This is a genomic window from Sphingomonas sp. 2378, from assembly GCF_038084995.1.
Lineage (GTDB): Bacteria > Pseudomonadota > Alphaproteobacteria > Sphingomonadales > Sphingomonadaceae > Sphingomonas.
In genome coordinates this window covers 1-50,038 of the sequence record NZ_JAXCMJ010000027.1, presented here as the reverse complement: position 1 = coordinate 50,038, position 50,038 = coordinate 1, and the positions used below count along the sequence as shown (strand labels likewise).

At 66.8% G+C, this 50,038-nt stretch carries 47 protein-coding genes and 1 tRNA gene; 23 read left to right on the top strand and 25 right to left on the bottom strand.

All coding sequences use genetic code 11. The annotated features are described in order from the left end of the window. The first annotated feature begins 394 nt into the window (after nt 1-394). A complete protein-coding gene (gene rho / locus SM191_RS13375) occupies nt 395-1,651 on the top strand; it encodes a transcription termination factor Rho (protein ID WP_007405231.1) in 1,257 nt (418 codons plus the stop codon). Between the two features lie 338 nt (nt 1,652-1,989). Here the strand turns inward: rho and SM191_RS13370 are convergent, their stop codons facing one another. Beyond that, a complete protein-coding gene (locus SM191_RS13370) occupies nt 1,990-2,487 on the bottom strand; it encodes an outer membrane protein assembly factor BamE (protein WP_307003032.1) in 498 nt (165 codons plus the stop codon). 142 nt (nt 2,488-2,629) lie between these two features. Here SM191_RS13370 and SM191_RS13365 point away from each other — a divergent pair, with 142 nt between their 5' ends. Next, nucleotides 2,630-3,163 carry a ubiquinol-cytochrome C chaperone family protein gene (locus SM191_RS13365; protein WP_341506625.1) on the top strand — a complete coding sequence of 178 codons (534 nt, stop codon included), beginning with the start codon at nt 2,630-2,632 and terminating at the stop codon, nt 3,161-3,163. Next, on the top strand, nt 3,160-3,687 hold the full coding sequence (locus tag SM191_RS13360; protein WP_306997196.1) for a YceD family protein: 528 nt from the start codon (nt 3,160-3,162) through the stop codon (nt 3,685-3,687). The genes SM191_RS13365 and SM191_RS13360 overlap by 4 nt, the downstream gene beginning before the upstream one ends. Nucleotides 3,688-3,787: 100 nt before the next feature. Here the strand turns inward: SM191_RS13360 and SM191_RS13355 are convergent, their stop codons facing one another. Both SM191_RS13355 and SM191_RS13350 read right to left on the bottom strand, forming a co-directional pair. Then, a complete protein-coding gene (locus SM191_RS13355; protein ID WP_341506624.1) occupies nt 3,788-4,321 on the bottom strand; it encodes a SixA phosphatase family protein in 534 nt (177 codons plus the stop codon). Further along, nucleotides 4,318-7,104, bottom strand: a complete 2,787-nt coding sequence (locus SM191_RS13350) for an ATP-dependent DNA helicase (protein ID WP_341506623.1) — start codon at nt 7,102-7,104, stop codon at nt 4,318-4,320. The genes SM191_RS13355 and SM191_RS13350 overlap by 4 nt, the downstream gene beginning before the upstream one ends. 193 nt (nt 7,105-7,297) lie before the next feature. Between SM191_RS13350 and SM191_RS13345 the strand changes: the two genes are divergently transcribed. After that, nucleotides 7,298-8,872, top strand: a complete 1,575-nt coding sequence (locus SM191_RS13345; protein WP_341506622.1) for a lysine--tRNA ligase — start codon at nt 7,298-7,300, stop codon at nt 8,870-8,872. Between the two features lie 38 nt (nt 8,873-8,910). On the opposite strand, the gene SM191_RS13340 is transcribed toward SM191_RS13345, so the two are convergent. Next, a complete protein-coding gene (locus SM191_RS13340; protein ID WP_341506621.1) occupies nt 8,911-9,612 on the bottom strand; it encodes a dienelactone hydrolase family protein in 702 nt (233 codons plus the stop codon). Between the two features lie 69 nt (nt 9,613-9,681). Between SM191_RS13340 and SM191_RS13335 the strand changes: the two genes are divergently transcribed. The 6 genes from SM191_RS13335 (at nt 9,682) to SM191_RS13310 (ending at nt 15,422) form a co-directional block, all read left to right on the top strand. Continuing rightward, nucleotides 9,682-9,906 carry a DUF6489 family protein gene (locus SM191_RS13335; protein ID WP_261268435.1) on the top strand — a complete coding sequence of 75 codons (225 nt, stop codon included), beginning with the start codon at nt 9,682-9,684 and terminating at the stop codon, nt 9,904-9,906. Nucleotides 9,907-9,914: 8 nt separating this feature from the next. After that, on the top strand, nt 9,915-11,201 hold the full coding sequence (gene mnmE / locus SM191_RS13330) for a tRNA uridine-5-carboxymethylaminomethyl(34) synthesis GTPase MnmE (RefSeq protein WP_341506620.1): 1,287 nt from the start codon (nt 9,915-9,917) through the stop codon (nt 11,199-11,201). A gap of 69 nt (nt 11,202-11,270) precedes the next feature. Beyond that, complete coding sequence (gene mnmG / locus SM191_RS13325; protein ID WP_341506619.1) at nt 11,271-13,106, top strand: tRNA uridine-5-carboxymethylaminomethyl(34) synthesis enzyme MnmG; 1,836 nt, start codon at nt 11,271-11,273, stop codon at nt 13,104-13,106. Continuing rightward, a complete protein-coding gene (gene rsmG, locus SM191_RS13320) occupies nt 13,103-13,717 on the top strand; it encodes a 16S rRNA (guanine(527)-N(7))-methyltransferase RsmG (protein ID WP_341506618.1) in 615 nt (204 codons plus the stop codon). Before mnmG ends, rsmG begins: the two co-directional genes overlap by 4 nt. Then, nucleotides 13,714-14,505: a ParA family protein gene (locus SM191_RS13315; protein WP_306997216.1), complete on the top strand. Its 792-nt coding sequence runs from the start codon at nt 13,714-13,716 to the stop codon at nt 14,503-14,505. The genes rsmG and SM191_RS13315 overlap by 4 nt, the downstream gene beginning before the upstream one ends. Continuing rightward, the gene (locus SM191_RS13310; protein WP_341506617.1) at nt 14,502-15,422 is read left to right on the top strand and encodes a ParB/RepB/Spo0J family partition protein; all 921 of its coding nucleotides are present in this window, start codon (nt 14,502-14,504) and stop codon (nt 15,420-15,422) included. The genes SM191_RS13315 and SM191_RS13310 overlap by 4 nt, the downstream gene beginning before the upstream one ends. A 161-nt stretch (nt 15,423-15,583) precedes the next feature. Here SM191_RS13310 and holA read toward each other — a convergent pair whose 3' ends face one another. From holA to SM191_RS13290, 4 genes are read right to left on the bottom strand one after another with little or no spacing between them, the layout of a single operon-like run. After that, nucleotides 15,584-16,603, bottom strand: coding sequence for a DNA polymerase III subunit delta (holA, locus tag SM191_RS13305; RefSeq protein ID WP_306997222.1), 1,020 nt, complete (start codon nt 16,601-16,603; stop codon nt 15,584-15,586). Beyond that, nucleotides 16,600-17,130, bottom strand: a complete 531-nt coding sequence (gene lptE, locus SM191_RS13300) for an LPS assembly lipoprotein LptE (protein WP_306997224.1) — start codon at nt 17,128-17,130, stop codon at nt 16,600-16,602. The genes holA and lptE overlap by 4 nt, the downstream gene beginning before the upstream one ends. Continuing rightward, on the bottom strand, nt 17,127-19,628 hold the full coding sequence (leuS, locus tag SM191_RS13295; RefSeq protein WP_341506616.1) for a leucine--tRNA ligase: 2,502 nt from the start codon (nt 19,626-19,628) through the stop codon (nt 17,127-17,129). Before leuS ends, lptE begins: the two co-directional genes overlap by 4 nt. Nucleotides 19,629-19,639: 11 nt before the next feature. Continuing rightward, entirely contained in the window at nt 19,640-20,077 is a 438-nt protein-coding gene (locus SM191_RS13290) for a DUF3576 domain-containing protein (RefSeq protein ID WP_306997228.1), read from the bottom strand. Nucleotides 20,078-20,308: 231 nt separating this feature from the next. Here SM191_RS13290 and SM191_RS13285 point away from each other — a divergent pair, with 231 nt between their 5' ends. Continuing rightward, entirely contained in the window at nt 20,309-21,016 is a 708-nt protein-coding gene (locus SM191_RS13285; RefSeq protein WP_341506615.1) for a hypothetical protein, read from the top strand. 109 nt (nt 21,017-21,125) lie between these two features. Here the strand turns inward: SM191_RS13285 and SM191_RS13280 are convergent, their stop codons facing one another. Next, nucleotides 21,126-21,701, bottom strand: a complete 576-nt coding sequence (locus SM191_RS13280) for a thiamine phosphate synthase (RefSeq protein ID WP_341506614.1) — start codon at nt 21,699-21,701, stop codon at nt 21,126-21,128. 22 nt (nt 21,702-21,723) lie between these two features. On the opposite strand from SM191_RS13280, the gene SM191_RS13275 reads away from it, so the two are divergent. Together SM191_RS13275 and SM191_RS13270 are read left to right on the top strand one after the other, a co-directional pair. Beyond that, nucleotides 21,724-22,383 carry a YggS family pyridoxal phosphate-dependent enzyme gene (locus tag SM191_RS13275; protein ID WP_341506613.1) on the top strand — a complete coding sequence of 220 codons (660 nt, stop codon included), beginning with the start codon at nt 21,724-21,726 and terminating at the stop codon, nt 22,381-22,383. After that, the gene (locus SM191_RS13270; protein ID WP_341506612.1) at nt 22,380-23,048 is read left to right on the top strand and encodes an HAD family hydrolase; all 669 of its coding nucleotides are present in this window, start codon (nt 22,380-22,382) and stop codon (nt 23,046-23,048) included. The genes SM191_RS13275 and SM191_RS13270 overlap by 4 nt, the downstream gene beginning before the upstream one ends. 109 nt (nt 23,049-23,157) lie before the next feature. Here the strand turns inward: SM191_RS13270 and ribA are convergent, their stop codons facing one another. The 6 genes from ribA to SM191_RS13240 all read right to left on the bottom strand — a co-directional run bounded on the left by ribA (nt 23,158) and on the right by SM191_RS13240 (nt 28,800). After that, a complete protein-coding gene (ribA, locus tag SM191_RS13265; RefSeq protein WP_341506611.1) occupies nt 23,158-24,207 on the bottom strand; it encodes a GTP cyclohydrolase II in 1,050 nt (349 codons plus the stop codon). Beyond that, the gene (locus tag SM191_RS13260) at nt 24,204-24,986 is read right to left on the bottom strand and encodes an exodeoxyribonuclease III (RefSeq protein WP_341506610.1); all 783 of its coding nucleotides are present in this window, start codon (nt 24,984-24,986) and stop codon (nt 24,204-24,206) included. The genes ribA and SM191_RS13260 overlap by 4 nt, the downstream gene beginning before the upstream one ends. 381 nt (nt 24,987-25,367) lie before the next feature. Beyond that, on the bottom strand, nt 25,368-26,000 hold the full coding sequence (locus SM191_RS13255) for a LolA family protein (RefSeq protein WP_267435628.1): 633 nt from the start codon (nt 25,998-26,000) through the stop codon (nt 25,368-25,370). A gap of 64 nt (nt 26,001-26,064) precedes the next feature. After that, nucleotides 26,065-27,465 (bottom strand): carbohydrate porin, encoded by a 1,401-nt coding sequence (locus tag SM191_RS13250; protein WP_341506609.1) that lies wholly within the window; start codon nt 27,463-27,465, stop codon nt 26,065-26,067. 208 nt (nt 27,466-27,673) lie between these two features. After that, nucleotides 27,674-28,135 (bottom strand): peptide-methionine (R)-S-oxide reductase MsrB, encoded by a 462-nt coding sequence (gene msrB / locus SM191_RS13245; protein ID WP_341506608.1) that lies wholly within the window; start codon nt 28,133-28,135, stop codon nt 27,674-27,676. 17 nt (nt 28,136-28,152) lie between these two features. Beyond that, nucleotides 28,153-28,800 (bottom strand): DsbA family oxidoreductase, encoded by a 648-nt coding sequence (locus SM191_RS13240; RefSeq protein WP_341506607.1) that lies wholly within the window; start codon nt 28,798-28,800, stop codon nt 28,153-28,155. Between the two features lie 176 nt (nt 28,801-28,976). Here SM191_RS13240 and SM191_RS13235 point away from each other — a divergent pair, with 176 nt between their 5' ends. Continuing rightward, nucleotides 28,977-29,726: an SDR family NAD(P)-dependent oxidoreductase gene (locus SM191_RS13235; protein WP_341506606.1), complete on the top strand. Its 750-nt coding sequence runs from the start codon at nt 28,977-28,979 to the stop codon at nt 29,724-29,726. Nucleotides 29,727-29,730: 4 nt separating this feature from the next. Here SM191_RS13235 and SM191_RS13230 read toward each other — a convergent pair whose 3' ends face one another. Further along, complete coding sequence (locus tag SM191_RS13230) at nt 29,731-30,213, bottom strand: GNAT family N-acetyltransferase (protein WP_341506605.1); 483 nt, start codon at nt 30,211-30,213, stop codon at nt 29,731-29,733. A gap of 104 nt (nt 30,214-30,317) precedes the next feature. On the opposite strand from SM191_RS13230, the gene SM191_RS13225 reads away from it, so the two are divergent. After that, nucleotides 30,318-30,764, top strand: a complete 447-nt coding sequence (locus SM191_RS13225; RefSeq protein ID WP_341506604.1) for a VOC family protein — start codon at nt 30,318-30,320, stop codon at nt 30,762-30,764. Between the two features lie 48 nt (nt 30,765-30,812). Here SM191_RS13225 and SM191_RS13220 read toward each other — a convergent pair. Beyond that, nucleotides 30,813-30,887 (bottom strand) — tRNA-Gly (locus SM191_RS13220). 131 nt (nt 30,888-31,018) lie between these two features. Here SM191_RS13220 and SM191_RS13215 point away from each other — a divergent pair. The 4 genes from SM191_RS13215 to clpS all read left to right on the top strand — a co-directional run bounded on the left by SM191_RS13215 (nt 31,019) and on the right by clpS (nt 37,505). Beyond that, nucleotides 31,019-31,780, top strand: coding sequence for a hypothetical protein (locus tag SM191_RS13215; protein ID WP_341506603.1), 762 nt, complete (start codon nt 31,019-31,021; stop codon nt 31,778-31,780). Then, the gene (locus tag SM191_RS13210) at nt 31,671-33,224 is read left to right on the top strand and encodes a Y-family DNA polymerase (RefSeq protein ID WP_341506602.1); all 1,554 of its coding nucleotides are present in this window, start codon (nt 31,671-31,673) and stop codon (nt 33,222-33,224) included. Before SM191_RS13215 ends, SM191_RS13210 begins: the two co-directional genes overlap by 110 nt. 494 nt (nt 33,225-33,718) lie before the next feature. Beyond that, nucleotides 33,719-37,015 (top strand): error-prone DNA polymerase, encoded by a 3,297-nt coding sequence (locus tag SM191_RS13205; protein WP_341506601.1) that lies wholly within the window; start codon nt 33,719-33,721, stop codon nt 37,013-37,015. A gap of 133 nt (nt 37,016-37,148) precedes the next feature. Further along, nucleotides 37,149-37,505, top strand: coding sequence for an ATP-dependent Clp protease adapter ClpS (gene clpS, locus SM191_RS13200; RefSeq protein WP_261268654.1), 357 nt, complete (start codon nt 37,149-37,151; stop codon nt 37,503-37,505). Nucleotides 37,506-37,536: 31 nt separating this feature from the next. Here clpS and SM191_RS13195 read toward each other — a convergent pair whose 3' ends face one another. After that, complete coding sequence (locus SM191_RS13195) at nt 37,537-38,271, bottom strand: Crp/Fnr family transcriptional regulator (protein ID WP_341506600.1); 735 nt, start codon at nt 38,269-38,271, stop codon at nt 37,537-37,539. 191 nt (nt 38,272-38,462) lie between these two features. Here SM191_RS13195 and murA point away from each other — a divergent pair, with 191 nt between their 5' ends. Continuing rightward, complete coding sequence (gene murA / locus SM191_RS13190) at nt 38,463-39,743, top strand: UDP-N-acetylglucosamine 1-carboxyvinyltransferase (RefSeq protein ID WP_341506599.1); 1,281 nt, start codon at nt 38,463-38,465, stop codon at nt 39,741-39,743. A gap of 135 nt (nt 39,744-39,878) precedes the next feature. Here murA and SM191_RS13185 read toward each other — a convergent pair whose 3' ends face one another. Together SM191_RS13185 and SM191_RS13180 are read right to left on the bottom strand one after the other, a co-directional pair. After that, entirely contained in the window at nt 39,879-41,471 is a 1,593-nt protein-coding gene (locus SM191_RS13185) for a cisplatin damage response ATP-dependent DNA ligase (protein WP_341506598.1), read from the bottom strand. 7 nt (nt 41,472-41,478) lie between these two features. Beyond that, nucleotides 41,479-41,664, bottom strand: a complete 186-nt coding sequence (locus SM191_RS13180; protein ID WP_341506597.1) for a DUF1328 domain-containing protein — start codon at nt 41,662-41,664, stop codon at nt 41,479-41,481. Nucleotides 41,665-41,917: 253 nt separating this feature from the next. Between SM191_RS13180 and SM191_RS13175 the strand changes: the two genes are divergently transcribed. Further along, nucleotides 41,918-43,714 carry a hypothetical protein gene (locus tag SM191_RS13175; protein ID WP_341506596.1) on the top strand — a complete coding sequence of 599 codons (1,797 nt, stop codon included), beginning with the start codon at nt 41,918-41,920 and terminating at the stop codon, nt 43,712-43,714. Nucleotides 43,715-43,777: 63 nt separating this feature from the next. On the opposite strand, the gene SM191_RS13170 is transcribed toward SM191_RS13175, so the two are convergent. The 3 genes from SM191_RS13170 to SM191_RS13160 all read right to left on the bottom strand — a co-directional run bounded on the left by SM191_RS13170 (nt 43,778) and on the right by SM191_RS13160 (nt 45,279). Further along, on the bottom strand, nt 43,778-44,275 hold the full coding sequence (locus SM191_RS13170; RefSeq protein WP_373461705.1) for a Dps family protein: 498 nt from the start codon (nt 44,273-44,275) through the stop codon (nt 43,778-43,780). A 99-nt stretch (nt 44,276-44,374) separates the two neighbouring features. Then, on the bottom strand, nt 44,375-44,944 hold the full coding sequence (locus tag SM191_RS13165) for a hypothetical protein (protein WP_341506595.1): 570 nt from the start codon (nt 44,942-44,944) through the stop codon (nt 44,375-44,377). Continuing rightward, a complete protein-coding gene (locus tag SM191_RS13160) occupies nt 44,944-45,279 on the bottom strand; it encodes a hypothetical protein (RefSeq protein WP_267435729.1) in 336 nt (111 codons plus the stop codon). Before SM191_RS13160 ends, SM191_RS13165 begins: the two co-directional genes overlap by 1 nt. A gap of 197 nt (nt 45,280-45,476) precedes the next feature. Here SM191_RS13160 and rpmG point away from each other — a divergent pair, with 197 nt between their 5' ends. Next, complete coding sequence (gene rpmG / locus SM191_RS13155) at nt 45,477-45,644, top strand: 50S ribosomal protein L33 (protein WP_007407030.1); 168 nt, start codon at nt 45,477-45,479, stop codon at nt 45,642-45,644. Between the two features lie 253 nt (nt 45,645-45,897). Here the strand turns inward: rpmG and SM191_RS13150 are convergent, their stop codons facing one another. Then, complete coding sequence (locus tag SM191_RS13150; RefSeq protein WP_267435728.1) at nt 45,898-46,788, bottom strand: LysR substrate-binding domain-containing protein; 891 nt, start codon at nt 46,786-46,788, stop codon at nt 45,898-45,900. A gap of 260 nt (nt 46,789-47,048) precedes the next feature. Between SM191_RS13150 and SM191_RS13145 the strand changes: the two genes are divergently transcribed. After that, nucleotides 47,049-49,340: a CDC48 family AAA ATPase gene (locus SM191_RS13145; RefSeq protein ID WP_341506594.1), complete on the top strand. Its 2,292-nt coding sequence runs from the start codon at nt 47,049-47,051 to the stop codon at nt 49,338-49,340. Between the two features lie 214 nt (nt 49,341-49,554). Here the strand turns inward: SM191_RS13145 and SM191_RS13140 are convergent, their stop codons facing one another. Next, nucleotides 49,555-49,881, bottom strand: coding sequence for an antibiotic biosynthesis monooxygenase family protein (locus SM191_RS13140; RefSeq protein WP_341506593.1), 327 nt, complete (start codon nt 49,879-49,881; stop codon nt 49,555-49,557). Between the last annotated feature and the right edge of the window lie 157 nt (nt 49,882-50,038).

The following is a 50,038-nucleotide window of genomic DNA, read 5'->3' as shown; positions in this document are numbered from 1 at the left end:
CTTCCACCAGCAATCGCTGCTCGACCATCACCATGCCCTCCTGCCCGCACAGTGAATCACTCAACCATCCTCATTGCCAGACGTTTCGCAGAGGAATCCGTTTACGGGAGGGGCATCCCTTCTTCCTCCCCTCCCGTAAACGGGAGGGGCCGGGGGAGGGCAGGGAGTCTCACCGAGACCAGCGCTCGCGGCTTTCCCTCCCCCATCCCCTCCCGCCTGCGGGAGGGGCGTGAGTCTCACGTAGCAATGGGTATTCCCCATTGACTTGGGGCCGCCCGAATCCTAACTCGGGCCTTGTACGGCGCGGTCCTCGCGTCGGGTACGCTTCCTTATCGACAGCCTCGTTTCGCCGCGATCATCGCCGACCGACGCCCTCCGACCATCCGGACCGATCATGCATCTGAAAGACCTCAAGAAGAAAACTCCCGCCGACCTCGTGCAACTGGCCGAGGAATTGGGGGTCGAGAGCGCGTCGACGCTGCGCAAGCAGGACCTGCTGTTCGCCATCCTCAAGGAACAGGCGGAGCAGGGCGACCAGATCATGGGTCTGGGCACGATCGAGGTGCTGCCCGATGGTTTCGGCTTCCTGCGCTCGCCCGAAGCCAATTACCTGGCCGGGCCGGACGATATCTATGTCTCTCCCAACCAGGTCCGCAAGCATGGCCTGCGTACCGGCGACACGGTCGAAGGCGAAATCCGCGCGCCCAAGGACGGCGAGCGTTATTTCGCGCTGACCAAGCTGACCTCGGTCAATTTCGATGACCCTGAGGCCGTCCGCCACCGCGTCAATTTCGACAACCTCACCCCGCTCTATCCCGAGCAGAAGCTGATCCTCGACCCCGCCGACCCGACCCAGAAGGACAAGTCGGCGCGTGTGATCGACATCGTCTCGCCGCAGGGCAAGGGCCAGCGCACGCTGATCGTCGCGCCCCCGCGCGTGGGTAAGACGGTGATGTTGCAGAACATCGCCAAGGCGATCACCGACAACCACCCCGAAGTCTTCCTGATCGTCCTCCTCATCGACGAGCGTCCGGAAGAAGTCACCGACATGCAGCGTTCGGTGCGTGGCGAGGTCGTTTCCTCGACCTTCGACGAACCGGCACAGCGCCACGTCCAGGTCGCCGAGATGGTGATCGAAAAGGCCAAGCGCCTGGTCGAGCACAAGAAGGATGTGGTCATCCTGCTCGACTCGATCACCCGTCTGGGCCGCGCCTACAACACGGTCGTCCCGTCCTCGGGCAAGGTGCTGACCGGCGGTGTCGATGCGAACGCGCTCCAGCGGCCCAAGCGCTTCTTCGGCGCGGCGCGCAATATCGAGGAGGGCGGCTCGCTCTCGATCATCGCCACCGCGCTGATCGACACGGGCAGCCGCATGGACGAAGTGATCTTCGAAGAGTTCAAGGGCACCGGCAACTCGGAAATCGTGCTCGACCGCAAGGTGGCGGACAAGCGCATCTTCCCGGCGATGGATGTCGGCAAGTCGGGCACCCGCAAGGAAGAGCTGCTGGTCGAAAAGGACAAGCTGTCCAAGATGTGGGTGCTGCGCCGCATCCTCATGCAGATGGGCACGATCGACTCGATGGAATTCCTGCTCGACAAGATGAAGAATTCCAAGACCAACGAGGACTTCTTCGACTCGATGAACCAGTAAGGGCAGGGGGCTTGGTCCCCCCCCGACGCTATGGATCGATGGGTTCGCCGACGGGAAATAGGCCCGTTTGCGAACCCATTTCGCATTTGGGGCGTTAGCAGGCCCGATCCCATCCCCTTTCGGGATCGTGCCGACCCAAGCACGGCACGGCCGCGTCGTTGCTTATCACGCGACGCGGCCAAACGGGGGTGGCGATGTCGCGAGAGCCCGCCAAACCACCCACCGTGCGTTCAGCCTGAGCGAAGTCGAAGGCCAAGGGAATTCGTTGCCGAAACGCGGGACGTGCACTTCGACTTCGCTCAGTGCGAACGGAGGTTGGTATGCCTAGGGTTCAGCCCTTACGGACGCGTACGTCCGCCGCCACCGGTACCCGGCGCACCGGCACCCGCACCGGGGGCGCCGACCGCGCCGATATTGCCGAACAGATCCTGGAAGAAGCCGCGCGAACGGCCCAGGGTCGGCGTCGTCTTGCCATAGGGCGAGATGTCCGCGACCTGGTCCAGCCCCGCGCGGCGGATCGTGGTGACGTTGCCCGCCTGGTCGAAGCTGATCTGCAAGGTGATCTGCGATGACGGATTGGGCAGGTTATAGCCCAGATTGCGGCTGTCGCGCGCGACATAATACCAGTCGGTTCCGCCGAACTGGCTGCTGATCGTCGGCGTGCCCAGCGTCTGGAGCACCGACTGGCGGTTATCAACACCCGGCTGGATCGCGTTGACGAGATCGACATCGACCACATAACCCTGATGCGACCGCAGGGGCGTACAGGCGGACGCGGCCAGGGCCATCGCCAGGCCGAGCCCGAGGGCACGGGTGGAAGAAACGCTCATCATCATCTCCGGGCCGGGATATCGGCCGCACAGGCGGGTATACAGGCGGTCGATCCGCTCGACCGTCACCCCCTCGATATGCCAAGGGAAAGGCGCATACAAGCAATTCGCGCGGGCGTTGGTCGCGCGACCAGAGAGGGAGGGGCGCATGGCCTGGGGCTGGCTGAAGCAGGGGATCGCGCGCTATTTCGGCCGCGACGGGGACGCGGCGCTGCCGCTCTATAATGCGGTGGTACTGCGCGCGCGCGAACCGCATTGGTATCTGGACGGCGCGGTGCCCGATACGGTCGATGGCCGGTTCGATATGATCGCGGCGGTGCTGTCGCTGGTCCTGATCCGGCTGGAAGCCAGTCCGGAGGGCGCGGGCCCGGCGGCGCGGATCACGGAGCGCTTCGTCACGGACATGGACGGGCAGTTGCGCGAACTGGGCATCGGCGACATCGTGGTCGGCAAGCATATCGGCCGGATGATGGCGATGCTGGGGGGGCGCCTGACCGCCTATCGCGACGGGCTGGCCGGCGGGGCGGAGGCGATGGACGCCGCGCTGGTCCGCAACCTGTATCGCGGCGAGGCTCCGACCGACCGACAAGCGGTTCCCCATGTTCGCGAGGCGCTTCGTACCCTACATGGACGGCTGGCGGACGTGCCGCTTGCCCGCCTGACCCTTGGAGAATTGCCGTGACCCCCGAATGGAGCCGCCCCGAAAAGATCGATACGATCGGCGAGCGAGAGAAAGCCGTAGCGATCGAGACCACCCGCGACGAACGCCGCGCGCTGGCCGGACGGTTCGGGTTGCTCTCGGTGGATGCGCTGACGGCGGAACTGGTCGTCCGGCGCGACGCGGCGGGCATAATGGTGACCGGCAAGGTGCGCGGTGCGGTGGTGCAGCCCTGTTCGGTGACCGGCGACCCGGTGCCTGCCAAGGTGGACGAGCCGGTTGCCTTGCGCTTCGTCGAGCCTTCCAGGCAGGGCGGAGACGAGGAGATCGAACTGTCCGAGGACTCGCTCGACACGATCGAGATCGAAGGCGGCACGATCGACCTGGGCGAAGCGGCGGCGGAGACCATGGCGCTGTCGCTCGATCCCTTTCCCCGCAGCCCCAACGCCGCCGCCGTGTTGAAGGAAGCGGGGGTTATCAGCGAGGACGAAGCCGGGCCCTTCGGTGCGCTGGCGGGCCTGAAGGCCAAGCTGGAAGGCAAGGGCTGACCCGTTCCTCCTCAGGCTTTGCTTGGGGAGGGGGACCGTCGCGGAACGGCGGTGTAGGGGCAAAACCGCGAATGCTCCGCGCATCACCGATCAAGAAAAATTACGGCGTATCCGGCCCCAGCGTCGGGTCCAGATCGCGCGGCCGGATGAACGCCACCAGCGTTGCGCTATGCGGCTGCGCCTCGTTCCACCGGTCGATGGGCAGCGTCATCTGCGCCACCGTCGCGGTAGGGTATTTATCCTCCACCCGCTCGCGCAATTCGCTGGCCAGCGTCAGGTCGAGGACCAGATCCTCCAGACCTGGGTTATGCCCGACCATCAGGACATGCTCCGCCGCATCGGGCAGCGCCTGGACCCGATCGAGCAGGCTGGCGGCCGAGGCGAGGTAGAGCGTCTTGTCCCACATCGGCTCCAACCGACGACCATAGCCGCCCCAGACCTCGTCCAGCGTCTCCATCACGCGGATAGCGGGGGAGGCGAGGATATGGTCGAACGTGATGTCCAACGACTTCAGATGCCGCCCGATCATCGCGGCGGCGCGGCGGCCCTTGGCGTTGAGAGGCCGATCGAAATCGCGCGAGACCGGATCGTCCCAGCTCGACTTGGCGTGGCGAAGCAACGTCAGCGTCTTCATCGGACCGGAAACTCCGTGGCGGCGGCTGGCAGGATGTTGCTTCCCCCATGCCCTATCGGCGCGTCGGTGGAAAGCCGCGCCGCTACGCGCGCGACCGCTTCGTCCAGCGTGACGCGGGCGATCGCCACCCCCGGCGGAAAGGCATCGCGCAACCGCGATGGCATGGCGGCGGACAGCAGCACGAAGGCGCCGCGATCGTCGGCGCGCCGGATCAGCCGCCCGAAGGCCTGCGCCATCCGCGCCCGCACGATCCGGTCGTCATAGGCGCTGCCGCCGCCCGCCAGCTTGCGCGCGGCGTGAAGGACGGTGGGCTTGGGCCAGGGTACGCCCTCCATCACCACCAGCCGCAGCGACGAGCCGGGCACGTCCACCCCGTCGCGCAAGGCATCGGTGCCGAGCAGCGAAGCCGACGGATCTTCGCGGAAGATATCCACCAGCGTGCCGGTGTCGATCGGATCGACATGCTGGGCGTGCAGCGCCAGCCCTTCGCGCGCCAATCGGTCGGCGATCCGGCCATGCACCCCGCGCAAGCGCCGGATCGCGGTGAACAAACCCAGCGTCCCGCCCTTCGCCGCGTCGATCAGCCGCGCATAGGCATTGGCAAGCTGGGGAATGTCGCCGCGCTTCACATCGGTGACGATCAGCACCTCGGCGCGGCCCGGATAGTCGAACGGGCTTTCCGCGACGAAATGGGAGGGCCCGCGCGCCAGATGCGGCGCGCCCGTCCGCGCCTCCGCCACGTCCCAGTCGCCCCCCGCGCGCAACGTCGCCGAGGTGACGAGCGCCCCATGCGCGGGCTTCAGCACGATTTCGGCAAAGGGGCGTGTAGGGTCCAGCCAGTGGCGATGGAGCCCGACATCATATTCGCGCCCCTCCACCCGGTCGACCGCCAGCCAGTCGACGAAATCGGGATCGACCGGCCCGCCGATCCGCGCGAGCAGCGACAGCCAGGCGGCGACCGTCTCCGCCCGCCAGGCGATGGAGGCGATCGCGCCCTCCACCCGGGCACGGGCTTGTCCGTCCAGCCAGTCGGGTGCTTCGTGCAGCACCGCCTCCAGCCGCTGGCCGAGTGTCACCAGCGGTCGCAGCAATGCGTCGAGTGCGTGTGCGGCGGGACCGGCGGCATCGATCAGTTCGGGCGAGGGATCGGCCAGTTCGGTTTCCAGACCATAGCCGGCATCACCCGGCTGTTCCGCACGCGCAAAGGCGAGGCCACGCACCGCCGCCAGCAAGGTTTCGATCGGTCCGAAAGGCTGCCCCTCGGCCAACCGCCCCAGCCAGCCTTCGCTCGCCAGCGCATGGGCCGCCTGTACCGCATCGCCGATCGCGCGGTTGCCACCCTCGTCATAGCTGGCGACATCGGACAGCCGCGCGGCAAGGCCCCGGCGTCGCCCGCGGGATCCGGCTTCAGGGCCCAATATCCAGCGGCGCAGTTCGATCGTCTCGGCACCGGTCAGCGCGGTCGCGAACATCGAGTCCGCCGCGTCGAACAGATGATGGCCCTCATCGAACACATAGCGGGTCGGTCGCGTCTGGGTCTCGCGCCCGCGCGCGGCGTTGACCATGACCAGCGCGTGATTGGCGATGACGATATCCGCCTGCACCGAGGCGCGCGCCGCCCGTTCGATGAAGCATTTCCGATAATGCGGGCACCCGGCATAGACGCACTCGCCGCGCCGGTCGGTCAGCGCCGCCGAACCGTTGCGCCGGAACAGGGTGGTCAGCCAGCCAGGCAGGTCGCCGCCAACCATATCACCGTCGCTGCTATAGGCGGCCCAACGCGCGACCAGTTGCGCCAGAACCGCCGCCCGGCCTGCGAACCCGCCTTGCAGCGCGTCCTCCAGGTTGAGCAGGCAGAGATAATTTTCTCGCCCCTTGCGCGTGACCACCCGTTCCTTGCGCAGCACGGGATCGGGGTAGAGGCGCGTGGTTTCGGCGCTCAACTGGCGTTGCAGCGCCTTGGTATAGGTCGAAATCCACACCGCGCCGCCCGCCCGCTCGGCCCAGAGGCTGGCAGGGGCGAGATAGCCCAGGGTCTTGCCGATCCCCGTTCCCGCTTCGGCCAGCACCAAATTCGGTGTGTCGCGCACGGCGCGTGGGGCGAAGGCGGCGGTCGCGGCGGCGGCATAGGCGCGCTGGCCGGGGCGCTCCTCCGCGCCTTCGCCGGTCAAATGGCGGAGTCGATCCTCGGCATCCTGTGGCGGCAGGTCGATAGTGCGCGGGGCGGGGCGGGGGGCGTCCTCCTCCCATTCGGGTAGCGCGCTGAACAGCCAGCGCTCGTTACGCTCGGGTCGGGCGAGGCGCGGACCGATCAGCGGAGCCCAAGGCCAGCGGAGCCGCGCAAGGCTCTGTGCGGCGGTCCAGGCGCCTTCACGTTCGGGCCAGGCGCCGTCCGGCAAGGCGAGCAGGGTCTGGGTAGCGCGGATCAGAAAGGCCGCGACGTCCGCATCGTTCTCCGGCGGCTCCAATCCGCAGGCACGGGCCAGACCATTCGGTGTCGGCACGGCGAACTGCGCGGGTCGCAGAAAGGCGAACAGCTCCAGCAGGTCGAGGCCGGACAATTCGGCATAGCCCAGTCGCTGTCCGATCAGCGGCGCATTGAGCAGGATGACCGGCGTTTCGGATGCCAGCCCGATTGCCTCGCCGCGCGATACCGCACGGGTTTGCTCCCCGCTCGAAATCCATACGCCGCTATGGCTGGCATGCAGGGCGGGGTGGGGGAGCGCGGTCACTTTCGGGATATCGGCCTGTTGGAACAGGATGGCAACGGGGTCCGGTCTCATTTGCTTCGCGGATTGGGGTCTTTCCCCCCATCCCCTCCCGCCTGCGGGAGGGGATGGGGGAGGGCAATCGCCAAGTCACCACCAAGCCGCTGTTCCACGTGGAACACCTACCCCTGTGGATAACCCCGTGCACAAACCGTGCATAACGCAAAACCCATTGTGCATCCCCGTCCGTGTTGCCAGAGGCAAAAGCATGACAGACGAACTTCGCTCCACCGCTCTCGACTCCAAGGCCTGGCCCTATGAGGAGGCTCGCAAGCTCCTCAAACGCTATCCCGACGGCAAGCCGGGTGGTGAGCCGATCCTGTTCGAAACCGGCTATGGTCCCTCCGGCCTGCCGCATATCGGCACGTTCAACGAAGTGCTGCGCACCACGATGGTCCGCAACGCCTTTCATGCGCTGTCGGACCAGAAGACGCGGCTGATCGCCTTTTCGGATGATATGGACGGGCTGCGCAAGGTGCCCGACAATGTGCCCAACCAGGCCATGCTGCGCGAGCATCTCGGCAAGCCGCTGACCCAGGTGCCCGATCCGTTCGAGAAGTTCGACAGCTTCGCCGCGCACAACAACGCGCTGCTGCGCCAGTTTCTCGACCGCTTCGGCTTCGAGTATGAATTCGCCTCCTCGACCGAATATTATAGCTCGGGACGGTTCGATGATGCGCTCCGGTTGGTACTGAAGCACTATCAGGGCATTCAGGACGTGATGCTGCCCACGCTACGGGCCGAGCGTCGCGCGACCTATTCCCCCGTCCTGCCGATCAGCCCCAGATCGGGCATCGTGCTTCAGGTGCCGGTCGAGGTGATCGACGCCGAAGCCGGACTGATCGCATTCGAGGACGAGGGCGAGCGGATCGTCCAGTCGGCGCTGGGTGGGCTGTCCAAACTGCAATGGAAGGTCGACTGGGCGATGCGCTGGGTCGCGCTGGGCGTGGATTACGAGATGGCGGGCAAGGATCTGATCGACTCGGTAACCCAGTCGTCCAAGATCGCCCGCGTGCTCGGCGGCCGTCCGCCCGAGGGCTTCAACTATGAAATGTTCCTTGACGAGCATGGCGAGAAGATTTCGAAGTCCAAGGGCAACGGCCTCAGCCTCGACCAGTGGCTGACCTATGGGCCGGAGGAGAGCCTGGCCTTCTTCGCCTATCGCGAGCCGAAGAAAGCCAAGCAACTCCACATGGGCGTCATCCCGCGCGCGGTGGACGAATATTGGCAGTTCCGCACCAACTACCCCAACCAGTCGCTCAAAGAGCAACTGGGCAACCCGGTGCACCATATCCATGATGGCAAGCTGCCCGATGGGGAATTGCCGGTGACGTTCGGCCTGCTGCTCAACCTGGTCGGTGTGATGGGCGAGGCGACCAAGGCGCAGGTCTGGGGCTATCTCGCCAATTATGTGCCGGAAGCATCGGCGGAGAAATATCCCGAACTCGACCGGCTGATCGACCATGCGCTGGCCTATGCCCGCGATTTCGTCGCGCCGACGCTCCACCGCCGCGCGCCGGAGCCGCATGAGGCAGATGCGTTGCGTCAGTTGGATACGCATCTGGCCGCGCTACCGGCGGGGGCGAGCGCGGAGGATATCCAGAACATCGTCTATGAAATCGGCAAGACCGACGCCTTCGCGTCGCTGCGTGACTGGTTCAAGGCGCTGTACGAGACGCTGCTAGGCTCGGCGCAGGGGCCCCGGATGGGCAGCTTCATCGCGCTCTATGGTGTGGATAACAGTCGCAAGCTAATCGCCGAGGCGCTGGCCAAGGCGGCGTAAAAGGGAAGGGGGGAGCGGTGGCTCCCCCCTTTTTCATATCAGCGGAGATGCTCCGCGAAGAACGCCATGGTGCGTTCGTCCGCCAGCCTGGCGGACTCGTCCGACCGACGCTGACCGAATTCGGTCGCGAAACCGTGATCCTCACCGGCATAATCATACAGCGTGACCTTGGGGTGATCGTCCAGCCCCTCGTGCATCCGCTTCTGCGCATCCTTGTCGACGAAGTGATCCTCCTCCGGAATGTGGAGCAGGACCGGCTTGGCGATCGCGTTCTTCTCGCCCAGCAAGCCGTCGATACCGACACCATAATAGCCGACGCTCGCATCCACATCGGTCCGCGCTGCGGTCATGAAGGCGAGCCGCCCGCCCAGGCAATAGCCGACGACGCCGACCTTGAAGTCCGCGCCATGCTCGTCACGGATCGCCTTGATCGTCGCCTCGATGTCACGAATACCGCCATCCTGATCGAACTGGCCCATCAGGTTGAGTGCCTGTTGCATCTCGTTGGGAATGTCCGGGTCCAGCTCGATGCCCGGGGCGATCTTGTGGAAAAGATCGGGGGCGATGGCCAGATAGCCCGCCTCGGCCAGCGTGTCGCATTTGCGGCGGATACCCGCATTCACGCCGAAGATTTCCTGGATGACGATGATGGCGGCAGTCGGCTGGCCCTCCGGCTCGGCATAATAGGCGTTGAACGAGGCCCCGCCGTCCGTGGCGGCGATGGTCTTGGTTCCGGTCATGCTGGTCTCCTGTGGTCGTCGCGACGATAACGTCTTATGCCTCGGTTGGTCGCGTGAGGAGAATGGCCAATGAAAGTGAATGTGGAAATCGACTGCACGCCCGAAGAGGCGCGTCGCGCCATGGGCCTGCCCGACCTGACACCGATCCATGAACGCTATGTCCAGATGATGCTCGACACGATGCAGTCGGGGGTGAAGCCCGAAATGGTCGAGGCGATGATGCGGAGTTGGGCACCGATGGGCGAGGCCAGCATGGCGATGTGGCGCCGGATGTTCGAGGGGCAGAAGGGCTGATCCTTCCCATGACCGACACGATCTTCGCCGTCTCCAGCGGACAGCCGCCCGCCGCCATCGCGGTGATCCGGGTGAGCGGCCCGACGGCCTTCGCGGCGGGCGAGCGGCTCGGGGGGCGCTTGCCCGAGCCGCGTATGGCGCGCCTGCGATCGTTGCGCGACGGTCAGGGGGCGGTGCTGGATTCGGCGCTGGTCCTGTGTTTCCCGGGACCGGCGACCGCGACCGGCGAGGATCTGGTCGAGCTGCATTGCCATGGCGGCCGCGCGGTGGTGGCGGCGGTGGAGCGGGCGCTGGCCGTACTCCCCGGTGTTCGCCGCGCCGAGCCGGGGGAGTTCACGCGTCGCGCGTTGCTCAACGGCCGTATCGATCTGGCCGAGGCGGAGGGGCTGGCCGATCTGCTCGAAGCGCAGACCGAGCGGCAACGGCGCGCGGCGATTGTGGCGGTCGAGGGGCGGGTCAGCCAGGAAGTACGCGGCTGGATGGATCGGCTGGCCGGTCTGTCCGCGATGATCGAGGCGATGCTCGATTTCGCCGAAGAGGATGATGTGCCGCTCGACGCGGCGGCGGTCGCGCGGATCAAGGATGCCATGCACACGCTCGCCATCGCTATGCTGGAGGTGGTGGAGCGGCCCCCGGTCGATCGGCTGCACGACGGCATAAGGGTGGTGCTCGCCGGGCCGCCGAATAGCGGCAAGTCGACCCTGCTCAACCTGCTGGTCGAACGCGAGGCGGCGATCGTCTCGCCGATTGCGGGCACGACGCGCGACCGGATCGAAGCCAGCGTGTTGCGCGGCGGGGTGGCCTATGTGCTGACCGACACTGCCGGGCTGGCCGAGGATACCGACGATGTGATCGAGGCCATCGGCGTCACCCGTGCGCAGGAGGCGATCCTTCAGGCCGATATCCTGTTGTGGATGGCAGATACTCCTTCGCCGCGCGCCGATGCGATCTGGCTCCATGCCCGGGCCGATCTGCCAGGGCGCGGGGCTTTGCCCGAGGGGCGGCGACTGGCGGTTCGCCGGGACGACCCTGCGGGTGTGGCAGCGGTGTGGGATGCGATTGCGGATGCCGCAAGCGGACTTCTGCCTCGCGAGGATGCCATCGGTTTCAAGCGGCACCAGCAGGACCAATGCCGACGCGCGGCCAATGCGCTGATCGGAGCGCCGACAGATGACGTGCTGTTGATGGCCGAAGAGTTGCGCATAGCCCGTCAGGCGCTGGCCGAAGTGCTGGGCATCAGTGCGACCGAGACGATGCTAGATGCTCTGTTCGGACGCTTCTGCCTCGGCAAGTGAGTGTTCCACGTGGAACGTCGCTCCACGGATCGCTTTGACGCTGACCCACGCTTCCGGTAGGGCAGGGGCATGTTTGATGTCGTAGTGATCGGTGGCGGTCACGCGGGAACCGAGGCCGCTGCGGCGGCTGCGCGCCGGGGAGCGCGGACGGCCCTTTTGTCCTTTGACCGTCATGGCGTGGGTGCCATGTCCTGCAATCCGGCGATCGGCGGGTTGGGGAAGGGCCATATCGTGCGTGAGGTCGACGCCTTTGATGGGCTGATCGGACGAGCGGCGGACCAGGGCGCGATCCATTACCGGATGCTCAATCGGAGCAAAGGAACAGCGGTCCAGGGTCCTCGCGTCCAGGCCGACCGGCGGCGCTATGCCGGGGCGATCCAGGCGATGCTGGCGGCCCAACCGAACCTCACCATCGTGGAGGGGGAAGCCGAGGCGCTGATCTTCGACGGCGACCGGGTTGCCGGTGTGCAACTGGGGGGCGGCACCATATTGTCGGCCCGCGCGGTGGTGCTGGCGACTGGGACTTTCCTTGGCGGGAGACTGTTCCGGGGGGACGAGCGGCATCTGGGCGGCCGGATCGGCGAACGCGCGGCGACGCGCATGGCCAAGCAGTTGCGCACGCTGGGCCTGCCCATGGCGCGGATGAAGACCGGCACCCCGCCGCGTCTCGATGGCCGTACGATCGACTGGGCCAAGCTGGACGAGCAGCCGAGCGACCTCGATCCGTGGACGATGTCGCCGATGACGGGCGTTCGCCCGTTGCCGCAGATCGCCTGTGCGATCACCCGGACGACCGAGCAGACCCATGCGATCATCGCGGCGGCCTTCCATCGTTCGCCGCTGTTCACCGGCGCGATCGAGGCAAATGGTCCGCGCTATTGCCCGTCGATCGAAGACAAGATCAAGCGCTTCGCCGACCGCGACAGCCATCAGATCTTCCTGGAACCGGAGGGGTTGGACGATCCCTTGGTCTATCCCAACGGCCTGTCGACCTCGCTGCCGACCGATGTGCAGGAAGCGATGATCGCTTCCATGCCCGGGCTGGAGCGGGCGGTCATCACGCTGCCCGGCTATGCGGTGGAATATGACCATATCGACCCGCGTGCGCTCGATGCCCGGCTGGCGCTGGGCGCGATCGAGGGCGTGTTCTGTGCCGGGCAGATCAACGGTACGACGGGCTATGAGGAAGCGGCGGGGCAGGGGCTGATCGCCGGGCTCAACGCGGCGGCCCATGCCTGTGACCTTGATCCGGTGATCCTCGACCGCGCATCCAGCTATCTGGGCGTGATGATCGACGATCTAGTGTTGCAGGGCGTGACCGAGCCCTATCGGATGCTGACCGCGCGTGCCGAATATCGGCTTTCACTACGCGCCGACAATGCCGAAACGCGGCTGGGGGATATCGCCGAGGCGATGGGCTGTCTGTCGCCCGAACGGCTGGCGCATCGGCGGCGGCGGCAGGAGCAGCAGACGATGCTACGCGAACGGCTGGCGGTGGTCCGTACCGCCTCCGATCTGGCGCGGAGCGGGGCGATGATCGCACAGGATGGCGCGCGCCGGACTGCTTATGAATGGCTGCGCTTCGATGGCGTCACGCTGGCGCATGTCGCGCCCGAGGCGGCGGAGGGATGCGATGCCGCCGTGATCGCCGAGATGCTGGAGGATGCGCGCTACGCCCCCTATGTTGAGCGACAGGCGGAGGAGGTCGCGCGGCTTCGCGCCGATGAGCGAATCCTGCTCCCTGCCACGTTAGACTATGCCGCGATCCCCGGTCTGTCGCAGGAGATGATCGACCGGTTGAGCCTGGCGCGTCCGGCGACCCTGGCGGCCGCATCGCGCATACGCGGCATCACCCCCGCCGCATTGTCGGCGGTGCTTCTCCACGCACGAAAGATGGCGGCATGACCGAAGACCAGGCCCGCGACTGGGTCGCCCAGCGTTTCGGGGAAGAAGCAGCCGAGCGGATCGATCATTTCCTCAGCCTGGTGATCGTCGAGAACGACCAGCAGAATCTTATCGCACCATCGACCATCCCGACCATCTGGGCGCGACATGCGCTGGACTCGGTGCAGTTGATCCCGCTCGCCGATCGCGCGGATGGGCAGTGGGTGGATATCGGGACCGGGGGAGGCTTTCCCGGCATGGTCGTGGCGCTCGCCTGGCCCGGCCGAATGGCGCTGGTCGAACCGCGCAAGCGGCGGGCGGACTTCCTTCGGGACTGCGCCGACAAGCTGGGGATCGCCGACCGGGTGTCTGTCCACGCCTCCAAGATCGAAGCCGTCGATGTGAAGGCGGATATTATTTCCGCTCGTGCCGTGGCGACAGTCGAAAATCTTTTGCGCGCGGCGGCACACTGCGGCAAACAGGAAACGCGGTGGCTGCTCCCGCGCGGCCGCCTGGACGAGCGCGAGATCAAGACCCTCAAGCGGCAATGGCGCTTCGTGTTTCACGTGGAACATAGCATCACCTCGGCGGACTCGTCGATCGTGATCCTCGACCGAGTAGGGGCCCGATGATCTGCGTTGCCATCGCGAACCAGAAGGGTGGGGTGGGCAAGACCACCAGCGCCATCAACCTCGCCACTGCCTTGGCGGCGACGGGGCTGCACGTCCTGCTGATCGATCTCGATCCACAGGGCAATGCCTCGACGGGTCTGGGAATTCCCAACAGCCAGCGGCTCTTCTCCAGCTACCACGTCCTGCTGGGCGAGGCGCGGATCGACGATGCGGTGGTCCATACGCAGGTGCCCCGGCTGGACATCGTACCCGCTACGGTGGACCTGTCGGGGGCGGAGCTGGAGCTGGTCGATTTCGAGAATCGGACGCACCGGTTGGATCAGGCGATGCGGCGGACGCAGGGCAATTGGGACATCGTCCTGATCGATTGCCCGCCCTCGTTGGGCCTGTTGACGATCAATGCGATGGTGGCGTCCGATTCGCTGTTCGTGCCGCTGCAATGCGAATTCTTCGCGCTGGAGGGGCTTTCGCAGCTTCTGACCACGGTCGAGCGGATTCGCGCACGGTTCAATCCGGGCCTCGCGATCCTGGGCGTGGCGCTGACGATGTATGACCGGCGCAACCGGCTGACCGACCAGGTGTCGGCGGACGTGCGCGCCGTTTTGGGAGGGGTCGTGTTCGATACGGTGATACCGCGCAATGTCCGGCTGTCGGAGGCGCCCAGCCATGGGCTGCCGGCGCTGATCTATGACCATCGCTGCGTCGGCAGTCTGGCCTATATCGCGCTGGCGCGGGAATTGATCGCCCGCCTGCCGCTCGGCACCCAGCCGGGAGCGGCGGCGGCATGAGCGGGGAGACGACCGCCAAGCGCCCACGTCCCGGTCTCGGGCGCGGTCTGGGCGCGCTGCTGGGCGATATCGCGCGGGAGGCGCCGATCCGGCCCGGTGACCAGCCGACGCCGGGCGGCGTGCGGATGTTGCCGGTCGGATCGCTGCAACCGCATCCCGACCAGCCGCGCCGTCATTTCGAGGAAGCGGCGCTCGACGAACTCGCCGCCTCGATCGCGGCGCGCGGACTGATCCAGCCGATCGTCGTGCGCCCACACGGCAAGGATTATCAGATCGTCGCGGGCGAGCGTCGCTGGCGCGCGGCGCAGCGCGCGCGGCTGCACGAGGTGCCGGTCGTCGTCCGTGATTTCGACGACGCCCAGACGCTCGAAGTCGCGCTGATCGAGAATATCCAGCGCCAGGATTTGAACGCCATCGAAGAGGCGCAGGCCTATCAGCGGCTGGCGGGCGAGTTCGGCCATACCCAGGAGGCGCTGGCCAAGATCGTCCACAAGTCGCGCAGCCATGTCGCCAATCTGCTCCGCCTGCTCGAATTGCCCGACACGGTGCAGAGCCAGGTCGTCAGCGGCGCACTGTCGATGGGGCATGCCCGCGCGCTGCTGGGCGCGGACGAGGTCGAATCGTTGGCCGATCAGGTGATCGCGCGGGGCCTCAGCGTCCGAGAGACCGAAAAGCTGACCCGTGAGGCCAAGGGCGGCGGTCGAAAGGGTACAACGGGCGAGCGGGGGGCGAGCAAGCCTTCGGGCCAGGATGCCGCCGATGCCGATATCGCGGCGCTGGAGGGGCAATTGGCCGATCTGCTCGGTCTGTCGGTGCGGATCGCGCATGGCGAGAAAGGGGGGACGATCACCCTCAGCTACTCGACGCTCGATCAGCTTGACATGGTGTGCCAACGGCTGACCGGTGAGGGGATTTGAAAGCGGGACGCCGGTCTGTTTCGCAGGCAGGCGCAGCTCGCTTTTGATTTCTGAGGGGAGGGGCGTGGGCTTCGACTTCGCTCAGCCTGCACGGGGTTTGGGGACAGGGGGCTTAAATCCCAAACCCCGTTCAGGCTGAGCGAAGTCGAAGCCCAAGGGAATCACCCCCGCCGCGCAATCCCCTGCGCGATGATCGTCGCCTCGGACTCCGCCAGCACCGCCCCGGCATTGCCCGGTGCCATCACCGCGCGCTCCGCCGCCCGGATCCGCGTCAGCGCCCGCGCCAGCATCGCCGGGGTCCAGCGCCGCAGCGCCCGTGCCGTGCGAGCTTCGTCGCGGAAGAAGACTCGGTGACGCTTCATCACCGCCTCGACCGGCTCGCCCGCATCGAGATCGGCGCGCATCTCGGCCAGCGCCACCAGCCGCCGGGCGAGCGCCCGCAGCCAGGGGATGGGCGAGGCGCCCCCTTCGTCCAGCAGCGCCAATTCACCGCCCAGATCGCCGACACGGCCCTCCACCACGGCCTCGACCGCGTCACTCATCTCCACCTCCCCCAGATCGGCGCCGATGGCATCCAGGGCGGCATGATCGACCTCGCGCGGGCGGTCAGGGGCCGAATCGAGATAAAGGGACAGCTTCTCCAACTCGCGGGTCAGGACCGAACGATCGGCGGCGGCGGCCTCGACCAGTCGCGTCGGGATACCCGCGGCCAGGCGCAGGCCCAATTCCCCGGCGATGGCGGTCGCCAGCCGCTCGGCATCGGCAGCAGTGGGGGCGTAGCAGCCGAACGCCATGGCACGCGGCGAATCGAGCGCCAGCTTGACGATCTTGGCGGTCGTCTTGACCGATGGCGCGATGGCGACGACCGGATTGCCCGCCGACTCGGCCTCCAACAGCGCGGTGAAGGCGGCCAGTCCTTCCTCGCCGACGCTGGCGATGCGGATATGGCGGGGGCCGCCGAACAGCGACATGGAGGCCGCTTCGTCGGTCAGGCGGGCGGGGTCGCTTTTCAGCGTCGCCGAATCCAGGTCGATCCGCTCGGCCTCCTGCCCCATCGCATTCGCCAGCAATCGCGCCAATTCGCTCGCCCCCGCCTCGTCGGGGCCATGGAGCAGATAGAGGCGGATATCGGCGGAGGGACGGCTCAGCGCCTGGCGAATCTGATTGGCGTTCGCCTTCACGGCCGCGCGGGGGCCATCGCCTCGCCCGGCCGTGACCGGGCATAGGTGGCGAGCCGGGCGACGATCTCGTCCGCGACGATCACCGACAACCGTTCCAGCGCGGTGTTCTCCGCCGCGATGGTGGCGTATTCGGAGCGGACCACATCGATCCCGGCATCCGATCCGGCGGTGGCGTCGACCAGTACCGCGTTGCTCGTCTGGTCGACCAGTTGGTAGCGCGCCCGCAGGATACGCCGTTCGCGGACCACCGAATCGTCCCGCCGCACGCCGAGTCCGCGAATCTCGTCATCCAGCCGCACATCCAGCCGATAGCGCGCGCCGCCCGACTGGCCGCCACCCAGACGATCCTTCAGCGCATTGGCCATCAGCCAGCCCGCTTTCCCCTCGATCGGGGCGATCTCGATCCCCGACAATGCGGTGGCCACCGATCCCGAGCCGCCTCCCGCATAGAGCGGATGCAGCCCGCAACCCGACAGGCCGAATGTCAGGGCCAGCCCGGCGACGATCAGGGGGAGGGGACGCATCATGCGACGATGTTCACCAGACGGTCGGGCACCACGATCACCTTCTTCGGGGTCGCACCGTCCAGCGCACGGACGATCTTGTCCGACGCCAGCGCGGTCGCCTCCAGCGCGTCCTTGGGAAGCCCCTTGGCGACGGTCAGCGTATCGCGCAGCTTGCCGTTGACCTGCACCGCGACGGTGACTTCGTCCTCGACCAGCAGGCTTTCGTCCACGACCGGCCAGGCGGCGTCGGCGATCAGGCCCTCTTGCCCCATGCCCGCCCAGGCTTCCTCGGCCAGATGCGGGACCATCGGTGCGACCAGCAGCATGGTGGTGCGGATGGCTTCGTTGCGGGCGGCGGACGGCTTGGCCTTTTCAATGGCGTTGACCAGTTCGTACAGCTTGGCCACCGCCTTGTTGAAAGCCAGCGCCTCGATATCCGCCGCGACGCCCGCGATGGTCTGGTGCAGCTTGCGCGAGAGCGGCTTGTCCTCGCCCTCGGCGGCTTCCGAACCGTCGAACAGGCGCCACAAGCGCTGGACGAAGCGCCACGAACCCTCGATACCCGCTTCAGACCAGGGCAGGTCGCGTTCGGGCGGGCTGTCGGACAGCATGAACCAGCGCACCGCGTCCGCGCCGTACTGATCCACGATGGGTTCGGGATCGACGGTGTTCTTCTTGGACTTGGACATCTTCTCGACGCGGCCGACCGTGATCGGCTGGCCGGTCGCGATCTCGATGCCGTCGCGGATTTCGCCCGGCGCCAGCCAGCGGCCGTCCGACGACTTGTAGCTTTCGTGCGTGACCATGCCTTGCGTGAACAGGCCCGCAAAGGGCTCCGCCACGTCGATCAGGCCGATATGCTTCAAGGCGCGGGTCCAGAAGCGCGCATAGAGCAGGTGCAAAATCGCATGCTCGACGCCGCCGATATACTGGCCGACGGGCAGCCATGTCTTCACCACCTCGGGATCGAAGGGGCGATCCTTGGGCTGGCTGGCGAAGCGGATGAAATACCAGGACGAATCGACGAAGGTGTCGAGCGTGTCGGTTTCGCGCCGGGCGGGCTTGCCGCAATTGGGGCAAGCGACATGCTTCCACGTCGCATGGCGATCGAGCGGGTTGCCGGGGACGTCGAAGGTCACGTCCTCGGGCAGCGTGACCGGCAGTTGCGCCTTGGGCACCGGCACCGCGCCGCAGTCGTCGCAATGGATGATCGGGATGGGCGTGCCCCAGTAACGCTGGCGACTGACGCCCCAGTCGCGCAGGCGATACACGGTCTGCCCCTGGCCCCAGCCTTCACCCTCGGCCGCTGCGATGACGGCGGCCTTGGCGGCCTCCACCTCCATGCCGTCGAGCGGGCCGGAGTTCACCAGACGACCCGCGCCGGTATAGGCGGTGTCGCCCTCGAACACCGGCGCGGTCGTGTCGCCATCGGCGACGACGCGCGTGACGCTCAGGCCGTATTTCCGCGCAAAGTCCAGGTCGCGCTGGTCATGCGCCGGCACGCCCATCACCGCGCCGGTGCCGTAGTCCATCAGCACGAAGTTCGCGATATAGACGGGCAGGGTGATGCTCTCGTCCATCGGATGCTGCATCCGATAGCCGGTGTCGAAGCCCAGCTTTTCCTGGGTTTCCAGCTCGGCAGCGGTGGTGCCGCCCGCCTTGCAACGTTCGATGAAGGCGGCGGCATCCGCATTCGACTCGGCCAGTTCGCGGGCGATCGGGTGATCCGCCGCGATCGCGACGAAGCTCGCGCCGAAGATCGTGTCCGGACGGGTCGAATAGACCTCGATCGGCGTGGCGAAGGGGGCGACCGGCGCAAAACGGAATTGCAGGCCCTTGCTGCGACCGATCCAGTTCTCCTGCATCAGCTTCACCTTGTCGGGCCAATGCTCGAGCGTCGTCAGACCCTCCAGCAGCTCGTCGGCAAAGTCGGTGATCTTCAGGAACCACTGGTTCAGCTTGCGCTTCTCGACCAGCGCGCCCGAGCGCCAGCCGCGCCCGTCGATCACCTGCTCGTTGGCGAGCACGGTCATGTCGACCGGGTCCCAGTTGACCGCCGATTCCTTGCGATAGACCAAGCCGCTCGCATAGAGATCGAGGAACAGCGCCTGTTCATGCCCGTAATAATCGGGCTCGCAGGTCGCGATCTCGCGCGTCCAATCGAGCGCGAAGCCCAGCCGCTTCAACTGCGCCTTCATCGTCGCGATATTGTCGCGGGTCCAGCCGCCCGGATGGACGCCCTTTTCCATCGCGGCATTCTCGGCGGGCATGCCGAACGCGTCCCAGCCCATCGGGTGGAGCACCTCATGCCCGATCATCCGGCGATAGCGGGCCAGAACGTCGCCCATCGTATAGTTGCGGACATGCCCCATATGGATGCGCCCTGAAGGATAGGGAAACATCTCAAGGACATAGCTGCGGGGCTTGGGGCTTTGGTCGTCGGCGGCGAAGGTGCGCCGCTCTTCCCAAATCCGCTGCCAGGTCGAATCCGATTTCAGGGCATTGAAACGCGAGGCCATGTGTCTCGTCTTTATCCGTTCGTGATCGAGGCGCGGCGCAGGTCGCGCGCCTTGGTGAGGATGATGTCTTCCAGCTTCTGGATCGTCGCGGCCTGAACCGGTGCTTCCACCCACTGGCCGCCGCGATTGATCTCGCGAAGGGCGGTCACGCGCAGCGCGTCGGCGCGCAGATCCTGGTCGAGGATGGTGACGGTCACCTTCATCCGCTCGGTCGGCGTCTGCGGATTGACGTACCAGTCGGTGACGATCACGCCGCCGTTGGAATCCGTCTCGGCCAGCGGCATGAAGCTGAGCGTGTCGAGGCTGGCGCGCCACAGATAGGAATTCACGCCGATCGTCGTCACCTTCGACGCGGCCAGGTCACCCTGTGGGCGGGCCTTCTTGCCGGCACAGGCGCCGAGCGACAGGGCGGCGATAACCGCGAACGCGGTGGCGGAACGGCGAAGCATCGGCATTATCCTGACTGCGATGAAGAATGAGGAATATGGGTTGCCTATCGCCTCTACAGGGGCCCCGCCACCCCGGCAAGCATTCCGGCGAATCGCGGAGCAGTCCGAATCTGTGGAGGATGCGCAACAGTCGGACAAGATTCGCCTATGGCGGCGTAACAATGGGATCGCTCACGACGGATTCCATGTTAGAGGCCATGTATCAAAGAGGTCATATAAAAGGGGTGGACCGTGTCGTTCGGGCGTGTGGTGATCGGAATCGCAATCGGGGCGCTCGCCGCCACGACTGCGCTGGTCGCGCCCGCCATCGGTGCGGTGGACCAGAATGGCCGGGCCCCCAAGCGCAGCCTCAGCCTGATGGGGCGCGGCGGCTTTACCCCGGCGGCGGCGGACCCCCGGCTGGCGGCGATATTCGCGCGTAGCGGGCTGGACGCGGGCGATCTGCGCTTCACCCCGGCGGAAAGCCAGCGCGGGGCCAACCGCCCGGTCACCGTGGCGGTGCGCGCGCGGACCAGCCGGACCAGCGACGACCGGATTGCCGCCAACATCGCGCCGACCGTGGGTCTGGCGCCGATCTCCTATAATCTGGGTGTCTCGGTCGGCTGGAAGCGGCTGGCGGTGTCCGGCGACATGGCGCGCGTCGATCTGGCGGGCCTGCCGGGCAGCCGCGAAACCGCTGATGTGGCGGTCAGCTATACCGCGAATCGCTTCACCGGTCGGGTGAAGGCCTCGGCGGATCGCCCGATCGAGGGTGTGAACAAGCTGGTCGACATGCCGTCCAGCTATTCGCTTGATATGAGCAGCTCCTATTCGCTGACCCGCAACCTCGATGTGACGGCGGGCGTCCGCTATCGCTCGGACCGCGAGCGTCTGGCGCGGCTGGACGACGATCGCCGGAACAGCCAGGCGGTCTATCTGGGTACGGCCTTCCGCTTCTGATAACCGTGTGATGCGGTTTGGGTTAGACCGACTGTCGACGTTCCGACGTTATCCCAGCAAAGGCTGGGGTCTTTCGCCGTGATCCCCGGCGCGATGGGAAGCGGCCGCGCTACCAAGCTGCGCTTCTTTGGCCAATCGAACCCCGTTCGCGATCATCGACCGCTGGGATGATGGGGGCGGGCTCCACCCAAGCATCGATCGCGGCCCAGCCATCGAATCGCCCCCGCAATCGACGAAAGCGCTCCGCCGTCATTCCGCCCAGCGCGATTCGCGGCAGGCCCAGGCCACGGCCGATCCTTGCCGCGCGGGCAACCCCCAGGCTGGGCGCACCGGGATGCGAGCGGGTGGGGAAGAGCGGTGAGACGAACAACAGATCGGCCCCGGCCCGCCGCCCCGCCATCGCCTCAGCCTGGCTGTGCGCGGGCCAGCTTCGCAGACCCGATCCCCGACCCCATTTATGCACGCCGTCGCCGGGCAGCCCACCACCCACGACCAGCAGGATCAGCCGCCGTGCGCGTGCGATCCGCCAGACCCGGCGATGGATCGCGCGGCGCTCGGCCGGCGGCGTGGCGTGGTGGCGAAACACGACTCCCGATCCCGGCGGCAGGCGTCGCAAGGCCCGCCACAGCCCATCGCCCAGCCGCTCGTCGGTCATCAGCCATGTCACGGGGTATCGGTCGGCCATCCGGGGCACTATAGCGCGGGCCATGACCGACGACAGCGTTTCCCGCCTTTCCACCGTCTCCGATCAGCTCGCCCGCGCCGCCGGGCTGGGGGATCATGCCGCCCCGACCCTGATCGCGGTGTCCAAGACCCATGACGCCGACACGATCCGCCCGCTGCTCGACGCCGGACACCGGGTGTTCGGCGAGAATCGGGTGCAGGAAGCGGCGGCCAAATGGCCCGCTCTCCAAGAGGCGTATGCGGGCGTCGAACTGCATCTGATCGGCCAGTTGCAGTCGAACAAGGCGGCGGACGCGGTCGCGCTGTTCGATGTGATCCATACCGTCGATCGCCCCTCGCTGATCGCCGCGCTGGCCGAAGCGATGGCGAAGAGCGGTCGGCGTCCCGATTGCTTCTTGCAGGTCAATATCGGCGAGGAGGAGCAGAAGGGCGGCTGCACCATCGCCGAGGCACCGGCGATGCTGGAGCAGGCGCGGGCGGCGGGCCTGCCGATCATCGGCCTGATGGCGATTCCCCCGCAACGGGTGGACGCCGCCCCCTATTTCGCGCTGCTCGCCAAGATGGCGCGCGACCTGGGGCCGGCCAAGCTGAGCATGGGCATGTCGGACGATTATGAGGTCGCCGCGATGCTGGGGGCCAGTCACGTCCGGGTCGGCAGCGCGCTGTTCGGAGCCCGCGCATGAGCCGCTTCGCAGCCCTATTGTTCGATTTCGACGGCGTCCTGATCGACAGCGAATATGAGGGCAATCGGCACCTCGCCGAATGGCTGACCGCCAACGGCCATCCGCATAGCCCCGAAGAGGCGATGCACCATTATATGGGGCTGGCGGGCAAGGACTTCGTCGCTGCGATCGAGGGGCGGATCGGCTATGTCCTGCCGGACTCCTTTTACGAGGCCCGGGCGGCCGAAGATCTCCGCGCGATGGAGGAAGGCGTCGCGGCGATCGCGGGGGCGGTCGATTTCGTTCTTTCGCTGCCCGGTGATTTCCCCAAGGCGGTGGTGTCGTCCAGCCCGACCGTCTGGTTAGACCGGCATCTGCGCCATCTGGGTCTGCGCGAGGTGTTCGGCGAGCATGTCTATAGCGGGCGTGAGCATGTGACGAAGGGCAAGCCCGCGCCGGACCTGTATCTTTATGCCGCGGACCGGCTGGCCGTGCGGATCGAGGATTGCGCGATCCTGGAGGACTCCCCGGTTGGCGCGACCGGCGCGGTGGCGAGTGGGGGCTATGTCATCGGCATGTGCATGGGGACGCATTGCGCGGTCGGGCATGACCAGCGGTTGAGGGAGATCGGCGTGGCCGCGATCGCGCAGGACTATGCCGATGTGCGGCGGGAATTGGGGTTCTGATTCCACCCTCCGTTCAGCCTGAGCGAAGTCGAAGGCCACGGGATTCCCGGCGGAGCGCGGGACGTGCACTTCGACTTCGCTCAGTGCGAACGGGGTGCGGGGTATCGCGTCAGAGCTGGTGCCCGGTCCGATCCCGCTTGGTCGCCAGATAGCGTTCGTTGTGCGGATTGGGCGGCAGGCTGTGCGCCACCCGCTCGATCACCCGCACCCCCGCCGCGTTCAGCCCCGCGACCTTGGCTGGATTGTTGGTCAGCAACCGCACCTTGTCCTGCCCCAGCAACCGCAGCATCCGCGCCGCCACGCCGAAATCGCGCGCATCGATCGCGAAGCCCAACCGGGTATTGGCGTCGACCGTATCGAAGCCCTGATCCTGAAGCTGGTACGCGCGCAGCTTGTTGACCAGCCCGATTCCGCGCCCTTCCTGCCGCAGATAGAGCAATATGCCCCAGCCCGACTCCGCGATGGCGTGGATCGCGGCATGAAGCTGAGGCCCGCAATCGCATTTCAGGCTGCCCAGCACATCGCCGGTCAGGCACTCACTGTGCAGGCGCACCAGCGGCGGCGCACCGTTGGGCTGGCCGATGAGCAGCGCGACATGCTCGCCCGCCGCATGGGGGGAGCGGAAGGCGACGATCTCCGCATCCTCGGCCCCCTCGACCGGCAGGCGGGCCCGGGTGGCGATGGCGAGTGTCTCGGCATTCTCATGCGCGGCGATGTCGGCCAGCGAAATCTCCGCCTCGACGCCCTCACCCCCGACGAAGAAGGCGGGCAGCATCCCGGCGATCCGCGCGAACCGGATCGCGGCCGCCGCGACCGCCGGGTCGGGCAGGGGCAGGGCGCGGAACGGGCCTTTCAGCGGGGTGGCGAGGTCGAATTGCGGATCGGCCAGCGCCGTCGCCGCGGCGAAGTCGATCCAGGGCGCGCGCTCGACCAGCACGGCGGCCTCCGGGTCGGCGGCCTCCAACTGGTTGGTCAGCTTCAGCGTCGCGGCGCGCCCCGCCGAGATGAGGACGGGCGCGCGGCCCTTCGGATCGAAGGCCGCCAGGCGTAGCGGGTCCGCCGTCTCGACCGCGAGCAGCGCCTGGCCCTGAATCGCGATCGGCCAGCCCCGGCGCAGCGCATCGATCGCGCGCGCGGCGGCCTTGGCATCGGTGCTCAAAAATCGAATTCCGTCATGATCGGGATATGGTCGGAGGGCTTGAGCCAACTCCGGCAACCCTCGAACACCCGATGCGACACGGCCTTTTCGGCCAAGTCCCGCGTCGCCCACATATGGTCCAGCCGCCGCCCGCGATCCGACGCCGCCCAGTCCTTCGCGCGGTAGCTCCACCAGGTATAAAGCCGCTCGGGCGCGGGGATGAAGTGGCGGCCCAGATCGACCCAGTCGTTCGATGCCTGAAGCTTCGCCAGTGTTTCCACCTCGATGGGCGTATGGCTGACCACGTCGAGCAGTTGCTTGTGGCTCCACACGTCCGATTCGAGCGGCGCGATGTTGAAGTCGCCGGTCAGGATCGTCGGGCAGTCGAGCTTGCCCGACCAGTCGATCATCCGGCCGAGGAAATCCAGCTTCTGGCCGAACTTCGGATTCACCGCGCGATCGGGCACGTCGCCGCCCGCCGGAATATAGACATTCTCCAGCCGCACGCCGTTCGGCAGGCGGATGCCGACATGCCGCGCCTCGGCATTGGCCTGCCAGTCCAGACGGTCGTCTTCGGTGATGGGGACACGGGATGCGATGGCGACGCCGTGATGCATCCGCTGGCCATGGATGATGATGTGGTCGTAACCCAGCGACCGGAACAGATCGAAGGGGAAGTCGTCATCGACGACCTTCGTCTCCTGAAGGCACAATATGTCGGGCGCGGCTTCCGTCAGGAATTGCTCGACGATGGCGGCGCGGAAACGCACCGAGTTGATGTTCCAGGAGGCGATTTTCACGGCTGCCGATGTAGCGGTGGGCCGGGGGCGAGACAAGATTGGGCGGTCACCATCCTATTCCGCCCCTGGAAGGGGAGGGGGACCATGCGCAGCATGGTGGAGGGGTGTCCCCGGTTGCGAGTGAGGGTCGCCTGACCGGCGGCGATACCCCTCCGTCAGCGCTACGCGCTGCCACCTCCCCTTGCAGGGGAGGAATGAGGGGAAAACGGAAAGGCCCCCGCTCCGGGGGCATGGAGCGAGGGCCGACCTAGCGTTCGTCACGCAGGCGGGATGAGGGTGCTCGTCCGAGCAACAGGGGGGAATCTCGAAGGCCCCTCAACCGCAACCCCCTGATAGGGCAGCGAACCTGTCGCTCGGATGAATGAAATGGCCCGCCGGCGTTCAGTTTCGCGTCGGCCCCCTCCGTGGATCGTTGAATCGGAACGCTTTGTCGTCCACCGGCACCCCGAATCGCTGATTGGACAGGCGAATGGTGGTCCGGTTGTTCTGGCTGTCCAGCGCGACCCAGCCCTGCATCATCAGCCCGCCCGGCGCGGCGGGATCGCGGGCGAAGACCAGGGTGATCTTGCCATATTCGGGATGCTTGGGATCGTTCGCCTCGACCGAGACCAGCCGTGAATCGGCGCTGGGCACCACCTTGGCATAGCGGCCGATATCGCGGCTGGGATCGAGCAGCACGCCCAGCGGCGAGTTCTTGATCGGCCAGCGCTGCTTCTGTCCGACCGAATAATCGAGGAACCACAGGCTGCCGCCATCCGCGACGATCAGCAGGGGCACGCCCTTTTCATATTGGAAGCGGATCTTGCCCGGCTTCTTCATGGTCAGCGTGCCGGTCAGCACCTTGCCCGCCCGGTCGGTCTGGGTGAAATCGGCGGTCATCGTCTGCACCGATTGCAGGTGACGCTGCACCGCCGCGAGGTCGCCACCGGCCTGGGCCAGCGCGGGGAGGGGGGCGGCGACCATCGCCATGGCGGTCGGCGCCAACAGGGCGGACGCCACAATCGAACGGATCATATCAAACTCCTTTGGCCCGTCCGTCATGCGTCGGGTCTATTGAACGGGTCGTGAATCGCGGGCGCTACAGGGTGAAGGCGGCCTTCATCCCCAATATGGTGGCGTCGTCGGCTTGCGAATAGCCGCCGGGGTGATGGACGAACTGGAGGTTGGGGCGCATCTCCAGCCATTGGGCGGGGTGGATACTGTAATAGACCTCCGCCGCATATTCCGACCCCTGCACCGCCGGGCGGGTGGGATCGAGCCTCTGACCATCCGCCACGCGACCATTCACATGGGTCCGCGCCACGCCGATGCCCAGCACGTCGCCCGGCACGGCGGGCACCAGCCCCTTGTAGAATAGTCCGGCGGCGATCTGGTTATCGGTGACGCTGGTCGCGCGATCGGCCTGGGTCGCGTTGAGGAAGACGCTCAGCCCGTTCTCCGCCTTGCCGTCCTTGGTTTCGCCGGTCAGCTGCTGCTGGATATTGACGTACACGCCATAGCGGCTGGTCCGCTCCAGCGGCGCCAGGCCGGTGATCGCGATGGGGCGGCGGTTGATGTCGAGGAAGACGTCCGCCGCATCCGCCGTCGCGACCCAGCCGCCCAGCTTGTACGACCCGATCTTGCCGGCACTGGCATTGCGGATCCAGCCGATCTCGGCGGGGATCAGCACGCCGGTCGCACCCTTGAAGTGGCCGATGAAGAAGTCGGTATCCAGATTGCGCGGATTGATCTCATAGACCGCGCCCTGGACATACAGGTCGTCGCGCGGTTCGTAGCGCAGCCGCGCACCCCATTGGCTGGCCGGCCAGTTTTGCCAATAGTCGCCGACCAGATTGCCCGGCTGTGCCCCGCAGAAGCTCAAGTTCATGAAGTGGCAGGAGAAGATGGCGAAATCCTCGCCCGGATTGGTGCGGCCCAGCTTCAGCTCGAACCGCTCACCCAGTCGCTGTTCGTACCAGAATTGGGTCAGGCGCAGCGTCTGGCCGCGACCATAGACCTCCTGCACCTGTTGCAGCGTGCCGAGCGCGGCGTCGTCGCTGAGGTTGCGGCCCCGGCGATAGGTGAGGGTGGCCTGGAACGCGCCGCCCTTCAGCCCGAAGACCTTCTCCAGATCGAACAGCGCGCCCGCGTCGAACTGCCCCGTCTCGCGCAACAACGTCTTGCGCCCGCCGGTGAGGTTGGCGGCACTTTCCGAGGCATAGCGGGCGGTGACGGTGATCCCGCGCTCGTTCAGCCGGGTGCGGATCTTGTGCCAGTCGCCGATGATCCCGGGCGGCGGCGTCCGCCGGGTGTCGGCGGTGATCGCCGAGGGGGCGCTGTCCGAGGGGCGGACGGCGCGGCGGCGGGTGGGGGTGCGCTGCGTATCGCCGGCGGCGGCATCGGGCGTGACGCGTGCGGCGGTGGGGACGGGATCGGTGGTCTGCTGCGGCGACAGGGGTGCGGCGAGCAGCAATGGTGCCCAGCCCCAGATCGTCGCCATCGCCTTAACCCCCTTTTACCCGTCGCTTATCGTTGCGGATGGCAAACGATCGGACAGGCAAAAGGTGCCGTAAACGTCAATCCTCCCCGGCATGGGGAGGGGGACCAGCGAAGCTGGTGGAGGGGGATCGCCACACAGACCGTCCTATGGGGAAGCCCCCTCCGTCAGGCCTGCGGCCTGCCACCTCCCCGTACCGGGGAGGAATAGGTCATCCCTGCTCCGCCGCGCGGACCTGGTCGATATAATCGCCATATCCCTCCGCCTCCATCTCCTCCAGCGGCACGAAGCGCAGCGAGGCGGAGTTGATGCAGTAGCGCAGGCCGCCGCGATCGCGCGGGCCGTCGGGGAAGACATGGCCGAGATGGCTGTCGCCATGCGCCGAGCGGACCTCGGTGCGGACCATGCCGTGGGTGGTGTCGCGCAACTCGTTGACATGCGCGGGCTCGATCGGCCGCGTGAAGCTGGGCCAGCCGCAATGCGAATCGAACTTGTCGGCGGAGGCGAAGAGCGGCTCGCCCGAGACGATGTCGACATACAGGCCCGGCTCGCGCGTGTGGAGATATTCGCCGGTGCCGGGGCGCTCGGTGCCGCTCTGCTGGGTCACATAATATTGTTCGGGCGTCAGCTTCGCGAGGGCTTCCTCGGTCTTGGCATAGCGGGTGTCGGCCATGGGACTTCCTTTCCGGCTCAGGCTTGGGCGGCGATCTGGCGCAGCGCCTGTTCGAACGCTTCGGGCGGTTGCTCACCCGAGATCAGGTAACGATTGTCGATAACGATGGCGGGCACCGATTGGATGCCGCGCCCCTGCCACAGCCGCTCGGCCTCGCGGACCTCGGCGGCATAGCGGTCGGAGGACAGGATCGCGCGGGCCTCGCCCTCGTCCAGCCCGGCGCGGGTCGCGGCGGCGACCAGCACGTCGTGATCCGCGATATTCTCGCCGCGCGTGAAATAGCTGTCGAACAGCGCATGCTTCATTTCCGCCTGTCGCCCCTCGATCCCGGCCCAGTGGAGCAGCCGATGCGCGTCGAAACTGTTGTAGATGCGCGACGTGTCGCCCATCGCCATGGTGAAGCCGACCGAGGCCGCCCGCTCGCGGATCGTCGCGCGGGTGGCGGCGGACTGTTCGGGCGTGGCGCCATATTTGCGGCCGATATGCTCGACGATATTCTCGCCCTCCGGGACCATCGCCGGGTTCAGTTCGAAGGGCTGGAAATGGATGTCCGCCTCCACCGCATCGCCCATCCGGTCGAGCGCGGTTTCCAGCCCGCGCAGGCCGATGATGCACCAGGGGCAGGAGACGTCGGAGACGAAGTCGATACGGATCGGACGGGACATGCAGGGTCCTGGATGATGCGGCCGGGCTGCGAACGCCTCGCTTATGTGGGAGGGGCTCTGCCGCCCTGCAACCGGCGGAACATCGCGCCATGGCGGCGGCTTTTGCATCGGAGCACTTTGCACGAAGGACGGTGCCGGATAGCAGCATCGGGCCAGTTCAAGAGGGATATGCCAGAATGACCAGAACAGTCCTCGTCACCGGTGCGACCGCCGGAATCGGTGCGGCGACGGCGCGCGCCTTCGTCGCCAGCGGATGGCGGGTGATCGGGACGGGGCGACGCGCCGGCCGGCTGGCGGCGCTGGCGGGCGAGTTGGGCGGGGCGTTTCATCCGCTCGCCTTCGACATCACCGACGAGGATGCGCTGGACGCGGCGCTGGCGGGATTGCCGCCCGAATTCGCCGGGATCGACCTGCTGATCAACAATGCCGGGCTCGCGCTTGGCACCAAGCCCGCCCAGGACAGCGATCTGGCCCAGTGGCGGACGATGATCGCGACCAATATCGATGGCCTCATCACCATTACCCACCGCTTGCTGCCCCGCCTGATCGAGCGGCGCGGGGGGATCATCAACCTGTCCTCGGTGGCGGCGAACTACCCCTATACCGGCGGCAACGTCTATGGCGGGACCAAGGCGTTCGTGAAGCAATTCTCGCTCAACCTGCGCGCCGACCTGCATGGCAAGGGGGTGCGCGTCACCTCGATCGAGCCGGGCATGGTCGAAACCGAATTCACCACCATCCGCACCGGCGGCGATCAGGCGGCGTCGGACGCGCTCTATGCGGGATCGGACCCGATGACCGGCGAGGATATCGCCGCGACGCTGCTCTGGGTGGCGGAACTGCCGCCGCATCTCAACATCAACCGGCTGGAGTTGATGCCGGTCAGCCAGTCCTTCGCGGGTTTCCAGGTCACGCGAGAAGGGTAAGCCGTCAGAGCGGTCGGTGCATCACCAGCGCATCGACCGGCCCCAGCGCCGGGTGTCGGAACGCCCCCGGCACCCGCCCGACCGTTGTGAAGCCCAGCGCCGTCCACAGATGCACGGCGGCGGCGTTGCTGCTCACCACGAAATTGAACTGCATCGCGGAGAACCCCCGCGCGCGGGCTTCGTCGAAGGAATGCAGCGCCATCGCCCGTGCGACGCCTTTCCCCCGTGCGACGGCGGCGGTCATATATCCCGCATTGGCGACATGATCCCCGCCGCCCGCCTGATTGGCGCGGATATAATAGGTGCCGAGGATCGCGCCGTCCTCCTCCGCCACGAACACTGTCTTGTCCGCATCGAACCAGTAGGCGAGCGCGGCCTCCCCGGTCATGTCGCGGTCGAGCGCATAGGTCTCGCCCGCACGGATCACGGGCAGGATGATCGCGGTGATGGCGGAGGCGTCGGCGGGGAGGGCGGGGCGGATATTCATGAGGGCAGGATAAAGCCGGACAGATGGATTTGCGACCATCGACAGTTCGGAACGAGGCTTCGCACTGGTAGCATGGTCGTCGGATAGCGGTCGGGAGAGGGCGGATGACGACAGGTATCACCGGGTTGAACCACATCACGCTTGCCGTTTCCGATCTGGACCGGGCAGTGACCTTTTACCGCGACGTTCTGGGATGTGACCTGCGCGCGCGGTGGAGGGATGGGGCCTATCTGGAGGCCGGTTCGCTCTGGCTTTGCCTGTCCCATGACGTACAGGCGCACCCGTCACCGCGGCCTGACTACACCCATGTCGCTTTTGCGGTTCCAGCGGAGAATTATGCCGCGCTGAGGACCCGCCTGTTGGCGACATGCCCGATCTGGAAGGACAATGCGAGCGAGGGGGCTTCGACCTATTTCCTCGATCCTGACGGACATCAGCTCGAAATTCACGTCGGGACGCTCGAATCGCGATTGCGCTACTATCGCGATCATCCCGAAAAAGGCGTCGAACTTTTTGATGACAGATCGCGCGAACAAGATCGCTTCATCTGATTTTAGGAAGCGTCGCTTTGCGACGAAAGCGGTTCCTGTAAGAACCGCTGGAGCGGGCGAAGGGATTCGAACCCTCGACCCCAACCTTGGCAAGGTTGTGCTCTACCCCTGAGCTACGCCCGCTCTGGCGTTCCGAACCGGCGAACCGGCTGGGGTGAGGCGCGCTAATAGATGTGGGTTTTCGAACCGGCAAGCCCTTTTTTTAGAATTTTTCCGACTGGCGGCTTCTTGTTGAGAACATTACAAGAACAAATATGGAGGAGCCCTTCGCCCTGATCGACCGACTGCGCCGCGCCGCCGCTTTGGCGAGCGAGGCGGCGCGCGGGGCGGAGGGGATGGCGGAGGATGGTCTGCCCCGGCTGGCACGGGCGCAACTTCATGAGATTCATGCTCTTTCCCAAGAGGAGGCGGCCAGCGGCGCGGGCTTTGCCATGGGATGCGTGCTGGCGGCGGCGGCGCGACCGTTGCTGTGGCTGCGCACCGAATCCGCCGAGAGGGAAGGCGGGCGACTCCATGGGCCGGGGCTGGTCGCGATGGGGCTGGACCCCGCCGATCTGGTCGTGGTGGTGGTCGCCGACGATGCCGCATTGCTGCGCGCGGCGGCGGATGGCGCGCGCTGTCCTGGGCTGGGCACGGTGATCGCGGAGGGCTGGGGGGCGATGCGGGGCTATGACCTGACCGCCTCGCGCCGGTTGATGCTGTCCGCCGAAGCCTCGGGCGTGCTGATGATCCTGCTGCGTGTCGGCGGTCAGGCGGTGCCGAGTGCCGCCGCGACCCGCTGGTCGGTCGCGCCCGCCCCGTCGCGCGCGCTGGCCGCCGATGCGCCGGGCGCCCCCGCCTATGACCTGGAATTGCTGCGCCGACGGGGAGGGCCCGCCGGTGCCCGTTGGCGCGTGGAGTGGAACCGTGACACGCAAAGCTTCGATCCCGCGCCGCTATCTGGCGCTCGTCTTCCCCTGGTTGCCGATCGAGCGGCTGCGGGCCCGCCGCCCGCATCTGTTCGTCGCGCGCGATGACGCGCCGATCGCCTTTGCCGAATCGGTCGGCGGCGCGATTCGGATCGCCGCGCTGGATAAGGAGGCGGTGGCGGCGGGGCTGTCGGTCGGGCTGACGCTCGCCGATGCGCGGGCGCGGGTGCCGGAGATCGAGGTGTTCCCGCACGATCCCGCCGCCGATGCCGACTGGCTGGAGCGGCTGGCGGAGGGGGCACGGCGTTACAGCCCGGCCGTGGCGCTCGACCCGCCACAGGGACTGGTGCTGGACAGCGCGGGGGCGGATCACCTGTTCGGCGGCGAGCGCGGGCTGGCCGAGGATATCGAGACGCGGATGGCCAGGCGCGGGATCACCGTGCGGCTGGCTTATGGCGACACCCCCGAGGCGGCGCGGGCGCTGGCGCGTCATGCGGGTGCCCCGGCTCCGGACGAGATGGGGGCGATCCGCCGCTTGTCCGTGGCCGCGCTGGAACTGGACGCGGATGCGACGGCGGCGCTGGTCGCGGCGGGGTTGAAGTCGGTCGGCGACGTGCTGGCGCGACCGATGGCGGCGATCGCGGCGCGTTTCGGGCGCGAGGCGGCAACGGCGCTGCGGCGGCTGACCGGCGAGGAGGAGAGCCCGCTGACCCCGCGCGTGGTGGCCGCCCCGATCGCGGTGGAGCGCCGCTTTGCCGAGCCGGTGGCCAGGACCGAGCATATGCTGGCGGTGCTGGAGGACCTGGCGGGGGAGGCGGCACGCGCGCTGGAGGAGCGGCATGAGGGCGGCCGGCGCTGGGACGCGCGGCTGTTCCGTGCGGATGGCGAGGTGCAGGGCCTGCGCGTCGAGACGGGGCAGCCGACCCGCGATCCGACGGTGCTGCTGCGGCTGTTCCGCGAGCGGATCGAGGCGCTGGCCGATCCGCTCGACCCCGGTTTCGGGTACGACCTGATCCGATTGGACGTGGGGTTGGCGGAGAAGCTGGACGCGGTCCAGTTGCGGCTGGAGGGGGGAGAGGCCAAGTCGGAGGCGGTGGCGGCGCTGATCGACCGGTTGGGCACGCGACTGGGGCGCGAGAGGGTGCGGCGAATCCATCCGCGCGACAGCCATATTCCCGAACAAGCCGAGTTGCTGCTGCCCGCGACGCAGGATGCGCCCTGCGCCGAATGGTCCCGACCCGAACCGGGCGAGCCGCCGCTGCGGCCCATCCACCTGTTCGACCCGCCCCAGCCGATCGAGTCGCTGGCCGCCGAGACGCCGGATGGACCGCCTGCGCGCTTTCGCTGGCGGCGGAAACTGCATGACGTGGCGCGCGCCGAAGGGCCCGAGCGGATCACGGGCGAATGGTGGCGGCGGGCGGACATGACGCCGCCCACGCGCGACTATTACCGGGTCGAGGATGTGCGCGGGCGGCGCTTCTGGATCTTCCGTCACGGCCTCTACAGCGAGACCGAGCGGCCCCGCTGGTATGTGCACGGCCTGTTCGCGTGACGGTGCAGCGTTCCCCTATTCCTCCCCTGCAAGGATTCCTCTGCAAAACTCCCGCCAGCACCATCCCGGCGAAGGCCAGGATCCAGTTGCGGGACGCTTGTAAATGCCTCTCATCGCTTCCCAACTGGACCCCGGCCTCCGCCGGGGTGGTCGATGTCCATGGGCGGCGTCCCGACTTTCGCAGAGGAATCCTGCAAGGGGAGGTGGCAGGGCGAAGCCCTGACGGAGGGGTGTCCCCGGTCGCGGGGTTCCCGATCCTCGCTGGCGAGGACACGCCTCCACCATGCTGCGCATGGTCCCCCTCCCCTTACAGGATTCCTCAGCAAAACTCTCGCCAGCACCATCCCGGCGAAGGCCGGGATCCAGTTGCGGGACGATTATAAATGCCTCTCATCGCTTCCCAACTGGACCCCGGCCTCCGCCGGGGTGGTCGATGTTCATGGGCGGCGTCCCGACTTTCGCAGAGGAATCCTCACAGGGGAGGAAGGGGTTAAGTGTCTGCCCAGCCCCGCTTCGCCGAGCTGGTCGCGGCGACACATTACTCCTTCCTGGACGGTGCGAGCCCGGCGGAGGACATGGTCAAGCGGGCCATTGTCCTGGGGCTGGACGGCTTGGGCATCGCCGACCGCAACACCGTGGCGGGGGTGGTCCGTGCGCATCGGGCCTTGCGGGAAATCCGCGAGGAACTGGGCGAGCGAATGCCGTCCTTCGAACTCGTCGTCGGCGCACGGCTGGTCTTTGCCGACGGCACGCCGGACATCGTCGCCTATCCGATCGATCGTCGCGGGTGGGGGCGGCTGACCCGGTTGCTCACACTGGGCAACAAGCGGGCGAAAAAGGGCGGCTGCATCCTGGGGCTGGGCGACCTGATCCGCCATGCCGATGATCTGCTGCTGATCGCGCTACCCCAATCCTCCGCTCGCCCCTGCGAGCCGATGCCGGAGGCGATGCTGCCCCCGCACCGTGCCGATCCGGGGCTGGCGGCGACGCTCGATCGGTTGGTGGCGGTCGCGCCGGGGCGGGTCTGGCTGGGCGTCACCATGCCGCGATCGGGCGCGGACCGGCGGCGGCTGGCGGCCTGGGCGGCGCTGGCGGAGGGGCGGGGTGTGCCGCTGCTGGCGGCCACCGACGCGCTGTTCGCCACGCCCGCCGACCGACCGGTACAGGATATACTGACCTGTATCCGCGAAGGACTGACCATCCGCAGTGCCGGACGGCGGCTGGCGGCGAATGCGGAGCGGCATCTGAAGCCCGCCGCCGAGATGGTGCGGCTGTTCGCCGATCGACCGGAGGCGGTGGCGCAGAGCATCGCGATCCTCGACCGGATCGCATTTCGTCTGGAGCATCTGTCCTACGAATATCCCCATGAGCCGGTGGCCGAGGGTTGGGAGGCGCAGGACTGGCTGGAGGAACTGGTCCGGCGGGAAGCGGCGGTGCGCTATCCGGATGGCGTTCCGGCCCAATTACGCACCCTGCTGGACAAGGAACTCGCGCTGATCCGCCAATGCGGATACGCCCATTATTTCCTGACCGTGCACGACGTGGTGCGATACGCACGCAGCCTGGATCCGCCCATTCTCTGCCAGGGGCGGGGGTCGGCGGCCAATTCGGCGGTATGCTGGATATTGCACGTCACCTCGGTCGATCCGACCCGTTACGACCTGCTCTTCTCCCGCTTCGTCTCGGCGGAACGGGGAGAGCCGCCCGATATCGACATCGATTTCGAGCATGAGCGGCGCGAGGAGGTGATCCAGTATATCTACAACCGCTATGGCCGCCACCGCGCCGCCATCGCCGCGACCGTCATCCATTACCGCCCGCGCAGCACGGTGCGCGAGGTCGGGCGCGCGCTGGGGCTGAGCGAGGATGTGACGCAAAGGCTGACCAGCACCGTCTGGGGCAGCTTTTCCAAGCAGTTCGAGGAGAAGCGTTTCCACGAAACCGGCTTTTCCCCCGATAACCCGGAGATCGCCCGGCTCCGCACCCTGGTCGACCGGCTGCTGGGCGCGCCGCGCCATCTGTCGCAGCATGTCGGCGGCTTCGTGCTGACTCAGGGGCGCCTCGACGAGACGGTGCCGATCCATAACGGCGCGATGGAGGGGCGGACCTTCATCGAATGGGATAAGGACGATATCGACGAACTGAAGATCATGAAGGTCGATATCCTTGCGCTGGGCATGCTGACCTGCATCCGCAAGGCGTTCGACCTGATGGACGCGAACGGCTTCGCGCGCCCGACCCTCGACGATCTGGCGCAGGACGAGGACGACCGCGTTTACCGGATGCTGCAAAAGGGCGACAGCATCGGCGTGTTCCAGGTGGAAAGCCGCGCACAGATCAACATGCTGCCCCGGCTGAAGCCGCGCGAATTCTACGATCTGGTCGTGCAGGTGGCGATCGTCCGGCCGGGGCCGATCGAGGGCGACATGGTCCACCCCTATCTCCGCCGCCGGGCGAAGAAGGAGGCGGTCAGCTTTCCGTCTCCCAAACATGGCCCGGCGGACGAGTTGTACCAGTTGCTCCACAAGACCTATGGCGTGCCCTTGTTCCAGGAACAGGCGATGAAGCTGGCCATCACGGCGGCCGGATTCACGCCCGACGAAGCCAACCAGCTCCGCCGTGCCATGGCGACGTTCCGCAATGTCGGCACCATCCAGAATCTGCGCGAGAAGATGGTCGGCGGCATGGTCCGGCGGGGCTATGAACCCGACTTCGCCGAACGCTGTTTCAAGCAGATCGAGGGTTTCGGCTCCTATGGCTTTCCCGAAAGCCACGCGCTGTCCTTCGCGCGGCTGGTCTATGTCTCGGCCTGGTTGAAATGCCACCAGCCCGCGATCTTCACCTGCGCGCTGCTCAATGCCCAGCCGATGGGATTCTACGCCCCCGCGCAACTGGTTCGCGACGCGCGTGAGAATGGCCGGGTCGAGGTGCGGCCGGTCGATGTGAATTTCAGCGGCTGGGACAATCGGCTGGAGCGGCGGGAGGACGGCGCGCTCGCGCTACGGCTGGGTTTTCGGCAGGTCGACGGGTTTCGGGAAGGCTGGGGCGAGGCGATCGCCACCCACGCGCCCTATGAGACGATCGAGTCGGTCGCGATCCGGGGGCACCTCCCCCGCCGCGCGCTCGATCTGCTGGCACAGGCGGATGCCTATCGCTCGCTGGGGCGCGGGCGGCGCGAGGGGCAGTGGGAGGCGCGGCGGATGAAGTCGGCGCAACTGCCTTTGTTCGCCGCGATGGAGGCCCCCGAAATGGCCGCCGAGCCGCCCGTGACCCTGCCGCCCATGTCACCATCGGAGCAGGTGACGGCGGATTACCGTGTCACCCGCCTGTCGCTGAAGGGCCATCCCATGGCCTTCCTGCGTAGCGAACTGGCGGCGGAGGGGGTGCTGTCCGCCGCCGATATCGGGAATTTGCGCGACGGGCGGCGGGTGAAGGTGGCGGGGGTGGTGCTGGTCCGCCAGCGGCCCGGCAAGGGCAATGCGATCTTCGTCACGATCGAGGACGAGACGGGGATCGTCAACGCGCTGCTCTGGGCCCGCGATTTCGAGGCGAACCGGCGGGCGGTGATGGCGTCGCGGCTGATGCTGATCCACGGCGTCGTCCAGCGCAGCGAAGAGGGGGTGGTGCATGTGATAACCGCCGGGGTCGAGGATCGCAGCGCGATGCTGGCCCGGCTGGAGGATGTTCCCGCCGCGCCGACCCGCTCGCACGATCCGCGCGGAGCCCCCGCCCAGCGCGGGGTGCATCCGCGCGACGTCCGGCTGCTGCCCCGTTCGCGGGATTTCCATTGAGCGGGGAATTGGGGGGCGGGCATGGCGATTTCTGCGATGGCCTTATCCCGGGGGACTTGTGCGCACCCCCCGCCATGCCATATTTTACACCATCATGGCCCTGAACAGCGACCTTTTCACCCATCCTCTGGGAATGACCGGCAATGGGCCGGGGCGTGGGCCCGGCCAGGGCCCCGACCATGGGGATGACGACGGCAACGGTCTGGGCGTCGCGACTCGCACCCGGACGCGTACCAAGCAGCCGACGCCGTACCGCGTCCTGATGCTCAACGACGACTACACGCCGATGGAATTCGTCGTGCTGTGCCTCCAGCGCTTTTTCCGGATGAGCATGGACGACGCGACCCGCGTGATGCTGCATGTCCATCAGCGCGGCGTAGGGGTGTGCGGCGTCTTCTCCTACGAAGTCGCCGAGACCAAGGTGGCGCAGGTGATCGACTTCGCCCGCGCCAACCAGCACCCGTTGCAGTGTACGCTCGAAAAGGCGTGAAGCGCGCCGTTCCTCCTCGTATCGGGGAGGATCAGCGCGCGGGCGGCAACCAGCTGAGGTCCAGCCCGGCGAAGCGGTCGATATAGCCCGACTCCTGCACCAGCCGCTCTTCGTCCAGCAGGAACACCCGACCGCCCTCGCGCTTGATGAGGCCTTCATCCTCCAGCAGGCGGAGCATCCGGTTCACATGCACGGCGGTCAGCCCGATCGCGTCGCCCATCTCCTCCTGGGTCAGCCCCGGCGTGAAGGATGTGCCGACGGTCATCCCCGCCTGGCGCATCTGGCCGCGTAGCGACAGCAGCAGCGTCGCCACCCGCGCCCGGGCCGCGGTGCGGCCCAGCCCGGCCAGCCGATCGGTGGTGACGACCCGTTCGATCTGGTTGAGCACCAGGATCAGGCTGAACAGGCGGGGGTGATCGGTCGCCAGCCGGGTCATGTGCGACCGGTCGAAGGAACACACCACCGCGTTCGACACCGCGACGATCGTATCGGGCGACCGGCCATAGACCAGGGTGGACATGGCGAAGAGGTCGCCCGGAAACAGGAAGCGTACGATCTGGCGGCTGCCGTCGTCGAGCAGGACATAGCACATCAACATGCCCTGCAGCACGATGGACAATTCCTCGGTACGGGACCGCTCGTTCATCAGGACCAGGCCGCGCCGTATCGATCGTGGCTTGTCTTCCATCCGCGACAGCGCGTCGCGCTCGGCCGGGGTCAGGTCGACCCATTTGTTCAGGCGATCAGCAAGGCCGAAATTTGACACTGACACTCCATCCCCCGACTGGGAAAAGTGCCTTAGCCACGGAGGATATGAACCTGCATTAATATCGATCAACCAGTGCTTTGACCGCGTAACAATCGGCAACAATCCTGCACTGGCGTGACGATTCGCATGCGATTCGGCGATGTCCGACCCTTGGCGGTGGCGCGCGGGTCCGCTAGGGAGCGGAATCTATGGACCGTATCCTCATTCGCGGCGGCAACCGGCTGTCGGGTCGCCTGAAGATCTCGGGCGCGAAGAACGCCGCGCTCACCCTGATGCCCTGCGCGATCCTGACCGACGAGCCGGTCACGCTGCGCAACCTGCCGCGTCTGGCCGATGTCGACGGGTTCGGCCATCTGCTCAACCAGATCGGCGCCTCGACGCGGATCGAGGGGACGCGTCCGGAAGATTTCGGCCGGGTCATGACGATCCGCGCGGGCCAGCTTTTCTCGACCGAGGCGCCCTATGACATCGTGCGCAAGATGCGCGCGTCGATCCTGGTGCTCGGCCCGATCCTGGCGCGGATGGGCGAGGCACGGGTGTCGCTGCCCGGCGGCTGCGCGATCGGCAACCGTCCGATCGACCTGCACCTGAAGGCGCTGGAGGCGCTGGGCGCGGAGATCGAACTGACCGCCGGCTATGTGAAGGCCAGCGCGCCCGGCGGCCGGTTGTCGGGCGGACGCTATACCTTCCCCGTCGTGTCGGTCGGCGCGACCGAAAACGCGCTGATGGCCGCCGTCACCGCCAAGGGCACGTCGGTATTGGGCAATGCGGCGCGCGAGCCCGAGATCGTGGATCTGTGCCGGTTGCTGATCGCGATGGGCGCGCGGATCGACGGGGTCGGCACCGAGACGCTGACCATCGAGGGTGTCGAACGGCTGCACGGCGCGACCTATTCGGTGATGCCCGACCGGATCGAGGCGGGCTCCTACGCCTGTGCCGCCGCGATCACCGGCGGCGATCTGGAGCTGGTGGGTGCCTGTGCCGAGGATATGCGCGCGACGCTGGCCGCTCTGGTCGAGGCGGGCGTGACGGTCGAGGAAGGCCGCGACTCGATCCGCGTCGCCGCCAACGGCCCGCTCCAGCCGCTGACGCTGTCGACCGCGCCCTATCCGGGCTTCGCCACCGACATGCAGGCGCAGTTCATGGCGATGCTGTGCAAGGCCGAGGGCACCAGCACCCTGACCGAGACGATCTTCGAGAATCGGTACATGCACGTGCCCGAACTTGCGCGGATGGGCGCGGATATTCAGGTCCATGGCCGCACCGCGATGGTGAAGGGCGTCGAGCGGCTGACCGGCGCGCCGGTGATGGCGACCGACCTGCGGGCCTCGATGAGCCTGATCCTGGCGGGCCTGGCGGCCGAGGGCGAAACCTCGGTCAGCCGCGTCTACCACCTCGATCGCGGCTACGAGCGCTTGGAGGAAAAGCTGTCGGCGGTCGGCGCGGATATCGAGCGCGTCGGCGACTGACCAATCCTCCCCGATACGGGGAGGTGGCAGGCCGAAGGCCTGACGGAGGGGGGCTTCCTCATAGGGCGTCCCTGATGGCGATCCCCCTCCACCACCGCTTTGCGGTGGTCCCCCTCCCCGTACAGGGGAGGATGTTCATGTCACCAGCCGCTTCAACGTCTCCACCCGATCGGCCTCGGCGGCGGGCTTGTCGGTGCGGATGCGGGCGATCCGGGGGAAGCGCATCGCGACCCCCGATTTGTGCCGCTTCGATTCGTGGATCGAATCGAACGCGATCTCCAGCACCAGCGTCTTCTCCACCTCGCGGACCGGTCCGAAGCGCTGGAGCGTGTGCGCGCGAACGAACCGATCGAGCTGTCGCAATTCCTCATCGGTGATTCCCGAATAGGCCTTGCCGACCGGGAGCAACTCGCCCTCCTCGGTCCAGCAGCCAAAGGTATAGTCGCTATAATAGCTCGAACGCCTGCCATTGCCGCGCTGGGCGTACATCATCACGCAATCGGCGGTCAGCGGATCGCGCTTCCACTTGTACCACAGGCCGACGCGCCGCCCGCCGCTGTACGGCGAGTCGCGGCGCTTGAGCATCACCCCCTCGATCGCGGCATCGCGGGCGGTGGCGCGCAAGGCCTCCAGGGCGGTGAAATCCTCCGCCTCGATCACCGCGCTGACGTCGAACCGCTCGGGATCGAGCTTCGCCGCGAATGCCTCCAGCCTCTTGCGCCGCTCGGTCCAGGGCAGGGGGCGGACATCCTCCGTCCCGTCCACGAGAATGTCGTAGAGCCGGACGAAGGCGGGATAATCGGCGAGCATCCTGGCCGATACCATCTTGCGCCCCAGTCTTTGCTGAAGCGCGTTGAAACTGGCCGCGCCGCCGCCATCCTCCAGCGTGCCGCCCTGATGCTCGCCCTTGACCAGCAACTCGCCATCCACCGCCCCCACCGCATCGAAGGCGCTGGCGACATCGGGAAAGGCGTGGGTCACGTCATCGCCGGTGCGGCTATAGAGTCGGGTCTGCCCCGCGACATGGACGATCTGGACGCGGATGCCGTCCCATTTCCACTCGGCGGCATAGTCGGTCAGGTCGACCCGCAGATCCTCCAGCGGATGGGCGAGCATGAAGGGGCGGAAGACCGGCACATCCGCGGGCGTCGGCTGCGCGCCCGTGCCCTCGCCCCAGGCGAAGAGTTCGGCATAGGGGGGCGAAAGGCCGTGCCAGACCTCTTCCACCGCCTCGACATCCAGGCCGAAATGTTGGGCAAACGCGGTCTTGGCGAGTCGTGCCGACAGGCCGATACGCAGGCCGCCGGTCGCCATCTTCAACAGCGCGAACCGCTCCTCCGCGTTCGATCGGTCGAGCATGTCGGCCAGCACGGCGGGCGCGTCGGATCGCGACAGATGCCGCAACCGCTCGACCACCGCACTCACCGACAGCGGTTCGGGATCGAGCGGCCGGTCGGGCGCGGGCCACAGCAGGGCGACCGTCTCCGCCGTATCGCCGACATAGTCGCGGCTCATGCGGAAGAGGACGGGGTCCACCCGCTGCTCGATCAGCGCGCGGATAAGCGCGGGCTTGACGCCGGGCAGGTCGAGATCGCCCGTCAACGCCGCCATCGCCCAACCCCGGTCGGGATCGGGCGTGGCGGCAAGGTAATCCGCGACCAGTTTCAGCTTGGCGTTGCGCGACCGCGTATAGATCAACGCATCGAGCAAGCCCGCAAAGTCCCGCATATGCGGGTCAGTCGATCGCGTTCTTCACCGATTTGCCCGCGATCAGCCCCAGCACCAGGAAGATCACGAACAACGCGATCGCGATGAATAACAGGATCTTGGCGATCCCGACGAACGCCCCGCCGACTCCCCCGAAGCCGAGCGCGCCCAGGATCAGTCCGATGACGAGGAATGTGATGGCGAGTTTGAGCATGGGGGAATCCTTCCGATCTGATGGGGGATCAACAGGCCAGACGGGTTGGTGTTCCGATTACCGATGCGCGGATGAGGTGCGGGACCAGGGATGCGGACGCGGCGTGCCCCTGAATCCGAAAAAGGGCATATTATCTGTCCCATAGCGGTATCGCACCGGCATATTACGCAGTTGCAGCATTGCCTCCCTGTCCTGATCTGGTGCATCATTTGATGGGAGGGGGCAGTGACCATCTGCTCACGGGGGAATATCCATGACAACTCGGCGCCAATTCCTGATCGGTGCGGCCGCCTTTTCATGCGCTGGCTGCGTGGTCGAAGGCGGGAATGAATCTCCGTCGCAGCCGACCCCTACGCCGTCACCATCGCCATCGCCCTCTCCGGTCGACACGCCGCTCTATATGCTGGCGACCAAGGATGGGTCGGTCGGACAGACCTATTCCGCGCCGCAGGGGCTGACCGGGGTTCAATGGTTTCGGGAAACGCTGACGCCCGATCGGACGCGCACGGCGATCGCGGGTGCGTCGGGGGTCACCTATGTCGCGACGGCGGAGGACATCGGCACGCGCCTGGTCGCGGTGGGCACGATGAACGGACAGCGCAGCGTGGCTGCGGCGCTGGCGGTGGTGCTCGACATTCCCGTACTGCTCGAAGGTTTCGACACGGCGGGCGGATTCACCGCCACCAACGAGGCCCTGCTCAGCAGTCGTTCGGCCCTGGCGCAGGGCAGCGCCGCGGTGGAGATGCAGGGAACCGGATCGCGCCTGGGCGGGCCGGGGTTGCGCAAGTCCGACATCGGCTATCACGATCCTGTCCGGTTCGGCACCATCGCGCAGTTCGTCGACCTGGGATGGGACCCGATCTATGGCACCGCCACCGGGTTCGACTTGACATTGTCGCGGGACGGGCAGGAGTTTCGCGCGCCGGAGCCGCTTCTGGCGCCGCTCTATCAGACGCCGCAGCCGCTGTTCTTCGGCACGATGTGGGGCTCGGTCCATTCCAGCGAGATCGTGGGGCTGCAAAGTGCGGGTGCCGGGCGATTCGGCATGGCGAACAGCGTGACGACGCAGGTGCCCGACGCGCCCCGCATTGGCGTAGACGCGCTGGTGGCGCGGGCCGGTGGGCGCCCGACCATCGTCATCGGCTTCGACGACATATTGCGCACCCAATATACCGAGGCCTTCCCCTATATGCGGGCGCGCAACGTCAAGGGCGGTTTCCACGTCGCCCCCGGCCTGATCGGCGGGCAGAACAGGATGACGCTCGCCCAGCTTCGCGAAATGTATGACGCGGGTTGGGACTGTTATCTGAACGGCAGCTATGACGACATTCTGATGACCGACCATCCGACGGTGGCGGCGGCCTTGGCGGACCTGCAAAAGGTGCGCGACTGGGCGCAGGCCAATGGAATGCCGCGCGGCAACGACTTCTGCTGCTATCCCAATGGCCGCTACCATGTCAGCCCCACCCGGCCGCGCACCTTCTCCGCCAGGACCTATGGTACGCGCATCGCCACCATGTCGGACACGACGGGGATTCGACCCGGAATGTTCGTCGGTGGCTATAACGTGCCCACCGGAACGACCGTGGTCAGCGTGGACAGCGCGACCCAGATCACGCTCAGCACCGAGGTCGTCGCGCAGGTCAAGGCGTTCAACTTCAACGACCTGTCGAGCGAGTTTTCCTATACCAAGCTGCCGCTCGCGCTGAAGGCCGCCGGATACAAGATGGCGCGGACGACGCAGGGACGGGGAAGCTGGCTGTCACGCTTCGGCATTCCCGATCGCGGCGGCATCCTGGCGCCCGCCAACGCCACGTCGAATCAAAGCCTGGAACAGCTGAAGGCCGATATCGACCTGACCATATTGCGGGGCGAAACCTCGGAATTCTACATCCATGGCCTTGCCGAGAACGCGGCCGGGCAGACCGATCCGGCGAAGTTCCGGGGGCTGATCGACCATATCGTCGCACGGCGCGACGCGGGGCAGCTCGATGTGCTGACCAAGACCGAATTGTGGATGCGGGACGGGAAATCCTCGCTTCCGATCTGATCCGCATAGAAAAAGGCCCCGACTTTCGCCCGGGGCCTTTCCTCTATCGACCGGCTCGAACCCTCAGCCCTTGCGGCCCGCCTCGAACAGGAACCAGGCGCGTTCCTCGGCCTGGTCGGTCCATTCGTCGACGATGCCGCTGGTGGCATTGTCCTTGGCCTCCTCGGCGGCGTCCTTCACCGTGCGGAAACGTTCGACCAGCTTCAGATTGTCGTCGCGCAGCTCGACCAGCATGTCGGCAGCGGACACGAAGTCGCGGTCATTGTCGACGATCGTCTGGCGGCGCGCGATGTCGCCGATCGAGCGCAGCGTGACGTTGCCGGTCTTGCGCACCCGCTCGGCGATGGCGTCGGTCACGCCCAGTATCTGAGTCGCCTGATCGTCGAGCATCAGGTGATAGTCGCGAAAATGCGGGCCTGAGACGTGCCAGTGGAAATTCTTGGTCTTCAGGTACAGTGCATAGCAGTCGGCCAGCGCGCCGTTCAGCGCATCGGCGACGCTGGCGGTCGCGTTGCGGTTCAGATCGGTTGGCGTATCGAGCGCCGGATTGGTATCGGACATGGACATGCTCCCGCTGTCTGGAATCGTTGCGTAAACGATCCGATGACGAAATAGCTCCGCCGCGTCCATGTACAAAGCCTGGCCTCAGTGATCGATGCTCTAGATCAGTTCTTTCACCGACAGTCCGATCACCACACCGGTCAGCACCATGATCGCCCCCAATGCCAGGCGGATGGCACGCAACGGCAGGCGACGCCATGCTCGCTCGCCCATCAGCATCGCGGGCAGCATCGCACCCGACAGGCCGATCACCGTGCCGGGCAGGGCGGCCCAGGGCAGGGGCGACCGCGCGGCGGCCGCCGCCACGACCAACAACCCCGAATCGGCGAACAGGATCGCACCGCCGAAGATCACCGCTCCCCCGAACGCGCCCAGCCGGGGCCGCCCATAAGGGTGGGTGGGCCGGGGTATGCGCCCCATCATCCCGATTCCCGTTACGACCAGCGCGATCGCCAGCAACAGGCCATGCGTCTCCGGCGTGAATTGCGGGGCGAGCAGGATGCCAATCCGGATCGCCCCGGCGGCCAGCGCCGCCTGCGCCAGCATCAATCCGGCCAGCACCGTCGGCGTCTTTCCGCTTCGGTCCACCAGTTGCGCCGCCAACAGGCTCAATCGTCCGCCGGTCTGTCCCGCCAGGGTCGCGACCAAGACCAGCATGAAGGCGTCCATCAGGCCGCCAGTCGCACCGAACAGGCTTCCGCGAATCGGTTGGCGGCCTCCAGATCCTGTCGTTCGCTGGCGACCGCCTCGGTCAGCATCGCGAACCAGCCATGGACGGGCACCGGCCCGTCGCCGCGCATCAGCGCCCGGTCGATGAAGTGGGTCACCGTCACCGCCGGGGCCAGGCCATGGGCATGGGCAAGCTGGCGAATGGCCTCGATACCGCCCAGCAGATCGGCGGCCGGGGTATAGGGCGCGCGCACGTCGAGCGCGGCGATCCGGGCCCAAAGCTGATCCCGTATCTCCGCCGCCGTGTCCCGGTCGGGCGATTCGCCCTGACTCATCGTTTCATGCCCCCCGGCCCCGCACGCATGCCGCGTCATGGGCTGTTTGAACCTGCCGATATAGCGCCATAGGCGTAAAGAGGGGCTTAAATCGGCGTCATACTTGACTCGGCGGGCCGGTTGGGCCATGCGCCGCCCTTATATAGCGGCGGCTCCGGCTGCCGCTTTCGCTTTTTCACGCATACAGGAACCAGGTCATGGCCAAGCCGACCACCGTCAAGATCAAGCTCGTCAGCTCGGCTGATACCGGCTTCTTTTACGTCACGAAGAAGAACCCGCGCACCAAGACCGAGAAGCTGAGCTTCAACAAGTACGACCCGGTCGTGCGCAAGCATGTCGAGTTCAAGGAAGCCAAGATCAAGTAATTCGCCGTCGGGCGCCTGTCCCGGCGCCCCGCGAAGGACTTGAAGGCGTGAAGCCGCCGTCCTGTCAAGGACGCGCGGCTTTTTGTCGTTGGGTTTCTGCTCCCCCTCCCGCAGGCGGGAGGGGATTGGGGTAGGGCCCTTGCCACGGGCGACCCGGCTTGTGGCTTTCCCTCCCCCATCCCCTCCCGCAAGCGGGAGGGGCGTGCTTGTGGCGGATGTGTCGGCTTTTCCGAAAGGTTGAAGGTGGTAGCCTCTACGCCGCCGCCGGATACAGCGTCCGGATCAACCAGTCGTGGAACAGCTTCACCGACTTCTGCTGAAGCGCACGCGGGCGACAGACGAACCAGTGGCTGTACGGGCTGTCCACCTCGATATCGAACAGCCGCACCAGGCGCGGGTCATGGGCGTGTTCGAAATGGCTGGCATGCATGAAGGCGACGCCCAGCCCCTGCGCCACCGCCTCCAGCATCAGGCCACCGGAATCGAAGAAGTCGATCGCCTTGGGCTTGATATTGGTCAGCCCCGCCGCCTGGCACCAGGCGGTGAAGGCGTCGGGCATTTCGCGGTGCAGCAGCGCGGTCATCCCGTTCATCTGCTCGGGATGGAGCAGGGGATTCGGCCCCTCGATCAGCCTTTTGGCGCCGATGACATAGACTTTGTTGAAATCCAGCCGCTTGGCATAGAGCGACGGATCGATGTCGCGCCCCAGCGCGATGACCGCGTCCAGTCCTTCGCCCAGCCGCGCGATGCCGTGCCCGGCGGTATCGATGTCGAGATGCAGTTCGGGATGCGCCGCGCGCAACAGCCCCATATGCGGGAACAGCCGCTGCGCCGCATAGAGCGGCAAGACGCCCAGGCGCAGGCGCAGCACTTCCTGACCGCTGGTCATCGCCTCCACCGCGTCGGACAATTGGTCGAGCAGCGGGGCGATCTGCTCCATCAGCGTCTCGCCGTCCTCATTGGGCACCATCGCCTGGTGCCGCCTGGCGAAGAGCGGCTTGCCGACGAAGCGTTCGAGCGTCTGCACCCGGCGGCTGAGCGCCGGGGCGGACAGCGCCAGTTCCTCCGCCGCCGCCTTGATGGAGCCCAGGCGGACCACCTGAACAAATGCCTCGATCGCACCGAGCGGGGGAAGCCTGCGCATGTCGCACCTGTACTCGTTGACCTATTGGTCAGAGGATTGCATAAACTGCAATCATAGCCAAGCTTTTCGCACTTGCAACATAATGTTTCGCGCTGCAAAAGGAACGGGCCTTTCAGGCATCCTCTCCTAAAAACTTTCCGGGCTGGTCGTTTCGATCGGCCCTTTTTTTTGCCTCCGCCTGGCTCCCCGGTCTTTCGCGGACCGGAACCCGCCCCCAAGTCCCACGCTTTCGTGTTCAGACACTTTGCCAAGGGACGATCATGGCCGACAGCGACGCGCCGACCCGCAAGATACAGGTGGCCAATAGCCGCCCCGAGGATTCCGGGCGCGGCCTGGCCCATGTCCCGCGCAGCCTGATGGCGGCGCTCGGCATCACCGAGGGCGATGTCGTGGAGATCGTCGGCAAGCAGGCCACGCCCGCGCGCGCCGTCGCGCCTTACCCGGAGGACGAAGGGCTCGACCTGCTGCGCATCGACGGGTTGCAGCGCGCCAATGCGGGCGTCGGCTCGGGCGATTTCGTCGAGGTGCGGCGCGTCGAATCCAAGCCCGCGACGCGCGTCGTCTTCGCCCCCGCGCAGGAAAATCTGCGGCTTCAGGGATCGGCCCAGGCGCTGAAGCGCACCTTCTTCAACCGCCCGCTCTGTCAGGGCGATGTGGTGGCGACGGCGGGGCAGCAGCGGGTCACCAACATGCCGCCGGGCGTGGCGCAGTTCATGAACGCGCCCGCCTATGCGCTTCAGGAAATCCGACTCGCGGTGGTCGCGGCCAGCCCCAAGGGCGTGGTCCATATCGACGAGAATACCGAGGTCGAACTGCGTCCCGAATATGAGGAGCCACGCGAAGCCCGGCGTGCCGACGTCACCTATGACGATATCGGTGGCATGGCCTCGACCATCGACCAGTTGCGCGAGATGGTCGAGCTGCCGCTGCGTTATCCGGAATTGTTCGAGCGGCTCGGCGTCGAGCCTCCCAAGGGCGTGCTGCTCCACGGGCCGCCCGGCACCGGCAAGACGCGGCTCGCCCGCGCCGTCGCCAATGAATCGGACGCGCAATTCTTCCTGATCAACGGGCCGGAGATCATGGGCTCGGCCTATGGCGAGTCGGAACAGCGCCTCCGCGAGATTTTCGAGGAGGCGACCAAATCCGCCCCCTCGATCGTCTTCATCGACGAGATCGACTCGATCGCCCCCAAGCGCGACCGGGTGCAGGGCGAGGCGGAGAAGCGGTTGGTCGCGCAGTTGCTGACCCTGATGGACGGGCTGGAGTCGCGCGCGAATCTGGTCATCATCGCCGCGACCAACCGGCCCGAGGCGATCGACGAGGCGCTGCGTCGGCCGGGTCGGTTCGATCGCGAGATCGTGGTCGGCGTGCCCGACGAACGCGGGCGGCGCGAGATACTGGGCATCCACACGCGCGGCATGCCGCTGGGCGACAAGGTGGATCTGGCCGAACTGGCGCGCACCACCTTCGGATTTGTCGGCGCGGACCTGGCCGCGCTGACCCGTGAGGCGGCGATCGAGGCGGTGCGGCGGATCATGCCGCGCCTGAACCTGGAGGAGCGGACCATCCCGGCCGAGGTACTCGACACGCTGTCGGTGACGCGCGAGGACTTCATGGAGGCGCTGAAGCGTGTCCAGCCTTCCGCGATGCGCGAGGTGATGGTGCAGGCGCCGACCGTCCGCTGGGACGATGTCGGCGGCCTCGACACCGCGCAGATGAAGCTGAAGGAAGGCGTCGAACTGCCGCTCAAGGACCCGGATGCGTTCCGGCGCCTCGGCATTCGCCCGGCCAAGGGCTTCCTGCTCTATGGCCCGCCCGGCACCGGCAAGACCTTGCTGGCCAAGGCGGTAGCGCGGGAGGCGCAGGCCAATTTCATCGCCACCAAGTCGAGCGATCTCCTGTCCAAATGGTATGGCGAGAGCGAGCAGCAGATCACCAAGCTGTTCGCCCGCGCGCGCCAGGTCGCGCCGACGGTGATCTTCATCGATGAACTCGACTCGCTGGTGCCCGCGCGCGGCGGCGGGCTGGGCGAGCCGCAGGTGACCGAGCGGGTGGTGAACACCATCCTCGCCGAGATGGACGGGCTGGAGGAGTTGCAGTCGGTCGTGGTGATCGGCGCGACCAACCGGCCCAATCTGGTCGATCCGGCGCTGTTGCGGCCGGGACGGTTCGACGAACTCATCTATGTCGGCGTGCCGGACAAGGCGGGGCGGCGGCGCATCCTGGGTATCCAGACCGCGAAGATGCCGCTCGCCCCGGATGTCGATCTGGACGATGTGGCGGCGCGGACCGACCGCTTCACCGGCGCGGACCTGGGCGATGTGGTCCGCCGGGCGGGCCTGATCGCGCTGCGCGAGTCGCTGAGCGCGACCGAGGTGAACATGGCGGCCTTCGACGAAGCGCTGACCGAGGCGCGGGCGAGCGTCACGCCGGAGATGGAGCGCGATTACGAACAGATCGCGGCGAAGCTGAAGCAGGACGCGGCGGCGATCCAGCCGATCGGCTTCATCGCGCCCGGTATGTTGACGCCGAGGGGGGATAAGATGCCGTGAGAGGGAAGCCCCTTCCTTCTTAAGCCCCTCCTCCCGGCAGGGGGGAGGCGTTTGGGGTGGGGGCGGAGCCACGGGCGACGGTCTCGGTGAGACTCCTTTCCCTCCCCCATCCCAGTTTCAGGTAAACGATGCCCCGCATCGTTTAGGTCATGCCGGGGGCATGCCCGACCTGAAACTCACTTGCGGGAGGGGCGTGCTTGTGGAAGCGGCTTGTTCAAATCTCCCCGCTCAATGACCACGCATAACGCCGCCCCACCTCTGCCACCGCGACCTCATATCGCGAATACCACTCCGTCCGCCCCCGCTCGCGGATCGCGGCATGCTCCGGATGCGCCCGCCACGCCACCGCGCTCTCTTCATCCGCCCACCAGCTGACGGTGATCCCGAAGCCGTCCGCCCCGCGCACGCTGTCCACGCCGCAATAGCCCGATTGCGTCGCCGCCAGCCGGTCCATTGCCTCCGCCGCTTCGGCATAGCCCGCCGCATCGTTATCCGTCCGCTGCGACAGGAAAATCACCGCGATCTGCCCCGTCCGGTCCATGCTTGCTCTGACGTGCCCCCCGTTTCTTCATCCAACTGGAAGTAGAGACCGTCTCCTTAAAGGATTCCTCTGCGAAACGTCTGGCAATGAGGATGGTTGAGTGATTCACTGTGCGGGCAGGAGGGCATGGTGATGGTCGAGCAGCGATTGCTGGTGG

Coding starts and splice junctions, on each gene's coding strand:
- rho (WP_007405231.1), top strand. CDS start 395: ATGCATCTGAAAGACCTCAAGAAGAAAACTCCCGCCGACCTCGTGCAA.
- SM191_RS13370 (WP_307003032.1), bottom strand. CDS start 2,487: ATGATGATGAGCGTTTCTTCCACCCGTGCCCTCGGGCTCGGCCTGGCG.
- SM191_RS13365 (WP_341506625.1), top strand. CDS start 2,630: ATGGCCTGGGGCTGGCTGAAGCAGGGGATCGCGCGCTATTTCGGCCGC.
- SM191_RS13355 (WP_341506624.1), bottom strand. CDS start 4,321: ATGAAGACGCTGACGTTGCTTCGCCACGCCAAGTCGAGCTGGGACGAT.
- SM191_RS13350 (WP_341506623.1), bottom strand. CDS start 7,104: ATGAGACCGGACCCCGTTGCCATCCTGTTCCAACAGGCCGATATCCCG.
- SM191_RS13345 (WP_341506622.1), top strand. CDS start 7,298: ATGACAGACGAACTTCGCTCCACCGCTCTCGACTCCAAGGCCTGGCCC.
- SM191_RS13340 (WP_341506621.1), bottom strand. CDS start 9,612: ATGACCGGAACCAAGACCATCGCCGCCACGGACGGCGGGGCCTCGTTC.
- SM191_RS13335 (WP_261268435.1), top strand. CDS start 9,682: ATGAAAGTGAATGTGGAAATCGACTGCACGCCCGAAGAGGCGCGTCGC.
- mnmE (WP_341506620.1), top strand. CDS start 9,915: ATGACCGACACGATCTTCGCCGTCTCCAGCGGACAGCCGCCCGCCGCC.
- mnmG (WP_341506619.1), top strand. CDS start 11,271: ATGTTTGATGTCGTAGTGATCGGTGGCGGTCACGCGGGAACCGAGGCC.
- rsmG (WP_341506618.1), top strand. CDS start 13,103: ATGACCGAAGACCAGGCCCGCGACTGGGTCGCCCAGCGTTTCGGGGAA.
- SM191_RS13315 (WP_306997216.1), top strand. CDS start 13,714: ATGATCTGCGTTGCCATCGCGAACCAGAAGGGTGGGGTGGGCAAGACC.
- SM191_RS13310 (WP_341506617.1), top strand. CDS start 14,502: ATGAGCGGGGAGACGACCGCCAAGCGCCCACGTCCCGGTCTCGGGCGC.
- lptE (WP_306997224.1), bottom strand. CDS start 17,130: ATGATGCGTCCCCTCCCCCTGATCGTCGCCGGGCTGGCCCTGACATTC.
- leuS (WP_341506616.1), bottom strand. CDS start 19,628: ATGGCCTCGCGTTTCAATGCCCTGAAATCGGATTCGACCTGGCAGCGG.
- SM191_RS13290 (WP_306997228.1), bottom strand. CDS start 20,077: ATGCTTCGCCGTTCCGCCACCGCGTTCGCGGTTATCGCCGCCCTGTCG.
- SM191_RS13280 (WP_341506614.1), bottom strand. CDS start 21,701: ATGGCCGACCGATACCCCGTGACATGGCTGATGACCGACGAGCGGCTG.
- SM191_RS13275 (WP_341506613.1), top strand. CDS start 21,724: ATGACCGACGACAGCGTTTCCCGCCTTTCCACCGTCTCCGATCAGCTC.
- SM191_RS13270 (WP_341506612.1), top strand. CDS start 22,380: ATGAGCCGCTTCGCAGCCCTATTGTTCGATTTCGACGGCGTCCTGATC.
- SM191_RS13255 (WP_267435628.1), bottom strand. CDS start 26,000: ATGATCCGTTCGATTGTGGCGTCCGCCCTGTTGGCGCCGACCGCCATG.
- SM191_RS13250 (WP_341506609.1), bottom strand. CDS start 27,465: ATGGCGACGATCTGGGGCTGGGCACCATTGCTGCTCGCCGCACCCCTG.
- msrB (WP_341506608.1), bottom strand. CDS start 28,135: ATGGCCGACACCCGCTATGCCAAGACCGAGGAAGCCCTCGCGAAGCTG.
- SM191_RS13240 (WP_341506607.1), bottom strand. CDS start 28,800: ATGTCCCGTCCGATCCGTATCGACTTCGTCTCCGACGTCTCCTGCCCC.
- SM191_RS13235 (WP_341506606.1), top strand. CDS start 28,977: ATGACCAGAACAGTCCTCGTCACCGGTGCGACCGCCGGAATCGGTGCG.
- SM191_RS13230 (WP_341506605.1), bottom strand. CDS start 30,213: ATGAATATCCGCCCCGCCCTCCCCGCCGACGCCTCCGCCATCACCGCG.
- SM191_RS13225 (WP_341506604.1), top strand. CDS start 30,318: ATGACGACAGGTATCACCGGGTTGAACCACATCACGCTTGCCGTTTCC.
- SM191_RS13215 (WP_341506603.1), top strand. CDS start 31,019: ATGGAGGAGCCCTTCGCCCTGATCGACCGACTGCGCCGCGCCGCCGCT.
- clpS (WP_261268654.1), top strand. CDS start 37,149: ATGACCGGCAATGGGCCGGGGCGTGGGCCCGGCCAGGGCCCCGACCAT.
- murA (WP_341506599.1), top strand. CDS start 38,463: ATGGACCGTATCCTCATTCGCGGCGGCAACCGGCTGTCGGGTCGCCTG.
- SM191_RS13185 (WP_341506598.1), bottom strand. CDS start 41,471: ATGCGGGACTTTGCGGGCTTGCTCGATGCGTTGATCTATACGCGGTCG.
- SM191_RS13180 (WP_341506597.1), bottom strand. CDS start 41,664: ATGCTCAAACTCGCCATCACATTCCTCGTCATCGGACTGATCCTGGGC.
- SM191_RS13175 (WP_341506596.1), top strand. CDS start 41,918: ATGACAACTCGGCGCCAATTCCTGATCGGTGCGGCCGCCTTTTCATGC.
- SM191_RS13170 (WP_373461705.1), bottom strand. CDS start 44,275: ATGTCCGATACCAATCCGGCGCTCGATACGCCAACCGATCTGAACCGC.
- SM191_RS13165 (WP_341506595.1), bottom strand. CDS start 44,944: ATGGACGCCTTCATGCTGGTCTTGGTCGCGACCCTGGCGGGACAGACC.
- SM191_RS13160 (WP_267435729.1), bottom strand. CDS start 45,279: ATGAGTCAGGGCGAATCGCCCGACCGGGACACGGCGGCGGAGATACGG.
- rpmG (WP_007407030.1), top strand. CDS start 45,477: ATGGCCAAGCCGACCACCGTCAAGATCAAGCTCGTCAGCTCGGCTGAT.
- SM191_RS13150 (WP_267435728.1), bottom strand. CDS start 46,788: ATGCGCAGGCTTCCCCCGCTCGGTGCGATCGAGGCATTTGTTCAGGTG.
- SM191_RS13145 (WP_341506594.1), top strand. CDS start 47,049: ATGGCCGACAGCGACGCGCCGACCCGCAAGATACAGGTGGCCAATAGC.
- SM191_RS13140 (WP_341506593.1), bottom strand. CDS start 49,881: ATGGACCGGACGGGGCAGATCGCGGTGATTTTCCTGTCGCAGCGGACG.